Annotated in this window: 51 protein-coding genes and 1 other RNA gene (2 of these 52 running past the window's edge); 21 read left to right on the forward strand and 31 right to left on the reverse strand. The window is 73.0% G+C overall.

Features of this window, described 5'->3' with window-relative positions; translation table 11 throughout:
* The 4 genes from J3P36_RS03220 to J3P36_RS03235 all read right to left on the reverse strand — a co-directional run.
* Window positions 1–128 carry the 5' end (the start) of a MurT ligase domain-containing protein gene (locus J3P36_RS03220; protein WP_210505802.1) on the reverse strand. It extends 1,270 nt beyond the left edge of the window, so only the first 128 of its 1,398 coding nucleotides appear in the window; the start codon lies at window positions 126–128; its stop codon lies beyond the left edge, outside the window.
* Between the two features lie 86 nt (window positions 129–214).
* Window positions 215–1,084 carry an NAD-dependent epimerase/dehydratase family protein gene (locus tag J3P36_RS03225; protein WP_210505803.1) on the reverse strand — a complete coding sequence of 290 codons (870 nt, stop codon included), beginning with the start codon at window positions 1,082–1,084 and terminating at the stop codon, window positions 215–217.
* Window positions 1,085–1,371: 287 nt separating this feature from the next.
* Window positions 1,372–2,787 carry an RNA polymerase sigma factor gene (locus J3P36_RS03230; RefSeq protein WP_246854122.1) on the reverse strand — a complete coding sequence of 472 codons (1,416 nt, stop codon included), beginning with the start codon at window positions 2,785–2,787 and terminating at the stop codon, window positions 1,372–1,374.
* 177 nt (window positions 2,788–2,964) lie between these two features.
* On the reverse strand, window positions 2,965–4,317 hold the full coding sequence (locus tag J3P36_RS03235) for a nitrate/nitrite transporter (protein WP_210505804.1): 1,353 nt from the start codon (window positions 4,315–4,317) through the stop codon (window positions 2,965–2,967).
* Between the two features lie 80 nt (window positions 4,318–4,397).
* On the opposite strand from J3P36_RS03235, the gene J3P36_RS03240 reads away from it, so the two are divergent.
* Window positions 4,398–5,258 (forward strand): SDR family NAD(P)-dependent oxidoreductase, encoded by an 861-nt coding sequence (locus tag J3P36_RS03240; protein WP_246854298.1) that lies wholly within the window; start codon window positions 4,398–4,400, stop codon window positions 5,256–5,258.
* Between the two features lie 4 nt (window positions 5,259–5,262).
* Here J3P36_RS03240 and J3P36_RS03245 read toward each other — a convergent pair whose 3' ends face one another.
* The gene (locus tag J3P36_RS03245; protein ID WP_210505806.1) at window positions 5,263–6,183 is read right to left on the reverse strand and encodes a proteasome assembly chaperone family protein; all 921 of its coding nucleotides are present in this window, start codon (window positions 6,181–6,183) and stop codon (window positions 5,263–5,265) included.
* A 126-nt stretch (window positions 6,184–6,309) separates the two neighbouring features.
* On the opposite strand from J3P36_RS03245, the gene J3P36_RS03250 reads away from it, so the two are divergent.
* The 3 genes from J3P36_RS03250 to sucB all read left to right on the forward strand — a co-directional run bounded on the left by J3P36_RS03250 (window position 6,310) and on the right by sucB (window position 10,936).
* Window positions 6,310–7,818: a leucyl aminopeptidase gene (locus J3P36_RS03250; protein WP_210505807.1), complete on the forward strand. Its 1,509-nt coding sequence runs from the start codon at window positions 6,310–6,312 to the stop codon at window positions 7,816–7,818.
* A 65-nt stretch (window positions 7,819–7,883) separates the two neighbouring features.
* Window positions 7,884–9,257 (forward strand): dihydrolipoyl dehydrogenase, encoded by a 1,374-nt coding sequence (lpdA, locus tag J3P36_RS03255; RefSeq protein ID WP_210505808.1) that lies wholly within the window; start codon window positions 7,884–7,886, stop codon window positions 9,255–9,257.
* Window positions 9,258–9,313: 56 nt separating this feature from the next.
* Window positions 9,314–10,936, forward strand: a complete 1,623-nt coding sequence (gene sucB, locus J3P36_RS03260; RefSeq protein WP_210505809.1) for a 2-oxoglutarate dehydrogenase, E2 component, dihydrolipoamide succinyltransferase — start codon at window positions 9,314–9,316, stop codon at window positions 10,934–10,936.
* A gap of 17 nt (window positions 10,937–10,953) precedes the next feature.
* On the opposite strand, the gene J3P36_RS03265 is transcribed toward sucB, so the two are convergent.
* Window positions 10,954–12,138, reverse strand: a complete 1,185-nt coding sequence (locus tag J3P36_RS03265) for a hypothetical protein (protein ID WP_210505810.1) — start codon at window positions 12,136–12,138, stop codon at window positions 10,954–10,956.
* Window positions 12,139–12,319: 181 nt separating this feature from the next.
* On the opposite strand from J3P36_RS03265, the gene J3P36_RS03270 reads away from it, so the two are divergent.
* Complete coding sequence (locus J3P36_RS03270; protein ID WP_210505811.1) at window positions 12,320–13,024, forward strand: DUF4191 domain-containing protein; 705 nt, start codon at window positions 12,320–12,322, stop codon at window positions 13,022–13,024.
* Window positions 13,025–13,028: 4 nt separating this feature from the next.
* Window positions 13,029–13,427 (forward strand): J domain-containing protein, encoded by a 399-nt coding sequence (locus tag J3P36_RS03275; protein ID WP_210505812.1) that lies wholly within the window; start codon window positions 13,029–13,031, stop codon window positions 13,425–13,427.
* A gap of 24 nt (window positions 13,428–13,451) precedes the next feature.
* Here the strand turns inward: J3P36_RS03275 and J3P36_RS03280 are convergent, their stop codons facing one another.
* Window positions 13,452–13,859 carry an RDD family protein gene (locus J3P36_RS03280; RefSeq protein WP_210505813.1) on the reverse strand — a complete coding sequence of 136 codons (408 nt, stop codon included), beginning with the start codon at window positions 13,857–13,859 and terminating at the stop codon, window positions 13,452–13,454.
* 133 nt (window positions 13,860–13,992) lie between these two features.
* On the opposite strand from J3P36_RS03280, the gene glnA reads away from it, so the two are divergent.
* Window positions 13,993–15,429, forward strand: coding sequence for a type I glutamate--ammonia ligase (gene glnA, locus J3P36_RS03285; RefSeq protein ID WP_210505814.1), 1,437 nt, complete (start codon window positions 13,993–13,995; stop codon window positions 15,427–15,429).
* A 75-nt stretch (window positions 15,430–15,504) separates the two neighbouring features.
* On the opposite strand, the gene J3P36_RS03290 is transcribed toward glnA, so the two are convergent.
* The 4 genes from J3P36_RS03290 to J3P36_RS03305 all read right to left on the reverse strand — a co-directional run bounded on the left by J3P36_RS03290 (window position 15,505) and on the right by J3P36_RS03305 (window position 19,140).
* Window positions 15,505–15,795, reverse strand: coding sequence for a hypothetical protein (locus J3P36_RS03290; RefSeq protein ID WP_210505815.1), 291 nt, complete (start codon window positions 15,793–15,795; stop codon window positions 15,505–15,507).
* 65 nt (window positions 15,796–15,860) lie between these two features.
* On the reverse strand, window positions 15,861–17,393 hold the full coding sequence (locus J3P36_RS03295) for an alpha/beta hydrolase (protein WP_210505816.1): 1,533 nt from the start codon (window positions 17,391–17,393) through the stop codon (window positions 15,861–15,863).
* A gap of 63 nt (window positions 17,394–17,456) precedes the next feature.
* On the reverse strand, window positions 17,457–18,473 hold the full coding sequence (locus J3P36_RS03300; RefSeq protein WP_210505817.1) for a HEAT repeat domain-containing protein: 1,017 nt from the start codon (window positions 18,471–18,473) through the stop codon (window positions 17,457–17,459).
* A complete protein-coding gene (locus J3P36_RS03305; protein WP_210505818.1) occupies window positions 18,460–19,140 on the reverse strand; it encodes a HEAT repeat domain-containing protein in 681 nt (226 codons plus the stop codon). Before J3P36_RS03305 ends, J3P36_RS03300 begins: the two co-directional genes overlap by 14 nt.
* Before the next feature lie 189 nt (window positions 19,141–19,329).
* Between J3P36_RS03305 and J3P36_RS03310 the strand changes: the two genes are divergently transcribed.
* Window positions 19,330–20,091 carry a hypothetical protein gene (locus J3P36_RS03310; protein ID WP_210505819.1) on the forward strand — a complete coding sequence of 254 codons (762 nt, stop codon included), beginning with the start codon at window positions 19,330–19,332 and terminating at the stop codon, window positions 20,089–20,091.
* A gap of 94 nt (window positions 20,092–20,185) precedes the next feature.
* Here J3P36_RS03310 and J3P36_RS16185 read toward each other — a convergent pair whose 3' ends face one another.
* From J3P36_RS16185 to J3P36_RS03335, 4 genes are all read right to left on the reverse strand, one after another.
* Window positions 20,186–21,118: a GNAT family N-acetyltransferase gene (locus tag J3P36_RS16185; RefSeq protein ID WP_246854123.1), complete on the reverse strand. Its 933-nt coding sequence runs from the start codon at window positions 21,116–21,118 to the stop codon at window positions 20,186–20,188.
* Between the two features lie 84 nt (window positions 21,119–21,202).
* Window positions 21,203–22,702, reverse strand: coding sequence for a choline-sulfatase (gene betC, locus J3P36_RS03325; protein ID WP_210505821.1), 1,500 nt, complete (start codon window positions 22,700–22,702; stop codon window positions 21,203–21,205).
* Window positions 22,703–22,760: 58 nt separating this feature from the next.
* Window positions 22,761–25,769, reverse strand: a complete 3,009-nt coding sequence (locus J3P36_RS03330) for a bifunctional [glutamine synthetase] adenylyltransferase/[glutamine synthetase]-adenylyl-L-tyrosine phosphorylase (RefSeq protein WP_210505822.1) — start codon at window positions 25,767–25,769, stop codon at window positions 22,761–22,763.
* Window positions 25,770–25,787: 18 nt separating this feature from the next.
* Window positions 25,788–27,143 (reverse strand): glutamine synthetase family protein, encoded by a 1,356-nt coding sequence (locus J3P36_RS03335; protein WP_210505823.1) that lies wholly within the window; start codon window positions 27,141–27,143, stop codon window positions 25,788–25,790.
* A gap of 61 nt (window positions 27,144–27,204) precedes the next feature.
* Between J3P36_RS03335 and J3P36_RS03340 the strand changes: the two genes are divergently transcribed.
* Complete coding sequence (locus tag J3P36_RS03340) at window positions 27,205–28,935, forward strand: NAD+ synthase (RefSeq protein WP_210505824.1); 1,731 nt, start codon at window positions 27,205–27,207, stop codon at window positions 28,933–28,935.
* 376 nt (window positions 28,936–29,311) lie between these two features.
* Here J3P36_RS03340 and J3P36_RS03345 read toward each other — a convergent pair whose 3' ends face one another.
* Complete coding sequence (locus J3P36_RS03345) at window positions 29,312–30,574, reverse strand: MFS transporter (protein WP_210505825.1); 1,263 nt, start codon at window positions 30,572–30,574, stop codon at window positions 29,312–29,314.
* 135 nt (window positions 30,575–30,709) lie between these two features.
* Between J3P36_RS03345 and J3P36_RS03350 the strand changes: the two genes are divergently transcribed.
* Together J3P36_RS03350 and panB are read left to right on the forward strand one after the other, a co-directional pair.
* Window positions 30,710–31,303, forward strand: coding sequence for a hypothetical protein (locus tag J3P36_RS03350; protein WP_210505826.1), 594 nt, complete (start codon window positions 30,710–30,712; stop codon window positions 31,301–31,303).
* Between the two features lie 71 nt (window positions 31,304–31,374).
* Entirely contained in the window at window positions 31,375–32,193 is an 819-nt protein-coding gene (gene panB / locus J3P36_RS03355; protein ID WP_210505827.1) for a 3-methyl-2-oxobutanoate hydroxymethyltransferase, read from the forward strand.
* 131 nt (window positions 32,194–32,324) lie between these two features.
* On the opposite strand, the gene J3P36_RS16190 is transcribed toward panB, so the two are convergent.
* Window positions 32,325–32,525 carry an SPOR domain-containing protein gene (locus tag J3P36_RS16190; RefSeq protein ID WP_246854125.1) on the reverse strand — a complete coding sequence of 67 codons (201 nt, stop codon included), beginning with the start codon at window positions 32,523–32,525 and terminating at the stop codon, window positions 32,325–32,327.
* Window positions 32,526–32,650: 125 nt separating this feature from the next.
* On the opposite strand from J3P36_RS16190, the gene ppgK reads away from it, so the two are divergent.
* A complete protein-coding gene (gene ppgK, locus J3P36_RS03365; protein ID WP_210505828.1) occupies window positions 32,651–33,457 on the forward strand; it encodes a polyphosphate--glucose phosphotransferase in 807 nt (268 codons plus the stop codon).
* A gap of 100 nt (window positions 33,458–33,557) precedes the next feature.
* On the opposite strand, the gene J3P36_RS03370 is transcribed toward ppgK, so the two are convergent.
* The 6 genes from J3P36_RS03370 to J3P36_RS03395 all read right to left on the reverse strand — a co-directional run bounded on the left by J3P36_RS03370 (window position 33,558) and on the right by J3P36_RS03395 (window position 40,610).
* Window positions 33,558–34,082 (reverse strand): class I SAM-dependent methyltransferase, encoded by a 525-nt coding sequence (locus J3P36_RS03370; protein WP_210505829.1) that lies wholly within the window; start codon window positions 34,080–34,082, stop codon window positions 33,558–33,560.
* A 348-nt stretch (window positions 34,083–34,430) separates the two neighbouring features.
* An RNA gene (gene rnpB / locus J3P36_RS03375) (RNase P RNA component class A) lies at window positions 34,431–34,797 on the reverse strand.
* Window positions 34,798–34,910: 113 nt separating this feature from the next.
* Window positions 34,911–35,651, reverse strand: coding sequence for a hypothetical protein (locus tag J3P36_RS03380; protein ID WP_307806931.1), 741 nt, complete (start codon window positions 35,649–35,651; stop codon window positions 34,911–34,913).
* A 16-nt stretch (window positions 35,652–35,667) separates the two neighbouring features.
* Window positions 35,668–38,847 carry a cytosine permease gene (locus J3P36_RS03385; RefSeq protein ID WP_210505830.1) on the reverse strand — a complete coding sequence of 1,060 codons (3,180 nt, stop codon included), beginning with the start codon at window positions 38,845–38,847 and terminating at the stop codon, window positions 35,668–35,670.
* 19 nt (window positions 38,848–38,866) lie between these two features.
* A complete protein-coding gene (locus J3P36_RS03390; protein WP_210505831.1) occupies window positions 38,867–39,739 on the reverse strand; it encodes a DMT family transporter in 873 nt (290 codons plus the stop codon).
* 4 nt (window positions 39,740–39,743) lie between these two features.
* Window positions 39,744–40,610, reverse strand: a complete 867-nt coding sequence (locus tag J3P36_RS03395) for a DUF72 domain-containing protein (RefSeq protein WP_210505832.1) — start codon at window positions 40,608–40,610, stop codon at window positions 39,744–39,746.
* Window positions 40,611–40,687: 77 nt separating this feature from the next.
* Here J3P36_RS03395 and J3P36_RS03400 point away from each other — a divergent pair, with 77 nt between their 5' ends.
* The 4 genes from J3P36_RS03400 to J3P36_RS03415 all read left to right on the forward strand — a co-directional run bounded on the left by J3P36_RS03400 (window position 40,688) and on the right by J3P36_RS03415 (window position 44,577).
* A complete protein-coding gene (locus J3P36_RS03400) occupies window positions 40,688–41,317 on the forward strand; it encodes a phosphoribosyltransferase family protein (RefSeq protein WP_307806932.1) in 630 nt (209 codons plus the stop codon).
* Window positions 41,318–41,441: 124 nt separating this feature from the next.
* On the forward strand, window positions 41,442–43,001 hold the full coding sequence (locus J3P36_RS03405; protein WP_210505834.1) for a beta-N-acetylhexosaminidase: 1,560 nt from the start codon (window positions 41,442–41,444) through the stop codon (window positions 42,999–43,001).
* Between the two features lie 117 nt (window positions 43,002–43,118).
* Entirely contained in the window at window positions 43,119–43,625 is a 507-nt protein-coding gene (locus tag J3P36_RS03410; protein ID WP_210505835.1) for a DUF2231 domain-containing protein, read from the forward strand.
* A gap of 1 nt (window position 43,626) precedes the next feature.
* Window positions 43,627–44,577 (forward strand): SDR family NAD(P)-dependent oxidoreductase, encoded by a 951-nt coding sequence (locus tag J3P36_RS03415; RefSeq protein WP_210505836.1) that lies wholly within the window; start codon window positions 43,627–43,629, stop codon window positions 44,575–44,577.
* Here the strand turns inward: J3P36_RS03415 and J3P36_RS03420 are convergent.
* The 3 genes from J3P36_RS03420 to J3P36_RS03430 form a co-directional block, all read right to left on the reverse strand.
* Window positions 44,570–45,400: an ABC transporter permease gene (locus tag J3P36_RS03420; protein ID WP_307806933.1), complete on the reverse strand. Its 831-nt coding sequence runs from the start codon at window positions 45,398–45,400 to the stop codon at window positions 44,570–44,572. The two genes, J3P36_RS03415 and J3P36_RS03420, sit on opposite strands and share 8 nt — an antisense overlap.
* Window positions 45,397–46,305 (reverse strand): ATP-binding cassette domain-containing protein, encoded by a 909-nt coding sequence (locus tag J3P36_RS03425; protein ID WP_210505837.1) that lies wholly within the window; start codon window positions 46,303–46,305, stop codon window positions 45,397–45,399. Before J3P36_RS03425 ends, J3P36_RS03420 begins: the two co-directional genes overlap by 4 nt.
* Window positions 46,306–46,440: 135 nt before the next feature.
* Window positions 46,441–47,409: a YafY family protein gene (locus J3P36_RS03430; RefSeq protein ID WP_210505838.1), complete on the reverse strand. Its 969-nt coding sequence runs from the start codon at window positions 47,407–47,409 to the stop codon at window positions 46,441–46,443.
* A 153-nt stretch (window positions 47,410–47,562) separates the two neighbouring features.
* Between J3P36_RS03430 and J3P36_RS03435 the strand changes: the two genes are divergently transcribed.
* On the forward strand, window positions 47,563–47,982 hold the full coding sequence (locus J3P36_RS03435; protein ID WP_210505839.1) for a glyoxalase superfamily protein: 420 nt from the start codon (window positions 47,563–47,565) through the stop codon (window positions 47,980–47,982).
* Between the two features lie 87 nt (window positions 47,983–48,069).
* On the opposite strand, the gene J3P36_RS03440 is transcribed toward J3P36_RS03435, so the two are convergent.
* Complete coding sequence (locus tag J3P36_RS03440; protein WP_210505840.1) at window positions 48,070–48,681, reverse strand: Rho termination factor N-terminal domain-containing protein; 612 nt, start codon at window positions 48,679–48,681, stop codon at window positions 48,070–48,072.
* A gap of 164 nt (window positions 48,682–48,845) precedes the next feature.
* Between J3P36_RS03440 and J3P36_RS03445 the strand changes: the two genes are divergently transcribed.
* The gene (locus tag J3P36_RS03445) at window positions 48,846–49,358 is read left to right on the forward strand and encodes a hypothetical protein (RefSeq protein ID WP_210505841.1); all 513 of its coding nucleotides are present in this window, start codon (window positions 48,846–48,848) and stop codon (window positions 49,356–49,358) included.
* Here the strand turns inward: J3P36_RS03445 and J3P36_RS03450 are convergent.
* On the reverse strand, window positions 49,355–50,005 hold the full coding sequence (locus J3P36_RS03450) for a response regulator transcription factor (protein WP_210505842.1): 651 nt from the start codon (window positions 50,003–50,005) through the stop codon (window positions 49,355–49,357). The genes J3P36_RS03445 and J3P36_RS03450 overlap by 4 nt on opposite strands.
* 11 nt (window positions 50,006–50,016) lie before the next feature.
* Window positions 50,017–51,969, reverse strand: coding sequence for a GAF domain-containing sensor histidine kinase (locus J3P36_RS03455; RefSeq protein ID WP_210505843.1), 1,953 nt, complete (start codon window positions 51,967–51,969; stop codon window positions 50,017–50,019).
* Window positions 51,970–52,126: 157 nt separating this feature from the next.
* On the opposite strand from J3P36_RS03455, the gene J3P36_RS03460 reads away from it, so the two are divergent.
* The gene (locus J3P36_RS03460) at window positions 52,127–52,993 is read left to right on the forward strand and encodes a CPBP family intramembrane glutamic endopeptidase (RefSeq protein ID WP_210505844.1); all 867 of its coding nucleotides are present in this window, start codon (window positions 52,127–52,129) and stop codon (window positions 52,991–52,993) included.
* 184 nt (window positions 52,994–53,177) lie between these two features.
* Here the strand turns inward: J3P36_RS03460 and J3P36_RS03465 are convergent, their stop codons facing one another.
* Complete coding sequence (locus J3P36_RS03465; RefSeq protein ID WP_210505845.1) at window positions 53,178–54,092, reverse strand: universal stress protein; 915 nt, start codon at window positions 54,090–54,092, stop codon at window positions 53,178–53,180.
* Window positions 54,093–54,210: 118 nt separating this feature from the next.
* Between J3P36_RS03465 and J3P36_RS03470 the strand changes: the two genes are divergently transcribed.
* On the forward strand, window positions 54,211–55,104 hold the full coding sequence (locus tag J3P36_RS03470; RefSeq protein ID WP_210505846.1) for a universal stress protein: 894 nt from the start codon (window positions 54,211–54,213) through the stop codon (window positions 55,102–55,104).
* 11 nt (window positions 55,105–55,115) lie between these two features.
* On the opposite strand, the gene J3P36_RS03475 is transcribed toward J3P36_RS03470, so the two are convergent.
* Entirely contained in the window at window positions 55,116–55,991 is an 876-nt protein-coding gene (locus J3P36_RS03475) for a universal stress protein (protein ID WP_210505847.1), read from the reverse strand.
* Between the two features lie 105 nt (window positions 55,992–56,096).
* Between J3P36_RS03475 and J3P36_RS03480 the strand changes: the two genes are divergently transcribed.
* Window positions 56,097–56,568, forward strand: partial view of a GAF domain-containing protein gene (locus tag J3P36_RS03480; RefSeq protein ID WP_210505848.1) — the beginning only. 1,223 nt of this gene lie beyond the right edge of the window; only the first 472 of its 1,695 coding nucleotides appear in the window; its start codon is at window positions 56,097–56,099; the stop codon falls past the right edge of the window.

Genomic DNA, 56,568 nt, shown 5'->3' on the forward strand with positions numbered 1-56,568 from the left:
AGCTTGTTGACCACGAGGCCGGGGACGGCGGAACCTCCCCCGCGCTTGCGCAGGCGGGCGGCGGTCCGCGCGGCGCGGCCGACCAGGACGGCGGGTGCCCAATGGATTCCAGGCGGTCGAGTCGTCATCCGGTCCAGTCTCCCAGACGGGGTCCGGCCGACGCGTTCAGCGCGGGTCCCGGGCGGGTCGCCTGCCGGCCCGCCCGAGACTCCGCTCAGGCCGCCTCGTCGTCGTCCGCGGCGCCCTGAAGGTTGTGCAGGATCGACGGGCGGCTCGGCGCCCAGCCGAAGGTCTCCTTGGCGCGGCGGCCGCTCGCCTGCTGATCGAGCAGCAGCGCGTCCGCGAACGCGGCGCCCAGGCGGGCGCGCGTCTCCTCCGCGGTCTCCGGCGCCACGGCGCCGCCCGCGCCGGCGGCCGCCTCCGCCAGCTCCCGAACGGTCGGGCTGATACCGCTCGCGCCGATGTAGGTGCCACCGCCCGGCGCATGCTCGAGGACGCGGACGTAGAGGTCGGCGAGGTCGTCGACGTGCACGGTGGCCCAGTGCTGCGTCCCGTCGCCGACGAGGCGCAGCGCCCCGTGCTCGTCGCGCGGCGCGTCGGCGATCACGCTGACCGGGATGCCGATGCCGTAGCCGTAGACGATGCCCGGCGCGACCAGGGACGCCTTCACGTCGGAGTCGAGGATCCGCCGCTCCTGCTCCTGGCGCCACGCCGTCAGCGCGGGCGGGTTCTGCGGGTCGGCCTCGTCGATGTCGGTTCCGCTCCCCCACGACCACACTCCGCCGGTGTGCACGAACGGCTTGCCGGTGCCGCCGAACGCGTCGATGACGGCGTCGAGCACCGCCGCGTCCATCGCGGCTCCGCCCGCGGCCGAGTGGATCGAGCCGTCCGCCTCGCGCAGCAGCGCTCCGAACCAGGCGGGGTCGGTGATGTCGCCGATCACCGCCCGTGCACCCTTCGCCGCGACCCGACGTGCCGCCTCCTCGCTGCGGACGGCGACGGTCACGTCATGGCCCTTCGCGGTGAGCGCGTCGAGGACGGCGCCGCCGATGTAGCCGGTGCCGCCGGTGAGGAGGATGTGCATGTCGTCTCCGATCGAGTCGTGGGAAGCCTTGCTTGAGGCAACCGACCGGGAGCGCGCCTATTCCGCTCCGATCCGGCTGCGCGAGCTCCGCCTGGAAGGAGTGCTCGCGCGCCGATCAGGAGATCCCCCCTCCAGACGGCGTGTCGTCCTGAACCGCGCGCGAAACGGAGCGGATCGCCTGATCCGCGGAAAATCTCCTGATCCGCGCAGGAGGCCGGGCCACCCCCGGAACGGGAAAGGGCCGGCGCCCAGAGGCACCGGCCCTTTCGCCGTGAGGAGGTATCAGATCACTCGAGGTAGTCGCGCAGCGACTGCGAGCGGGACGGGTGGCGCAGCTTCGCCATCGTCTTGCTCTCGATCTGGCGGATCCGCTCGCGGGTCACGCCGAACGTGTCGCCGATCTGGTCGAGGGTCTTCGGCATGCCGTCGCCGAGGCCGAAGCGCATCCGGATGACGCCCGCCTCGCGCTCGCTGAGCGAGTCGAGAAGGCTCTCCAGCTGCTTCTGCAGCATCGTGAAGCCGACTGCGTCGGCCGGGACGACAGCCTCGGTGTCCTCGATGAGGTCACCGAACTCGGAATCGCCGTCCTCGCCGAGCGGCGTGTGCAGGGAGATCGGCTCGCGGCCGTACTTCTGCACCTCGATGACCTTCTCCGGGGTCATGTCGAGCTCGCGGCTCAGCTCCTCGGGCGTGGGCTCGCGGCCGAGGTCCTGCAGCATCTGCCGCTGCACGCGGGCCAGCTTGTTGATGACCTCGACCATGTGCACCGGGATGCGGATGGTGCGGGCCTGGTCGGCCATCGCGCGGGTGATCGCCTGGCGGATCCACCACGTGGCGTACGTGGAGAACTTGAAGCCCTTCGTGTAGTCGAACTTCTCGACCGCACGGATGAGGCCCAGGTTGCCCTCCTGGATCAGGTCCAGGAACTGCATGCCGCGGCCGGTGTAGCGCTTGGCGAGCGAGACGACGAGGCGGAGGTTCGCGCCGAGCAGGTGGCTCTTCGCCCGCTGACCGTCCTTCGCGACCCAGCGCAGCTCGCGGATGAGCTCCTTCGAGAGGTTTGCGCCCTCGTTGGCGAGCTTGTCCTCGGCGAACAGGCCGGCCTCGATCCGCATGGCGAGCTCGACCTCCTCGGCCGCGTTCAGCAGCGGGACCTTGCCGATCTGCTTCAGGTAGTCCTTGACCGGGTCCGCCGTGGCGCCGGTGATCGCCGTCGAGTAGACGGGAACCTCGTCCTCGTCGTCGACGAGGGAGAGGACGATCGCGTCCTGCGGTAGCTTCTCCTCCTCCTCGGTCGTCGCGGCGGCGGCGGCCGGCTTCGCGGCGCCCTCCTCCGAGTCGTCCGAGTCGGAGTCCGAGTCCTCGGCGTCGGAGTCGTCGGAGGACTCCGCGTCGGCGGCCTCGTCGCCGTCCTCAGCGGTGTCGTCGGTCTCCTCGATCGCGTCGGCGGCGGGCTCGACCGCGTCGAGGTCGGCGTCCACGTCCGTGGCGTCGTCGTCCTCGAGGTCGGGGTCGGCGGCGGCCGCCTTGGTGCCGCCCTTGGCGGTCTTCTTCGCGGCGGTCTTCGGGGTCGCGGCCTTCTTGGCGGCGGCCTTGGTGCCGGTCGTCTTCGAGGCCGCGCGCTTGGCGGGAGCCTTCGCGGGGGTCTCGGTCAGAACGTCGGCGTCGGCGGCCAGAACGGCCGTGACATCAGGGGAAGTCATCGGGTGTACACCTTTCCTACCGGTGGTCGGTGATGAGGGCGGACGGCTCGGAGGACGCTTGTTCAGCGTGGTGCGGGCAACACTTGGACCCATGTCAAGTCCTTCGGCCGGCGGCGCCGAAGCGCTACCGTCCTTTCCCAGGAGTTGAACGGGTCCTATCCAATTATTGCACGCGCGCTATGACCCGGCGGACGACGCCTGCCCTCCAGCGGTGCGTCGCGCCCGTCGGCGTCCCCACGCCCTCGCCAATGCAACCCACAGAGGGCCCACCTGTATTCCCTCCTCCTCGGCCATCAGCCGCCGGGTGCGACGGCGTGCCCGCAGGAGCATGAGGACGCCGAAGCCGACCACCGGCACCTGGACGAGCTCGGCGAGCCGGAACGAGTCGATGTCGTACAGGGCTCCCGGGTCTCCCCCGCTCAGGGCGTCGAGGACGAGCCCGATGAGCAGCATCATCGTGAAGCTCGCGGTGAAGCCTCCCACGTTGACGATGCCGTTCGCCGAGCCGAGCCGCCGGGCGGGATTGAAGGTACGGGCGAAGTCGAAGCCGATCTGGGAGGCCGGTCCCCCGATCCCCAGCGCGACGACGAGGACCACCACGAGCCAGGCGGGCGGACGGCCGGGCCAGAGCAGGACGGTGCCCCACGCGATCGTCATGAGCGCGACCGTCAGCAGCGCGAGACTCGAACGCCGGAGCGGATGGCGCACGGTCAGCAGCCCGAGGAACGGCCCGACCACGAGGCCGGTGAGCACCATGAGGGCGAGCATCGCGGAGCCGAAGGCGGGCGGGAGCCCCACCCCGAACACCATGAAGGGGTAGCCCCACATGAGCGCGAAGACGACGCCCGGCGACTGGGTCACGAAGTGCGCCCAGAACCCGAGCTGCGTGCCGGGGCGCTTGAGGCTCGCGCGCAGCTGCGCCAGCGCCTCCCTGAGGCTCGCGACCTTCTGCGCGTGCGGGGACAGCTCCGTCCCGTTCGAGACGACGGCGAGGCAGACCACGAAGGAGAGCACGGAGAGGCCGGCCGCGCTGAGGAACGCGGGCGTCCAGCCCGCCGAGTGCAGCAGCGCGGCGAACGGGATCGCGGAGAGCACCTGGCCGAACTGGCCGAGGTTGCCCATCCACTGGTTGAGCTGCGGCACCTTCCGGCCGCTGAACCACGTGTTGGTGAGGCGCAGCACGGAGGTGAAGGTGGCCGCGTCGCCCGCGCCCACCAGGACGCGGCCGATCACGGCGACCTCGAGGGTCGGCGAGATGGCGACGACCGCCTGTCCGATCGCCATGAGCGCCGCGCCGGAGACGAGCAGCGGCTTGGGCCCGAGCCGGTCGATGAGCACGCCGACCGGCACCTGCAGCGCCGCGTAGACCACCAGCTGCAGCACGCCGAGCGTGGAGAGCGCGGCGGCCGTCGAGGAGAAGCGGTCGCTCGCATCGACCGCGGCGACGCCGAGGCTCGAGCGCTGGGTGATCGACACCAGATAGGCCACGACGCCCGCGCTGAAGATGATCCAGGAGCGTCGCGAATTCACTCCCTCCAGGATACGCGCGGGCCGCGGCCTCCCCTCCGAGCCGCGCCCTCGGCCCGGGCTACGATCGAGCGGTGAGCGGGATGCGGGACGACGATGCTGCCCCCGTCGTCCTCACCGGCGGCACCTCCGGGATCGGCCGTGCGGCGGCGCTCCAGTTCGCAGCCCGCGGGCTGCCGCTCGTGCTCGGCGTTCGCGACCCGGAGCGCGGAGAGGACGTCAAGAGCGAGATCCTCGCCCTTAACCCGGAGGCGCGCGTGGACCTGATCCCGCTCGACCTGTCCGACCTCGCGTCCGTCCTCGAGTTCGCGGCCGCCTACGCCGCCCGCTTCCCGCGCTGGCGCGCGCTCGTGAACAACGCGGGCGTCACGCTCGCGCCCTCCCGGCGCCTCACCGCGGACGGATTCGAGCTGCACCTCGGCATCAACCACCTCGGGCACTTCGCGCTCACCGGACTGCTCCTGCCGTCCGCGGCGGAGGACGCACGGGTCGTCACGGTCACCTCGCTCGCGGCGCGATTCGGCCGGATCCTCTTCCACGACCTCCGCTTCGACCACGGCTACCGCTCGTTCCGCGCCTACGCGGCGAGCATGCGGGCCAACCTCCTGTTCGCGCGCGAGCTGCAGCGGAAGGCCGACGAGGAGGGGCTGCGCATCCGCTCGATCGCAGCCCACCCCGGCTACTCGGTGCCCGCCGAGCGCCTCCGCGGTCCCGTCGGCCTGCCGCGTCGCGCGGTCGGACAGGACTTCGCGGCCGGCGCGGCGCCCCTCGTGACGGCGGCGACGGATCCGGCGCTCCGCGGCGGCGAGCTGATCGGCCCCGCCGGCCTCGGGCACACCGCCGGTCGCCCGGTCGTCATCAAGCCCCCGCGCATCAAGAACGAGGAGCAGGTCGCGAAGCGGCTGTGGCGCCTGTCGGGTCAGCTGACCCGTGTGCGGTGGTGACCGCTCAGCCCTGATCCTCGTCGCTGCGCCGACGCGCGGCGAGGAACTTCTCGAGCTCGGCCGCGATCTCGTCGGCGCTCGGCACGCTGCCGTCCTCGTCGACGAGCGGCGACGGCAGCGGGTTGCCCTGCATGTACGTGTCGTGCCGCTCCTCGAGCGTGCCCACGAGCCGCGCGAGCTCCTCGCTCGCGGTCACCTGCTCGTCGATCTTCGAGACGAACTCGCGACCCTCCTCCCGGAGGCGGTCGGTCGGGAAGATGAGTCCGGTCGCGGCGCTGACGCTCTCGAGCGCCGTGACGGCGGCGAGCGGGAACTCGGTGTCGGAGAGGTAGTGCGGAACGAGCAGCACGAACCCGGTGACCGACTCCCCCTTGTCGGCGAGCCGGTACTCGACGAGGTGCAGCAGGTTGGCGGGCGCCTGCGTGCGCGGTCGCCAGGCGGACATCGACTCGACGAGGTCCGTCCGGGTGCCGGACACGGTCACCTTGATCGGGCGGGTGTGCGGCACCGGCATCGGGATGGCGTGCACCCACGTGGTGGAGATCACCTGGAACCGCTCCATGAGGCCGAGCAGGGCGTCGGCGAAGCGGTCCCACTGGAAGTCGGGCTCGTAGCCGGTGAGGAGCAGGAACGGGATGCCGAGCTCGTCGTGCGCGAGCGAGAGCACGAGGCGCGGCGGCGAGTACTCGGTGAGGTGGTCCTCGTCGAACATGATCGTCGGGCGCCGGGCGCGGTAGTCGAGCAGGGCGTCGTTGTCGAACACCGCGATCTCGGTGGTGCGCACCGTCTCGAGCAGGTACCGGTTCAGCTGGGTCACGGCGGAGCCCGCGTCGGCGAAGCCGGTGAGGCCCGCGACGAGTGCGAGACCCGTGGGCACCTCCTCCGCCGCCGGCGTCAGCTCGAAGAGCTCCTCCGGATTGCGCATGACACCCATCGTATTCGCCGCCCCGCCGGGCACCGGGCGGGGCGGGACGCTGACGGCGAACGGAGGCACCCCTGCGCCCGAGCTCCCCGCGAAACCAGGCGGAAGGGGCGTCATTAGGCTGGGGCAATGCCTCTTCCCACCCTCCGCCTGTCCTCCGAGCTGCCCGCCGACATCGAGGCGGACGTCCTCGTCCTCGGCGCCACGAAGAACGGCGACGGCGTGCGGACGCCGGAGCTTCCCGGTCTCGAGTCCCTCGCCGGCCTCCTCGAGGGCATCGGGGTCACCGGGGCACGCGACCAGGTGGTGCGCATCCCGGGCACCGGGATCGGCGCCACCAGCATCGCGATCGTCGGCCTCGGCGGCGAGGCGACGCCGGAGGCCCTCCGCTACGCCGCCGGCGCAGTCACCCGGCAGGTGCGCGGTGTGCGCAGCATCGCCTTCGCGCTCCCCGTCGAGGACGACGAGGCCGCCCTGGCGGTGCTCGAGGGCGCGGCCATCGGCGCGTACAGCTTCGACGAGTACCGCGTCGACTCCCGCGCGGGCGCCAAGTCGCCCGCCGCCGAGATCACCGTGCTCGCGCCGAGCACCGACGAGGCGCTCGTCCGACGCGCGGAGATCGCGGCCGAGGCCGTCGCCACGGTGCGCGACCTCGTCAACATGCCGCCGTCCGACCTCTACCCGGAGACCCTCGCCGAGCGCGCGCAGCAGCTCGCTGAGGGCGTCGGCGTCGAGGTGACCGTCTGGGACGAGCACGACCTCGAGCGGGACGGATTCGGCGGCATCCTCGGCGTGGGCAAGGGCTCCGTCCGCCCGCCGCGGCTCGTCAAGGTCGTGTGGGCCCCCGAGGGCGCCGAGGCGCACCTCGCGCTCGTCGGCAAGGGCATCACCTTCGACAGCGGCGGCCTCTCCCTCAAGCCGGCCGCCTCCATGGTCGGCATGAAGTACGACATGACCGGCGCCGCGACCGTGCTCGCGGTCGCCCTCGCCGCCGCGAAGCTCGCGGCGCCCGTCAAGGTCACCGCCTGGCTCTGCATCGCCGAGAACATGCCCTCCGGCAGCGCGACGCGCCCCAACGACGTGCTGCGCATCCGGGGCGGCAAGACGGTTGAGGTGCTCAACACCGACGCCGAGGGCCGCCTCGTGCTCGCCGACGGCCTCGTCGCCGCCGCCGAGGAGCAGCCGGACGCGATCATCGACGTCGCCACCCTGACGGGCGCCGCCACGGTCGCGCTCGGCACCCGGTACGTCGGCCTGATGGGCGACGACGAGCCCGTCGCCGGCTTCCTCGAGGCGGCGGAGAAGACCGGCGAGCTCGCCTGGCGCATGCCGCTCCCGGGCGAGCTGCGCGCCGTCCTCAACTCGGACATCGCCGACATCGCGAACGCCAAGCCGGGCAACACCGCGGCCGGAATGCTGCTCGCCGCGACGTTCCTCAAGGACTTCGTCGGGACGCGCCCCGACGGCACGCCGATCCCGTGGGCGCACCTCGACATCGCCGGCGCCGCGAACAACGGCGGCGGCGGATTCGGCTTCGTCCCGGCGGGGCCGACCGGGGTCACCGTGCGCGCCCTTATTGCGTTCGCCGAGGGCTTCGCCACCCCCTCCGGAGCCACGGGCGCGACCGGTCAGCCGTAGTAGGGTCGACAGGGCGGTCGGGACACGATTCCGCGCCGCCTCCGCACGACCTCGAGGAGCAACGGGTGCCTGAACAGAACTTTGACGTCGTCGTCCTGGGCGGGGGAAGCGGAGGCTATGCCACCGCCCTGCGCGCGGCCGAGCTCGGCATGTCGGTGGCGATGATCGAGAAGGACAAGGTGGGCGGCACCTGCCTCCACCGCGGCTGCATCCCGACCAAGGCGCTGCTGCACGCCGCCGAGGTCGCCGACGCCACCAAGGACTCGACGCACTTCGGCATCAAGTCGACCTTCGAGGGCGTCGACATCGCCGCGGTCACCTCCTACCGCGAGGGCATCGTCGCCAAGAAGTACAAGGGCCTCCAGTCGCTCGTGAAGGCGCGCGGCGTCACCACGATCGCGGGCGAGGGCCGCTTCGCGGGCGGCACCAGCGTCACCGTCAACGGCGACACCATCACCGGCAAGCACCTCGTCCTCGCCACCGGCTCCTACTCCCGCTCCCTGCCCGGCCTCGAGCTGGGCGGCCGCGTCATCACCAGCGAGCAGGCCCTCGCCCTGGACTTCGTGCCGCAGCGCGTCGCCGTGCTCGGCGGCGGCGTCATCGGCGTCGAGTTCGCGAGCGTCTGGCGCTCCTTCGGCGCCGAGGTCACGATCATCGAGGCCCTCCCCCACCTCGTCCCGAACGAGGAGGAGGTCATCAGCAAGGCCCTCGAGCGCGCGTTCCGCAAGCGCGGCATCGAGTACAAGCTCGGGGTCCGCTTCTCCGGCGTGAGCCAGAGCGACTCGGGCGTCTCCATCTCCCTCGAGAGCGGCGAGAGCATCGAGGCGGACATCCTGCTCGTGGCCGTCGGCCGCGGCCCGGCCACGGCGAACCTCGGCTTCGAGGAGGCGGGCCTCAAGATGGACCGCGGCTTCGTCCTCACCAACGAGCGCCTCGCCACCAACCTGCCGAACGTGTACGCCATCGGCGACATCGTCCCCGGCCTCCAGCTCGCGCACCGCAGCTTCCAGCACGGCTTCTTCGTCGCCGAGGAGATCGCCGGTCTGAAGCCGGTCGTGATCGAGGACGTCAACATCCCGAAGATCACCTACTCGGAGCCCGAGGTCGCCTCGATCGGACTCTCCGAGGCCCGCGCCGTCGAGAAGTACGGCAAGGACAAGGTCGCCACCTACGACTACTCGCTCGCCGGCAACGCCCGCAGCGAGATCATCGGCACCACCGGCTCCGTCAAGGTGGTCCGCGCGGTCGACGGCCCGATCCTCGGCCTGAGCATGATCGGCTCCCGTGTCGGCGAGCTGATCGGCGAGGCGCAGCTGGTCGTCAACTGGGAGGCGTACCCCGAGGACCTCGCGCCGCTCCTCCACGGCCACCCCACCCAGTACGAGGCCCTCGGCGAGGCGTTCCTGGCGCTCGCCGGCAAGCCCCTGCACGCTCTCTGAGCAGCGCCAGCCCACGAGATTTCTGATCGAACCGCAGTTTTGAAGGAGACAACCGAATGAGCGAGTCCGTCAACCTCCCCGCACTCGGCGAGAGTGTCACTGAGGGAACGGTGACGCGGTGGCTGAAGAGCGTCGGGGACACCGTCGAGGTGGACGAGCCCCTGCTCGAGGTCTCCACCGACAAGGTCGACACCGAGATCCCCTCCCCCATCGCGGGTGTGATCGAGGAGATCCTCGTCCAGGAGGACGAGACGGTCGACGTGGGCACCGCCCTCGTGCGCATCGGCGACGGCTCGGGCGCCGGCGGCACCCAGGAGGCCGCCCCGCTGCCCGAGCAGGAGGCCAACAACACCGCGCAGGCGACCCAGTCGGTCGCCGAGGAGCAGGCCGCCCCGCAGCCCGCCCCCACGCAGGAGGCCCCGGCCCCGCAGGCGCAGCCCGCTCCGCAGGCTCAGCCCGCTCCGCAGGCCCAGCCGGCCCCGCAGGCCCAGCCTGAGCCGGCTCCCGCCCCGGCGGCGCAGGCCCAGCCGGCACCCGCCGAGCAGGCAGCACCCGAGCCCACGGTCGAGCCGTCGCTCGCCCAGGACGCCGTGCCGTCGCCCGAGGTGGCCCCGGGCCAGGAGCAGCACTCCGACCAGGGCCAGACCCCTCCGGTCCCCGCCCCCGCGCCCGAGACGGCGCAGCAGTCGGCCCCGGCCCAGCCGGAGCCCGACCACGTCGCGGTCCAGCCCGCCGCCGAGGCGGTCGCGGCCGAGGCCGAGCCGGCCGAGGGCACCAGCGGCTACATCACGCCCATCGTCCGCAAGCTGGCGAACGAGCGCGGCGTCGACCTCGCCTCGATCGCGGGCACCGGCGTCGGCGGCCGCATCCGCAAGGAGGACGTGCTCGCCGCCGCCGAGCGTCCCGCCGCGGCGGCCCAGCCGGCCGCGGCCGCCGCTCAGCCCGCCGAGGTCGAGGTCTCCCCGCTCCGCGGCACGACGGTCAAGATGTCCCGCCTCCGCAAGGTCGTCGCCGAGCGCGCGGTCGTGTCGATGCAGTCGACCGCCCAGCTCACGACGGTGGTCGAGGTCGACGTCACCCGCCTCGCGCAGCTGCGCGACAAGGTGAAGGGCAAGTTCCTCGAGAAGACCGGCAACAAGCTGTCCTTCCTGCCGTTCTTCACCCTCGCCGCGGCCGAGGCGCTCAAGACGTTCCCGATCATCAACGCGGTGGTCGACGGCGACTCGATCGTCTACCCGGACACCGAGAACATCAGCATCGCGGTCGACACCGAGCGCGGTCTGCTGACCCCGGTCGTCCGCGACGCGGGCTCGCTCGACGTGGCCGCCCTCGCGGGCCAGATCGCGGACCTCGCCGCCCGCACGCGCAACAACAAGCTGAAGCCGGACGAGCTGGCGGGCGGGACCTTCACAGTCACGAACACCGGATCGCGCGGCGCGCTGTTCGACACCCCGCTCGTGTTCCTCCCGCAGGTCGCCATCCTCGGCACCGGCGTGGTCGTGAAGCGTCCGGTCGTGGTGAACGACGGCGTCTCGGAGGGCATCGCGATCCGCTCGATGGTCTACCTGGCCCTGAGCTACGACCACCGCATCGTGGACGGCGCCGACGCGGCGCGCTTCCTCGTGCAGATCAAGAACCGCCTCGAGGCGGGCGCGTTCGAGGGTCAGCTCGGCATCTGACCTCCGGGTCCTGAGGATCATGGCGGCTCCGCGGCGAACACGTCGCGGAGCCGCCATTCTTCGTCCACCCGGACGAGCAGCACCCCCGCACCCCCGACGCTGACGAGCGCTGCGTCGCCGGTCCGCTGCACGAACGGCGGCTCCGCCGATTCCGGAAGCGTCGGCGGCTGCGGGCCGTCCGCGAACCGGTCGGCCTCAATCAGGGGCGATCCCGGCTGATCGACGGCATCGAGGCAGCCTCGGTCGCTGCCGGCGAGGCAGGCGTCCCGGCCTGCCGCCAAGGCGATCGCCGCCGCCAGCGGGTCGTCCCCGGCGATCGCCGCGGTGTCGAGCACCACCGTCGTCGGAGTCGGCGACGGCGCCGGCGCCGGCGACGAGGTTGCCACGTCGGGGGCGTCCTCCGGCACGACGAGGAGCGCGACGACGAGCGCGGCGCCGCAGAGCAGGGCGGGCACCCACACCCGTCGCCGGACCCCGCGGATCGCGGTGACGAGGGCGCCGGCGCCCGCCCGCATCCGGCCGCCCGCCCCCGCCGGAGGCGGGGGTGGCGCCGCCTCCGGCGGGGAGATGCGGGAGGGCAGGAGCTGCTCGATGGTCGGCGGTGGCGGGGCGAGATCCACCGGTCTCGGCTCGGCCACCGCGAAGAGCGCCTCCTCCACGCGCCCCCAGTCCACGGGCGCCTGCGGCCGGGGCATCGCGAGGTCGCCCGGCAGCAGCGCCGAGGCCAGGACCGCGAAGGAGCGCGCATCGGAATCGCCGTTATGCGATGTCAGCTCCTCGCAGCGGCAGAGGCCGGCGACCACCGGAGTGCCGTCGGCGTCGAAGAGCACGTCGTCCGCTCTGAGCCGTCCGCAGGCGACGCCCGCGCCGTGGAGCGCGGCGAGGGCGCGGGCGACCGAGACGAGGACGGTCACCGCCTCCCCCGCGCTCAGCTCGCCCCGGCGCTGCAGCAGGTCCGCGAGCGACCCGCCCGGCAGCCAGCGGTAGACGAGGCCGAACCGGTCCCCCGGCAGCTCGAAGAGATCGAGCAGCGGCGCGAGGTGGGGAGATGCCGCGGCGTCGCCCGCGATCGCCGCGTCGGCGGGCCCCTCGGCGACAGTCCTGAGCACGACCGTCGCGTCGCCCGGGCCGCGGCACAGCGAGACCTCGCCGTCCGCTCCCTCCGACAGCAGCCGGATCTGCCGATACCCACCCAGTTCCACACGGGCACTCTCGCCGCCCGCCGGCAGCCGTTCCGGCCATGGCGCCGGTTCCGGGGAGGGCGCACGACCCGCCCGCCCTGGGGAGGGCGCGACGTCCCTTCCTCGGAGGACGGTTCGGGTGGGCTGTCCGCCTCCGGAGGACGCGCCGGGCGGTTGCCCGGCCGGGCGGTATCCTGTTCGCATGGCCCGAGAGTCCCGCCCCACCGCCAAGGAACCCGGGCGCTTCAAGCAGCTGTGGCAGGTCCTCCAGATGACCCGCCGCCTCGACAAGCGCGCGATCTGGTACCTGGCCGCGGCGGTGATCCTGCCGATCGCCCTCGGCATCGTGCTCGGGATCGCCCTCAGCGACGGCAACGGCTTCTCGATCGCCCTCTGGGTGATCTCGGGCGTCCTGCTCGGTCTCCTGCTGTTCCTCATCGTGCTGGGCCGCCGCGCCGAGCGCGCCGCCTACTCGCAGATCGACGGGCAGCCGGGCGCGGTGGGCGCCGTGCTCCGCAGCTCCCTGCGGCGCGGCTGGCGCGGCAGCGAGATGCCGGTCGCCGTGAACCCCCGGACCCAGGACGCGGTCTACCGCGCGGTCGGCCGTCCGGGCGTCGTGCTGATCGCCGAGGGGCCGAAGAGCCGCACCAGCCGCATGCTCGAGGACGAGAAGCGCAAGGTGTCGCGCATCCTCCCGAACGTGCCCGTCTCGAGCCTCCAGGTGGGTCCGGACGCCGACTCCATCAAGCTGCACGACATCAACCGGCGGCTCGGCAAGTTCAAGAAGTCGCTGAGCAAGGCCGAGGTCGTCGCGGTCAGCAACAGGCTCACCTCGCTGTCAACGAACAAGCTCCCCATCCCGAAGGGGATCGACCCGCTCAAGGTCCGCCCGCAGAGGATGCGCTGACCTCATGTCCCCCGCCGACGCCGCGAAGCTGCTCGGCGTGGATGTCGGTGCCGGCATCCAGGAGATTCAGCACGCCTACGCGCGCCAGGCGAGGCTGAATCACCCTGACCTGCTCGTCGACGCCTCCGACGAGGAGCGCCGCTCGGCAGGGCTCCGGTTCGCCGAGCTGCACGACGCGCGGGACGCCCTGCTGGCGCAGAAGCCGGTGCTGCCGGTGGAGGTCCTCTACGAGGACCGGCCGTCGCGGCGCCCGGCCGGCCCGATGCGTGGCCCGTGGTCGACGGTCCTCGTCTTCCTGGTGCTCGCGATGGTCGTCGTGTTCGTCGTCACCATGCAGGACGGCTTCCGCATGGACATGGTCGAGAACCTGCGTGGAACGACGATCGAGACCCCCTCGCCCTGACGCTCTGCGCCCTGACGGTCCGCTTCAGCGGACGTTGACGAGGACGGTGCCCGAGAAGACGTCGTGCAGGCCCCGCTGGTCGGCGTCCCAGATCAGCGCAGGCACGAACAGCGCGAGCAGCCCCGTGCGGAGGATCGGCCGCCACCAGCCGGCCCATGTGTTCTTCAGGGTCACCACGCGCATCCCGAGGATCAGGTGGCCGAGGCTCCCGCCGAAGGGGATGAGGAAGATCAGCTGCTCGATCACGAAGATCACGAGGCTCGCGAACGAGCTCTCGTAGAAGAACGCCAGGTAGACGAGGAAGCAGACGGCGAAGTCGATCGCGATCGCGGCGATCCGGCGCCCCGGCCTGGCCACGGAGCCGACGCCGCTCTGCGGCCGCCCGAGCCGGTCCCCCGGCCAGCGGTTGGCGGGCGGAGAGGCGTTCGGCACCCCGAAAGCCTAGCCCGGCACCGTGTAACACCCCCGAAACAAACCTGACACCCGAGGGAAACTGGGCCCACCTACCGTCGATGGAGGCTGTGTTCGCAGCCGCATCGACACGCAACTGGGAGTTCCTACCTACATGTCGCATCCGAAATTCAGTGACTCGTCCGAGGTGATCAAGTTCATCAAGGACACGGACGTCAAGTTCCTCGACATCCGCTTCACCGACCTCCCTGGTGTGCAGCAGCACTTCAACATCCCGGCCGCGACCGTTGACGAGGACTTCTTCTCGGTCGGCCAGCTCTTCGACGGCTCCTCGATCCGCGGCTTCGCGAACATCCACGAGTCCGACATGCAGCTCATCCCGGACATCTCGACGGCCTACATCGACCCGTTCCGCAGCGAGCGGACGCTGATCATGGTCTTCGACATCTACAACCCGCGGAACGGCGAGATCTACTCGAAGGACCCGCGTCAGGTCGCCAAGAAGGCCGAGAAGTACCTCGCCTCGACCGGCATCGCCGACACCGCGTTCTTCGCCCCCGAGGCGGAGTTCTACATCTTCGACGACGTGCGCTACGAGGTGAACCAGCACACGAGCTTCTACAAGGTGGACTCGAGTGAGGGCGCCTGGAACAGCGGCCGCGAGGAGGAGGGCGGCAACCTCGCCAACAAGACCCCCTTCAAGGGCGGCTACTTCCCGGTGAGCCCGGTCGACCAGCACGCCGACATGCGCGACGACATCGTCCTCAAGCTGATCGACGTCGGCCTCGAGGTCGAGCGCAGCCACCACGAGGTGGGCACCGCCGGTCAGGGCGAGATCAACTACAAGTTCGACACGATGGTCCACGCCGCGGACGACATCCTGAAGTTCAAGTACATCGTCAAGAACACGGCGAACCTCTGGGGCAAGACGGCGACGTTCATGCCGAAGCCGATCTTCGGCGACAACGGCTCCGGCATGCACACCCACCAGTCGCTCTGGAGCGACGGCAAGCCGCTGTTCTACGACGAGGCCGGCTACGGCGGGCTCTCCGACCTGGCGCGCTGGTACATCGGCGGCATCCTCAAGCACGCCGCGTCGATCCTCGCGTTCACGAACCCGACGACGAACAGCTACCACCGTCTCGTCCCGGGCTTCGAGGCACCCGTCAACCTCGTCTACTCGGCGGGCAACCGGTCGGCCGCGATCCGCATCCCGATCACGGGCACCAACCCGAAGGCGAAGCGCATCGAGTTCCGCGCGCCCGACGCCTCAGGCAACCCGTACCTCGCGTTCGCCGCGCAGCTGATGGCGGGCCTCGACGGCATCAAGAACCGCATCGAGCCGCACGAGCCGGTCGACAAGGACCTCTACGAGCTCCCGCCGGAGGAGGCGAAGCTCATCCCGCAGGTGCCGGGCTCGCTCGACGCCGTCCTCGACGCCCTCGAGGCGGACCACGAGTTCCTCACCGCCGGTGGCGTGTTCACCGAGGACCTGATCAGCACGTGGATCGAGTACAAGCGCGAGAAGGAGCTCAAGCCGCTCGCCGCTCGTCCGCACCCGTTCGAGTACGAGCTGTACTTCGGGGTCTGATCCCTCGGGATCCTGGGAGGGGGTCGCGACCTGTCGGTCGCGGCCCCCTTCGGCGTTCCCGGCGCCGGCCTGTGCTCAGTCCCTCCGCTTCACCGCACTGGCCCAGACCCAGGTGCGGTGCTTCGAACCGTCCCGCAGCTCGAACTCGATGCAGACGGCGCGGTCGGTCCACGCGACCGCTCTCCCGTCCAGCTCGACGGACGCCTCATGGAAGCGGACCCAGCTCGTCACCGGGATCGGCTCCTTCGCCTCGGTGACGCGCTCCCCCACCTCGGCCCGGGTGAGCCCGACGGGACGCGGCTTGATGACGCTCTCGCTGATCGCCTGACGACTGAGGTCGCTGCCGTACCGCCGATTGTTCCCCACTCTTCGAAGATACCTTCGAATGCCGACGGCGAGAGCCGCGTCGGCACGCTGCGGAAAACGGGGCTTCAGCAGGCGGCGTCCTCCGCCGGCACCGTGCCGTCGAGCAGGAAGCCCTCGACCGTCCGGTGCACGCAGGCATTTCCCGCACCGTATGCGGTGTGGCCCTCGCCGTGGAAGGTGAGCAGCCGGCCGGAGTCGAGCTGGTCGGCCAGCGAGCGAGCCCACGCGTACGGGGTCGCCGGGTCGTTCGTCGTGCCGACGACCAGGATCGGCGGCGCCCCCGCCGCGTCGTACTCGGCGGGCTGCGGGGCAGGCGGGACCGGCCAGCCGGCGCACGCCAGGTCGACCACGGCGAAGTCGTCGAAGGCGAGGTAGCGGCCGAGTGTCGGAGCGGCCGCATCCAGCTCCGCCACTCGCTGCAGCGTGTCGGCCGAGTCGCTCCGGAAGTCGTCGTCGACGCACGTCACCGCGAGGTAGGCGTCCGTGAGGTTCGACGCGTAGCGGCCGTCCGGCCCGCGCTCGTAGTAGAAGTCGGCAAGAGCCATCGCGACGTCGGGATCACCCTCCCGCACCCCGCGGATGGCGTCGCTCAGCGCAGGCCACAGCTGATCGCTGTACAGAGCGGCGGAGATGGCGACCCCGAACGTCGCCGAGTCCAGCTCGCGGCCGTCCCGAGCCGTCAGGCTGCGCCGGTCCACCCCGGCGAGCAGCCGATCCAGCTCGCCGAAGGCGCCCTCCGGCCCACCGACCAGTGGGCAGTCCACCTCGCCGAGGCACCATTCGGCGTAGGAGTGCAGCGCGCTCTCGAAGCCCCGATACTGGGCGCGCGTCAGCTCGAACGGCGTGAGGGTCGGGTCGACAGCGCCGTCGAGCACCATCCGGCCCACCTTGTCCGGAAAGAGCTCCGCGTAGGTGGCGCCGAGGAAGGTGCCGTACGAGAAGCCGAGATAGTCGAGCTTGTCCCCGCCGACCAGTGCGCGCAGCAGGTCGAGGTCGCGGGCGCTGCTCGCCGTGTCGATGTGCGCGAGCAGATCGCCCGACTCGGCGCAGGCCGCGACCCGGTCCTCGACCCTGCCCGCGAGCTCCTCCAGCCAGGCGGTCGTGCCGTACGGGGCGTCGAAGGTGCCGTAGAGGAACTCGTCCTTCTCCCGGTCGTCGCCGCACTCCACCCGGGTCGACCGTCCGACGCCGCGGGGATCCCAGCCGATCACGTCCGCCTCGTAGTGGAGGGTGGCAGGCGCCCACGGAGTCGCCACGAAGTCGACGCCGGACCCGCCGGGCCCGCCCGGGTTGACGAAGACCACCCGTTCCGGCGCGTTCATGGCGGGATCGCGGATGAGCGCGAGCGTGATCGGCTCGCTGGAGGGATCCGCCCAATCGAGGGGTGCCTCCACCTCCGCGCAGGAGAAGCTCCCCTCGCAGGCCGCCCACTCGACCTCCTGCGCGAAGTACCGTTCGAAGCCCGCCGGGCCGCGCTCACCGCGCTCAGCCGGGGCGGGTCGGCAGCCGCCGAGGGCCGGCGCCGCGAGGGCCGCGACGAGCAGCGCGACGGCCGCCCGGCGGAACCCGCCGCTCCGCTCCCCCGCGAGACGCCTCATAGCAACACGCTCCCGTCTTGGTCGCTCCGGGCACGGGACGTTCGTCCCCTGTGCCGCCTGAGGCTACTCGGACGACCCCGGGTCAGCTGTGCGCCGCTCGAACAGATACCGCGCCGTGAGGGCGACCGCGCGATCGTCGTCGTGCTGCAGGCGGCCGAGCGCGGCGGTGGCGGCGGCGCCCGGGATGTCCGCGAGCGCCTGCGCGATCCGCCGGCGGGCCGCAGGGTCGAGTGCGTCGTCGTCGAGCGGATCGACGAGCCCGGCCGCGATGCCGTCCGCCAGCTCGGGGCGGCGCGCGAGCGCGCTCAGCGCGTCCGCCGCGTCGACGTCGCTGATGCCGACCAGCACCATCGCGAGAAGGGTCGGCACGGCATCCGGGACTCCGCGAACGCCGAGCGCGAGCGCCGCGCTCCTCCGGACGCCCAGGTCGGAGCTGGTGAGGGCCCGCCGCAGCAGCTCCGTCGCATCCTCGCCCGGCAGCTTCGCGATCGACCGGACTGCCCGCTCCCGCACCTCCGGGTCCGAGGAGTCGAGGCCGACGCCGAGCAGGTCGAGCCCGCCGCCGTCCGAGCGTGCCAGTGCCCAGCGCAGGGCACCCGCGACGTTCGGATCCGACTCCCCCAGCACCGCTTCGGCGAGCACCCCAGAAGGCGCCGAACCGTCGGCCGTGTCCAGCGCCGCCCGCAGGCGCCTCCCGGCGCTGTCCGAGCCCAGCGCCTGCAGGAGCGCCACGATCCGCAGCACCTCCTCCCAGGCGTCGGGGCCTGCCGACTCCACCCGGCGCAGTCGCGACAGCAGCTCGTTCTCGCGGGCGATGCGCTCCTCCGTCGAGCGGACGAGGTCGCGGACGAGCGCTGCGGGAGCGAAGCCGGGGTCGTCGAGTGCGCGGCCCACCTCGCGCAGGGACAGCCCCAGTGAGCGGAGGCTCTCCACCTCGAAGATACGGCGGATGTCCTCGCTCGAGTACTCGCGGTAGCCGCCGACCGAGCGGCCCGTAGGGCGGACGAGACCGAGCGACTCGTAGTGCCGGAGCATGCGCGCGCTGACGCCCGAGCGCCGGGCCACCTCACCGATCAGCATGGCTCTCCTTCCGTTCCGGACCTCCTGCGGCACGGCCCTTCGCCTCCCGAATTCCCGGATCGAAGCCGGCGTCCGGGTCCTGCAGGAGGCGCTCCGTCGCGAGCGCATGCGCCCGCACGGCCGGCCGAGGATCGGCGATCGCACCGTCCAGCACCGATGCAACCACGTCGCCGAGCGCGAGGAGCGCTCGAGTGAGGCTGAGCTGCAGCTCGCGGTCGCCCCGGCCGAGCTCGGTCGCGAGGATCGCCGCCAGCTCCCCCCTCTCCTCCTCGGGCACCAGCACGACCGCCGCGCGCCAGGCGCTGCGCGCGACGCCGTCCTCCGCCGCCGTCAGCAGGGCGGGAGTGATCGCCAGCCAGGCCCGGCGGTCCCCGATCTTCGACAAAGTGTGCAGCGCCTGGCTGGTGGCCTGCACCGATCCGATGCGCAGTTCGTCGAGGAGCTTCGGAAGGGTGATGGCGGAGGGCAACCGGGCGATGGCCCAGGTGAGCATGTCGCGGACGAAGAAGTCGGGCTCCGTCCTGCAGCGCAGAAGGAGGGCGTCGAGGAGGAGCGGGTCAGCGGAGGTTCCGGCCGCCAGTGCCGCACGGAGCCGGGTGGACGGGGACGGGTGGGCGAGGGCGGCGAGCAGGGCCGCGCTCTCGGGGCGCCGGGTCGTCGAGTTCATGAGGCCAGTCGAGACCTTGTCACCGTGTGAAGGTCAAGGACCCCCATAGACGTGCCGCTCCACCTCGGGGGACGACCGGTCCTCGACTCGCGAAGCAGGGGGGCCATCGAGGGGGTGCTCCTCCTTGAGGGCCGTCGGTCGGGGCGATACCTTCCCTGCACGGCGGCTACTCCAGTGAGGGCGGCGGGGATGCAGGCAGCGGTGCACGTCCGGATCGCGGCCACGATTGCGGCGTTCGCGCTCCTGGCGGCTCCGCTCGTCGGCTGCACCTTCCCGGGAGGCGGAGAGCGCACCCAGAGCCCTGCGCCGACGGTCAGCTGTCCCGACGAGCAGGGCGGAAGCTGCCGCGGCGAGCTCGCGCCCGGGACGTACACGACGATCGAGCTCGATCCGTCGGTGACCTACACCGTCCCGGGCGAGGGATGGACCAACACCGAGGATCGCGCGGGCGGCTTCGTCCTCCTGGCGCCGGGCACCACGGCCGAGGACCTCCGGAGCGGCGCGGACGCCGACCTCGTGGCGATCATCCCCGACGTGCTCCCGGTCGCCGGACCCTGCGACTTCGCGCCTGCCGAAGGCGTTCCGGCGACCCCGCAGGCGTACGTCGACCGCCTGTCCGCGGAGCCGGCGTACGCGGTGACGCCACCCCGGCCCGTCGAGGTCGGCGGGCTCGACGGCCTGGCGATCGACATCTCCCTCCGCGCCGACGCCGCACCCTCCTGCCTCGATGACCCCGAGTGGGCGCCCGTGCTGCTCGGCATCGACGAGGACGGCACCGCTGCCGCGACCGGGGCCACCCCGCGGAGCCTCACCCGCTTCTACCTGCTCGCGCGGGGCGACGGCGTGCTCCTCGTCGAGATCGACGCGACGACACCCGGCTCCGCGATCGTCGAGGACCTCACGGCCGTCGTCGAAGGGCTGGAGATCGAGCCACTCACCCCCAACGCGTAGCGTCCCACCAGTCCTCGTCGCCGAGGGCAGTGCCGCTCAATCCTCGTTGCCGAGGGCTGTGCCGTTCAGTCCTCGTTGCCGAGGGCTGTGCCGTTCAGTCCTCGTTGCCGAGGATCTCCGACCGGTCGACGATGGCGCGCGCATCCTCCGCCGGCAGGTGCCACACCAGCGTCGTCGAGATGGTCGCCATCGGCACCTTGTTCGACTCGGGCGGCTCGAAGCTCACCACCACGTTCGTCGGCTGCACGTGCTCGCCGAACTTGAGGTCGAGCATCTCGGCCAGCAGACGCATGATGCGCTCGTCGCTGTAGTTCCGCCGCACATCCGCCATGGTCCGACGGTACGCCCTTCCGCCGCGCGCACGGGCGCCGCTCGCAACCGGACGGCCATTTCGCAACGGCACGCGGTTGCAGAATGCGCGTTTCGTTGCGGACGCCGCCCCCAGGGTCAGGTGAGCCTCCGGCTCATCACGGCGCGGCCCGTCGTGGGGCGCTCCGTCACCTCGAGGCCCGCGGACGCGAACAGCGAGACGGTGCCGTGGAAGAGCTCCGCGGCGGGGAGTCCCGGCCGAGCCTCGTGTCGACTGGGTAGGCCTCGACCACGCGGGCGCTGTGAGCCGCGCGTGCTCGACCGCGGCTGCGGCGAGTGTGCGGGCGACACCGCGGTTCCGGTAGCCCGTGCGCACCACCAGGCAGGTGATCGACCACACCGAGGCGTCGTCGAAGGGCTCGCCGCTCCTCCGGGCCACTCGCGAGGTCCGCAGCCGCTCGTAGGCGGTCCGAGGCTCCACCGCGCACCAGCCGACCGGCTCGCCATCGAGGTAGGCGACGAGTCCCGGCCCGGGCGCCGCCCGCGCCTGCTCCCGGAGCCTGCTCCGGCACTCGTCGCGGTCGGCGGCACGGAACTCCGGCCCGGACAGCTTGAACCACTGGCACCAGCACCGCGCCGGGTCGCCGCGGGTGCCGAACACCGTCTCGACGTCCTCCCACGGCACCGCGGCGACCTCGCGCACCGTCACGTCGCTCATCGCCATCCCTCCCGCGCGGGTGCTGCGGACAGCTGCACCCCCGCACACCGTCGTGTCCTGTCCGCACGACCCGCACCACTCGCCTCATCGCACGTACTGCCGGGTGCCGTCGAACACGGGCGTGTAGTCCCAGTGCTGGTCGTTGCGGCGCATCGCCTCGGCCACGATCACGCGCCGCGGGATGCTCGCTTCCCCCTGCGCGGCCAGCGCGTCGGGGTCGAAGCGCTGCAGCAGCAGCGCGTGCAGCTCAGCCTCCACCCCCGCGTGCTCGGGGCGCCCGGACAGGTCCGTCCACTCGTTCGGATCGGCTTCGAGGTCGAAGAGCTGGCGGTCGTGGCCGTGGATGTACACGTACTTCAAGCGCCCGCGCCGCACCAGGAAGCACGGCGCCCGCACCTTCTCGAGGTGGTACTCGGAGAACACCGGCTCCTCGCCGGACGCCTCTCCGCGCACCGCCGGCAGGAGGCTGCGGCCGTCGAGGTCGGCCCGCCGCTCCTCCGGCACCTCCGCCAGGTCGAGGAGGGTCGGCAGCAGGTCGATCAGGGAGACCGGCGTCGTGACCACGCCTCCGGCATGCGCGCCGTCCGGAAAGGTGAGCGTGAGCGGCACGCGCACCGACCACTCGTAGAAGGTGCGCTTCTGCACCATCCCGCGCTCGGTCATCATGTCGCCGTGGTCGCTCGAGAAGACGACCACGGTGCGGCCGAGCTCGCCCGACGCCTCGAGCGCGTGCAGCAGCTCGCCGATCTTCCGGTCGATGTAGCTGAGGGCGGCGTAGTAGGCGCGGCGGAGGTGCCGCAGCGACTCCGGGTCGCGCAGGTCGTAGCTCGCGCTGTCGTGCGCCTCGTTCGCCCAGCGGTCCATCACCGACTGCGCGATGCCGTCCGGCCACGACGAGGTGGGGATGTCGACGCCCTCGTAGAGGTCCCAGTACTCCTGCTGCACGTGGAACGGGTCGTGCGGGTGATGGAACGAGACGACCATCCCGAACGGCTCGGCCGCGCCCGTCCTCCCCCGCTCCCGCAGGTACTGCAGCGCACGGTGCTGCGTCTCCTCGTCGAAGTCGAGGAACTGCGTCCACGTGCGCACGCCGGGATCGGGGTCGGAGTAGTGCCGCGCGTGCCCGCCGGCCGGGAAGCGGCCCTCCTCGTCGACGACCGGCACCCAGTCGACGCCCGCCGGGAACACGTCGGTGGTGAGGCGGCGCCGGAAGCCGTGCAGCTGGTCGGGCCCGATGAAGTGCATCTTGCCACTGAGGACGGTGTCGTAGCCCTGATTGGTCAGGTAGTGACCCATCGTCGGGACGTCGGACGGCATCACCGACGCGTTGTCGAAGCAGCCGAGAGCGGATGCGTCCCGCCCGGCGATCAGCGCCGCCCGCGCGGGCGCGCACAGCGGCGACGCTGTGTAAGCGGCGTCGAATCGGACCCCCTCGTCGGCGAGGCGCTGCAGGTTCGGGGTCCGCGCGACCGGGTCGCCGTAGGGCGAGGTGAGGAACGGGACGACCTGGTCGGCGAGGATCACGAGGATGTTCGGCGGCGGCCGGCCCCCGGAATCGCCGTCGGTCGTCCCCGTCGTCGCCACGCTGCGCATCCTCCTCGGCAGGGGATCTGGGAACGATCCCCTCACCCGTTCTAGCAGGTCAGATCTCGGGCCGCACCCGCACCGGCTCGCCGTAGAAGAGCCGCTCGAACACGGAGCGCGAGCGTCTCGTCACGCGGAGGTACTCGTCCTCGAGGACGGCGGCCGATCCGGGCGGATGGCCCAGCAGGCGCGCGACGGCGTCGAGCTGGCGCCGCTCGGCGGGCAGGATGTCGGCCGTCTTGTTGGTCCACAGCGTCATCGCGGACCGAAGGCGGGACGAGAGCAGCCACGCGGCCCGCAGCCGCTCGGCGTCGGCCGCCGCGATCAGGTCGGCCGCGACCGCGGCGTGCAGCGCCTTGAGCGTGGACTGCGTGCGCAGCCCCGGAACCCTGCCCGCGTTGGTGAGCTGCGTCAGCTGGACGAGCCACTCCACGTCGCTGAGAGTGCCGCGGCCCAGCTTGAGGTGCCGCGTCGGATCGGCGCCCTGCGGCAGGCGCTCGTTCTCGACGCGGGCCTTGATCCGCTTGATCTCGCGCACCTCGGCATCGGGCACCGACTCCGGATAGCGCACACGGTCGGCGAGCTGCGTGAAGTCGCGGACCAGGTCGTGGTCGCCCGCCACTCCCCGCGCGCGCAGGAGCGCCTGGGCCTCCCAGGTGAGCGACCAGCGCGAGTAGTACGCCTCGTAGGAGCGCAGGGAGCGGACACGCGGCCCCTGCTTGCCCTCGGGCCGCAGGTCGAGGTCGAGCTCGAGCGGCAGTCGGTGGTCGGTGGTGAGCCGGGTGATCTCGGTGGCGATCTGCTCCGCCTTCGCCTGCGCCACCTCGGGCGCCATGCCGGCGATCGGGCGGTAGACGTACATGATGTCGGCGTCGGAGCCGAAGCCGAGCTCGCCTCCCCCGTACCGGCCCATCGCGATGATCGCGAACTCCGGCCACGGCCCGCCGTCCCGCCGGATCACCCGGAGCACGCCGGACAGCACCGCGCTCGTCACGCTGGAGAGGGCCTCGCCGAGCTCCTCGATCTTCGCGAGATCGAGGATGCCGGCCAGGGCGAGGCGCAGCACCTCGCGCCGCCGCGCCGTGCGCAGCGCGGCCGCCGCGATGTCGCGGTCGGGGTGCCGCATCACGGTCGCGCTCGTCTCCTCGCGGAGCGCCTCCCAGGTGCGCGGCCGCAGGTCGGCGTCGTTCTCCAGCCAGCCCACCGCCTCGGGGTAGCGCTCCAGCAGCTCGACGACGAAGCGCGACCCGGACAGCGCGGTCGTGAGCCGGAACGCCGCCTCGTGGCTGTCGCGGAGCATCCGGAGGAACCAGTGCGCGTCACCGAGGGACTCGCTGATGCGGCGGAAGGCGAGCAGCCCGCCGTCCGGGTCCGGGCCCTGGGCGAGCCACTGCAGGATCACCGGGAGCAGGTGCCGCTGGATCGTCGCCCGCCGCGACACGCCCTGCGTGAGCGCCGCGATGTGCCCGAGGGCGCCGCGCGGGTCGACGAAGCCGATGGCCGCGAGCCGCGCCTCCGCCTGGGCGCTGGTGAGGGCCAATGCCTCGCCCGGCATACGCGCCACCGCGGACAGCAGAGGACGGTAGAAGAGCTTCTCGTGCAGGCTCCTGACCGCGACCTTCGTGCGCTGCCATCGGCTGACGAGCTGCTCGGCGTTGCCCGCGAGGCCGGTGGCCCGCGCGAGCACGCGGAGGCGCTCCTCCTCGCGGGGCATGAGGTGGGTGCGGCTCAGCCGTTCCAGCTGGAGGCGGTGCTCGAGCAGGCGGAGCACGCGGTAGTCCTCCGCGAACTCGGCGGCCTCCGACCGGCCGATGTAGCCGGCCGCGGCGAGGGCGTCCAGCGCGTCGAGGGTGCTCGGGACGCGGATGCTCTCGTCGGTCCGCCCGTGCACGAGCTGCAGCAGCTGGACCGTGAACTCGATGTCGCGCAGTCCGCCCGCGCCGAGCTTGATCTGGTGCTCGGTCTCGTCGGCGGGGATGTGCTCGGTGACGCGCTCGCGCATCCGCTGCACCTGCTCGACGAAGCTCGGGCGCTCGGAGCTGCTCCACACCTTCGGCGAGAGCCGCTCGACGTACTGCGCGCCGAGCTTCCGGTCGCCGGCCATGGCCCGGGCCTTGAGCAGCGCCTGGAACTCCCAGTCGCGGGCCCATCGGTCGTAGTAGGCGAGGTGCGAGTCGAGGCTGCGCACGAGGGCGCCGTCCTTGCCCTCCGGCCGGAGGTTGGCGTCCACCTCCCAGAGCGGCGGCTCGACGGCGATCTCGTGGATGCCGCGCATGGTGAGCATCGCGAGCCGGGTGGCGATCGCCATGGCGCGCTCGGCGCCGAGGTCCGCACCCTCCGCCGGCTCGCCGACGAAGATGACGTCGACGTCGCTCACGTAGTTGAGCTCTCGGGCGCCCGCCTTGCCCATGCCGATGATGGCGAGCCGGGTGGCGGCGATCTCCTCCGCCGGGTAGCGGCCGGGGCCCGCACCGGGCCGGGCGGCGTCGGCGCGGGCGACGGCGAGGGAGGCGTCGAGGGCTGCGGCGGCCAGGTCGGCGAGCACCACGGTGACGGGGCGCACCACCGTCTGCGGATCCTCCTGGCCGAGGTCCCACGCCGCGAGGCGCAGCAGCTGGCGGCGATACCGGGCCCGCAGCGCGACCCGGCCCTCGTCCCCACCGACGCCGGCGACGCCGTCCTCCCCCGCGCCGACCGCGTCGAGCAGGTCGGCGCGCAGCTCCTCCGCGGTCGGCAGCGCGTCGAGGGGCACGGCGAGCACGTCCAGCGCATCCGGGTGCCGCTGCAGGTAGTCGGCGAGCCCGGTCGAGGCGCCGAGGACGAGCAGCAGGCGCCGCGTCGACCCCGTCGACTCGAGCGTGCGCCTCACCGGCTCCGGGTGCCGCCGCGCGAGCCGGAGCAGCTCGTCGAGCGCCTGATCCGGGTCCGCGGCCGCCCCGAACAGCGGCATCAGCTCGTCGTCCGCGCCGACCAGCTCACCGAGCTCGTCGAGGCGGTCGCGGACACTGCCGAGCCGGGCGAAGCCGAGGCGCGCCAGCTCGCTGAGAGTGGTCAGCTCGCGGCGCACGTCAGCCCCGTCGGCCGGCTAGAGCGCCTGCAGGTTGGTGCGCAGCTCGTACGGCGTCACCTGGGCACGGTAGTCCCGCCACTCGCGGCGCTTGTTGAGCAGCACGTAGTTGAACACCTGCTCCCCGAGCGTCTCGGCGACGAGCTCCGACTCCTCCATGTACTGGATGGCGTGGTCGAGGCTCGCGGGCAGCGGCGCATAGCCGAGCGCGCGGCGCTCGGGGTCGGTGAGCTCCCACACGTTGTCCTCGGCCTCGGCGGGGAGCTCGTAGCCCTCCTCGATGCCCTTGAGGCCCGCGGCGAGGAGCAGCGACAGCGACAGGTACGGGTTCGCGGCAGAGTCGATGGCTCGGTACTCCACGCGCGAGGACTGACCCTTGCCCGGCTTGTAGAGCGGCACGCGCACGAGCGCTGAGCGGTTGTTGTGGCCCCAGGTGACGAAGCTCGGCGCCTCGCCCAGCTTCGAGTCGGTGGTGCCCCAGAGCCGCTTGTAGGAGTTGACGAACTGGTTCGTCACCGCGGTGATCTCCGGCGCGTGCTTCAGCAGGCCGGCGATGAACTGCCGGCCGATCGCGGAGAGCTGGTACTGCGCGCCCGCGTCGAAGAACGCGTTCGTGTCGCCCTCGAACAGCGACATGTGCATGTGCATGCCGCTGCCCGGCTCGGTCTGGATCGGCTTCGGCATGAACGTCGCGTAGACGCCCTGCTCGATCGCCACCTCCTTGATGACCGTGCGGAACGTCATGATGTTGTCCGCCGTGGTGAGCGCGTCGGCGTAGCGGAGGTCGATCTCGTTCTGGCCGGGGCCCGCCTCGTGGTGGCTGAACTCGACCGAGATGCCGAGGTCCTCGAGCATCCGCACCGAGCGGCGGCGGAAGTCGTGCGCCGTGCCGCCCGGCACGTTGTCGAAGTAGCCGGCCGCGTCCACCGGCTCCGGGCCGCCCTCGCCGTAGCCGCTCGACTTGAGCAGGTAGAACTCGATCTCGGGGTGCGTGTAGAAGGTGAACCCGCGGTCGGCGGCCTTCGCCAGCGCCCGCTTCAGCACGTTGCGCGGATCGGCGGCGTGCGGCTGGCCGTCCGGCGTCGTGATGTCGCAGAACATGCGGGCCGTCGGGTCGATCTCGCCCCGCCACGGCAGGATCTGGAACGTCGTGGGATCCGGATGCGCGAGGACATCCGCCTCGAATGCGCGGGTAAGGCCCTCGATGGCGGAGCCGTCGAAGCCGAGTCCCTCCGCGAAAGCACCCTCGACCTCGGCCGGGGCGATCGCCACCGACTTGAGCGTGCCGATCACATCGGTGAACCAGAGGCGCACGAACTTGATGCCGCGCTCTTCAATGGTTCGGAGTACGAAGTCGCGCTGCTTGTCGACCACGCTTTCCCTTCCTGGGGTCGGGCCCCAGGGCCCCCATTACTGCCTCACTAGGCTAGTGGCTATGCCGAAGGTCCGCTTGGCGCTCGCCCAGACCAACCCCATCGTCGGAGCCTTCGAGGAGAACTCGGACGCGATCGTGGACTACACCCGGCGCGCCGCCGAGGCCGGGGCCGACCTCGCCGTGTTCGGTGAGATGGCGCTCTCCGGCTATCCGATCGAGGATCTGGCGACGCGGCCGTCCTTCCTCAGTCACAGCCGCGCGATGCTGACGCGCCTCGCCGAGCGGCTGGACGAGGAGGGGCTCGGTGATCTGCCGGTCATCGTCGGCTTCCCCGACGGCCCGTTCGAGCCGCGGCTGAACAGCCTCGGCAACGCGCCCTCCGCGATCGCCCAGAACTGCGCGGCGGTCCTGCACCGCGGCGCGGTCGTGGCCCGGCAGGCGAAGTTCCACCTGCCCAACTACTCAGTGTTCGACGAGTACCGCAACTTCATCCCGGGCGACGAGCTCACCGTCCTGCGCCTCGGCGACGTCGACATCGCCCTCGCCGTCTGCGAGGACATCTGGCGCGACGGCGGACCGGTCAGCCGCGTCTCGAGCGCCGACGCCGGCATCCTCGTCGTCATCAACGGCTCGCCGTACGAGCGGGACAAGGACGAGGTCCGCCTGCCCCTCGTCACGCGCCGCGCCGTCGAGACCGACACGATCGTCGCCTACGTGAACCTCGTCGGCGGGCAGGACGACCTCGTCTTCGACGGCGACTCCGTGGTCGTCGACCAGAAAGGCGGCATCCTCGCGCGGGCACCCCAGTTCCGCGAGCACCTCCTCGTCGTCGACGTGGACGCGGCCGAGGCCACTCCCCCGGGCATCGTCGAGGGCGTGAACCGCGTCGAGCTGCCCCGGCCCGAGCGCGACCGCGTCGAGCTTCCCCGGGACATCGCGGAGCTGCCGGACGACCGCGAGCAGATCTGGAACGCGCTCGTCGTCGGCCTCCGCGACTACGTCGACAAGAACCGCTTCAAATCGGTCATCCTCGGCCTCTCGGGCGGCATCGACTCGTCAGTGGTCGCCTCCCTCGCCGCGGACGCACTCGGCGCCGACCGCGTCTACGGCGTCTCGATGCCGAGCCGGTACTCGAGCGACCACTCCCGCTCCGACGCCGACGACCTCGCCGAGCGGATCGGGGTGCACTACCGCACCGAGCCGATCGCCGACATGGTGAACGCGTTCGAGGACCAGCTGCACTTCACCGGCCTCGCGGCGGAGAACCTGCAGGCCCGGGTCCGCGCGATCATCACGATGGGGCTCGCGAATCAGGACGGGCACCTGCTGCTCACCACGGGCAACAAGACCGAGCTCGCGGTCGGCTACTCGACCATCTACGGCGACTCCGCGGGCGGCTTCGCGCCGATCAAGGACGTGCCGAAGATGCTCGTGTGGGAGCTCGCGCGCTGGCGCAACGAGCACGCGGAGGCGCGGGGCGAGACGCCGCCCATCCCGGAGAACGCGATCGTCAAGCCGCCGTCCGCGGAGCTCCGGCCCGACCAGACCGACCAGGACTCGCTGCCCGAGTACGAGGTGCTCGACCAGATCCTCGACGCCTTCATCAATCAGCGCTTCGGGCCGAAGGACATCGCCTCGCAGGGCTTCGATCCGCAGCTCGTGGACGAGGTCATCCGCATGGTCGACCGGTCGGAGTGGAAGCGCCGGCAGAGCGCGATCGGCCCCAAGATCTCGGCGATCGCCTTCGGCCGCGACCGGCGCCTGCCGATCACGTACCGCCACTTCCAGTGATCCGCGCCCGCTGAGCGGCGCGGCGCGGGGTCGCTCGGGAGCGGCTGGGGACGGCGCGGCCGGGAGCGGGTGGGGACGGCACCGCCGGGAGCGGCTGGGGACGGCACGGCCGGGAGCGGCTGGGGACGCACGGACGGCTCGGCTGGGCCGGGACGGCTCGGGACGGGGATCGGTTCAGCAGGCACAAATCGTCCTCAGCAGGCACCGGAGGGCCGAATATTCCTGCTGAACCTCCTCCGCGCCTGCTGAAGCTCCGTCCACTCCGCCCGAGATGCCACTTGGTGCGCTCATCCGGCCGGATGCCGGCGACAAGTGGCATCTCGCGAGCCGATGCCCCTCCGCACGCGGGCGCGGCCCCGTCGCGGCGCCCGACGGGTCAGGCGGCGGTGGACGCCGCCCGCCGCGGCACGACGAGGTTCGCACCCGCTACCAGCACCACGACGACGCCGGCGAGCAGCGCCAGCCCCGCGTAGCCGACCAGCGCCAGCACCGGGCCGGCCGCCGCGCCGCCGAACGCACCCGTCAGGTTCATGACGAGGTCGGTGCGGCCCTGCGCGCGGGTGCGCGCGGCGCCGGTCGTGAGGTCGGAGACGAGGGCCGACCCGGACACGGTCGTGGCGCTCCAGCCGAGGCCGAGCAGGATGAGTCCTGCGGTGACGGCGGGCGCCGAGTGTCCGGCCGCCGCGGTCACGGCGAGGGACGCCGCGAGCACCGCCTGGCCGAGAAGGATCGTCGGGATGCGGCCGATCCGGTCGCTCAGCCAGCCGAACACAGGCGAGAGCGCGAACATCCCCGCGACGTGGAGGCTGATCGTGACGCCGATGACGGTGAGCGTCGCGCCGCCGTGCGCGAGGTGCACGGGCGTCATCGACATCACCGACACCATCACGGCGTGGCTGCCCGCGATGGACGCGATGGCGAGGACCAGCAGTGCCCGTGCGGAGACGCGGCCGGCCGTCGGCGGCGGCGTCGGCGAGGCCGGCAGTCGCCGGCTCAGCGCATACGGATCGGGACGGAGGCCCACGAGGAACGTGGCGGCGGCGGCGAGCTGCGCCACGACCGCGATCACGAAGGATCCGGTCAGCGGCGGCATCGAGAACGCGTCGGCGATCAGCTCGCCGGGGCCGAACAGGTTGGGGCCGGCGACGGCGCCGATCGTCGTCGACCACACCACGAGGGACAGGTCCCTGCCGCGGTGCTCGGGGCTCGCGAGGTCGGTGGCCGCGAACCGCGTCTGCAGGTTGACCGCCGCGCCGACGCCGAGCAGCGCGAAGCCGGCGAGCAGCAGCGGAAACGCGTCGAGGCCCGTGGCGACGACCGTGATCACCGCACCGACCGTCGAGGTGAGGATGCCGAGCGTCAGCGCCGCGCGGCGCCCGAACGCGCGCGCGAGCCCCGCCAGCGGCACCGCCGCGGCGGCCGCGCCGAGAGTGGCGAGGGTCGCCGCGGCACCCGCCCAGGCCTCCGAGCCGGACACCTCCGTGGCGAGGACGGATCCGATCGCGACCGTCGCGCCGATGCCGACGCCACCGAGGATCTGCCCCGCCACGAGCACGCGGACGGTGCGTCGCTGAACGGCGGCGACGTACCCCTGATCCGGCGCCGCATCGGTGGGCTGCGGCGCGGTTCCTCCGGTCATGCCGAACACCGTAGCCATGCCACGGATCGAGCGCTCGGAGCAAGCCGTCGGGCCGCTCCCTGAGAACTCCTAGGATTCCATCAGCCACCGCGGAGAAGCGGGCCTGGGGAGGCGGCGAACGGAAGGAACGTCGACATGGACCCGGTCTGTTCGATCGTGTTCGCGGTGCTGCTCGGTGCGGCACTTCTGGTCATGCTCGTCGAGCGTCGGATCATGCGGAAGCCCGAGTCGGAGCGGAGCGAGCGCGAGCGCCGCTACCTCGCCGGGAGCCGCCGGTTCGCGATGGCGCAGAACCGGATCGTCGGATGGGTCGCGCCCATCCTGCTCATGGTCCTCGGCGTCGGAGTCCTCGTGCTCGCCGCCGCCCTCGGCGCTGCCGCGGGCGAAGCGGGAACCGCCCTCTGGGTTCTGGGCGTCGTTTCCCTGCTGGCGGGGGTCGGGATCCTGATCTTCTTCCGGAAGCGCCGCGGGCGCGACTGGGAGCAGCGGCAGATCGCCGAGAACCAGGCGGCCGACCAGGCGGGACGGGTGCGCTGGTTCGGCGCCCCGCGCGCAGGGGTGGCGCTGGGCATCGGCTTCACCCTGTTCGGCGCGCTCTCGCTCTGGTGGTCGCTCGGCTGGCTCGAGGGCGCCGTGCATCCGCTCGTCGCCGCGGGCCTGCTGACGATCGGCGTCGTGTTCACCGTCGCCGCCCTCTCGCAGCTGCGGCGCGAGCGAGCGGATGGGTGATCGAGGCGGTCGGTCCCGCGCCCGGGTCGTCGCCGGAAGCCGAGGGATCGGCCGGTTCTAGGATTGGCTCCATGAGCGATCCGGCGCCCCTGAAGCGCGTCCGCAAGCGGCACTTCCAGCGGGCCCGGGACAACGGCATCCCCATCGTCGGGCTGACCAGCTACGACGCCCTGTCCGCCGCCATCTTCGACCAGGCGGGCATCGACTTCCTCCTCGTGGGCGACTCCGCGGGGCAGGTCGTGCTCGGCTACGACAGCACCGTGCCGGTCACCGTCGAGGAGCTGATCCCGCTGACGCGCGCCGTCGCCAACGCGGCACAGCGGGCGTTCGTCATCGCGGACATGCCGTTCGGCTCCTACGAGCTCGGGGCCGACCAGGCGCTGCAGACCGCGTTCCGCTTCATGAAGGAGACGGGCGCGCAGGCCGTGAAGCTCGAGGGCGGTGTGCGCAGTGCTGAGCAGATCCGCCGGATCGTGTCCGCCGGCATCCCGGTCATGGCTCACATCGGCTACACGCCGCAGAGCGAGCACCAGATCGGCGGGCACGTCGTCCAGGGCCGCGGCGAGGGCGCCGAGCAGGTGCTCGCCGACGCGCTCGCGGTCGAGGAGGCGGGCGCCTTCGCGGTCGTGCTCGAGATGGTGCCGAGCGAGGTCGCGAAGAGGGTGACCGAGGCGGTGCGTATCCCGACCATCAGCGTCGGCGCCGGCCCGCACACGAGCGGGCAGCTCATGGTCTGGACCGACTTCGCGGGGCTGCACGGAGGCCGCTACCCGCGCTTCGTGAAGAAGTACGCGGACCTCCGCGCCGTCCTCACCGACGCGGTGAATGCCTTCCGCGACGACGTCTCGTCGGGCGCCTACCCGGCCCCCGAGCACGAGTACGAGTCGTAGGTCCGGCGCCCGGAACGGGCGCCCGCACTGAGCAGGAGATTCTGCGTTGAGCAGGAGTTTTCCGAGCCGGAAGTCCTGCTGACGGCGGAAAGTCCTGCTGACGGCGGGTCCGAGGGCGGCGGCCCGGAGGGCTAGCTGCGGCGGCCCCAGTCGTTGTCGGCGGCCTCCTCGGCGGCCCAGCGCTGGGAGTTCTCGCGCAGCTTCTCGGGGGCGTGCTTCGCCTCCTCCTCGGTGGCGAACGGGCCGACGCGGTCGATCGCGTTCGACAGCTTGCCCCGCTCCACCTGGCCAGTGCGCGAGTTGTACCACCACAGCAGCTCGTCGTCGGCCATGACGCCTCCCGGTCGCTCGGGCCGCTGGACTCCCGCGGCCGCTCGACCCGATCCTACGCCGGAGCGTTTGCGCCCCCGCACGCAAGGTCCGAATCGAAGAACGGGGGCGCGACTAGGTTGGAGGGGTGAGCACTGAGGCGATCGGCATCGACATCGGCGGAACCGGCATCAAGGGCGCCCTCGTGGACGTGGACTCCGGGGAGCTGCTCTCCAACCGGATCAAGCTGCCCACCCCGAAGGGCGGGCGCCCGGACGACATCGTGCAGACGGTGCAGCAGGTGATCTCCCAGGTCCCGAAGCTCGGCGAGGGCACCCCGGTGGGCGTCTGCTTCCCGGCCGTCGTGCAGCACGGCAGGACCATGTCGGCGGCGAACGTGTCGGACGAGTGGATCGGGCTCGCCGCCGAGGACCTGTTCGAGAAGGGCATCGGCCGCGACATCACCTTCGTCAACGACGCGGATGCGGCCGGCTACGCGGAGGCGCAGTTCGGCGCCGGCAAGGACCGCCGCGGCCTCACGATCATGACCACGCTCGGCACCGGCATCGGCAGCGCCCTCATCTACGACGGGCGCCTGATCCCGAACGCGGAGCTCGGTCACCTCGAGCTGGACGGCCACCCCGACTACGAGCGCCACGCCTCCTACGCGGCCATGGAGCGCGAGGACCTCAGCTGGAAGGCGTGGGCCAAGCGGCTGCAGAAGTACTACGCGTACCTCGAGAAGCTCTTCTCCCCCGACCTGTTCATCGTCGGCGGTGGCGTCTCGAAGCACTACCAGGACTTCTTCCCGCTCCTCGACCTGAAGACCGAGATCGTGCCCGCGAAGTTCCGCAACAACGCCGGCATCCTCGGCTGCGCCTCCCTCGCGGCTCACGGCGCGGGGCTGCGCCACCGCGTCGAGGCCGAGCACGCGGTCGCGAAGACGAACGCCTAGCCCCGCCTCCGGGCGACTCACCTCGCCCGAGATGCCGGAAAACGCCCCTATCTCGCGCGAGTAGGGGCGTTTTCTGGCATCTCGGCGGACGTGGACGCGCTCACCAGGAGAGCGGACGACGGCGCCGCCTGTAGCGGACGACGCTCACCACGCCTTCGGCCGCGGGGACCGTGCGGGTCTGGTCGTGCTCGAACCAGGGGTACACGTCGTCGTCGAGCGCGGCGACGTCGGCCTCAGCAGCGACGAACACCACGACACCGCCCGGCGTGAGCACGCGGTGGAACTCGGCGGGCCGATGCTCGGCGAAAGCGCACAGCACGACGTCGGCGGCCCCGTCCCGCACGGGCCACTCCCGGGCTGGGTCCGCGAGCAGCCCCGCCGCCCCGGACCGCTTCATCGCCCGCACGATGGCCGACGGCGACGCGCTGACGTAGACGGCGTCGAGCGAGCCACGCGCCGCCCGCCCGGCCGCAAGCAGATGCCCGAGGTCCCCACCGCAGTCGAGCAACCGCAGCTCCCGCCCGGCCGGCAGCTCCGCGACGACGGCATCGACAACGCGGGAGAGCCTCTCGCCCGCCCACCGCCGATCGATGTCGTCGAGGACGGAAGCGGGATCACTCCGCACGAGCGAGGACCGCCCGCCGACGAGCGCGGCATACCCCCGCCGCCCGACCTCGAACCGATGCCCACTGGAGCAGAGGAGCACCCCGCCGTCCGCCTCGAGCTCCCGCCCACACTCAGGACACAGAAGCCACTCCCGCAACGACGACACCTCCCCACCCTCCTCACCAAGCAGGAGCTCCGGCAACCGACAGACACCCTTCGTTGAGGCGCCCATCCGCTCGCTGCCGTACCGGCAGCGGCGGGTGGGAGGCATCGTCGAGGCGAGTTTTGCGCGGCACGCTTGCCGCGCAACTGTCTGAGCAGCGACGATGCCTCCCACCCGCCGCGTACGCCCCAGAAGCAAGAGAGCGGAATGGGCCGGCTGATACGCCGGGTTCTGTTCAGGTGCCGAAGCACCCTCGACGGCCATCTATCTCGGACGCACGTTGCCGTGCGCCTCCAGCGGTCTACCCGGGAACTCGGCGAGCAGCCTCGACGTTCCCTGCTTGACCTTGCTCCGGGCGAGGTTTACCCAGCAGGCCTGGTCACCCAGGCCTCTGGTGGTCTCTTACACCACCGTTTCACCCTTACCCCGACGCACGGGGCGTCGTGGCGGTCTGCTTTCTGTTGCACTTGCTCTCGGGTTGCCCCGGGTGGGTGTTACCCACCGCCCTGCTCTGTGGAGCCCGGACGTTCCTCGGCATCCTCGCGGATGACGCGACCGTCTTGCCGACCCATTCCGGTCGTCGAGTCTAGCGCGCCGGACGACGCCGCCGCGGGCCGTCCGGACACCCGTCATCCCGGAGAACGTCGCAGGTCGTCCGCAATACCCGCGCGAGCGGCGCGCGGGTCAGAGCCCGGACTCTGCGGTGCGGACGAGGATGCAGCCGCTCTCGGGGTCGAGGACGACCTCGTCGGGGGCGGCGGCGCGCACGGCGGCGAGGTCGGAGGCGGTGAGGGCGACGTTGCTGCCGCCGGACACGCCGCGGCGCAGCAGGGCGGCCCCGATGCCGTAGCGGGAGCGCAGACGCTCGTAGAGCTCGACGAGGTCGGCGGGCAGGGTGGCGACGAGCGCCTCGCGCCTGCCGACGAGCTCGGCCGCCTCGGCGTCGAGCGCGGCGACGGACCGGTCGCGGTCGGCTTCGAGGCTTCCGCGACGGAGGGCGAGGGCGTCGCGTTCGCCCTCGAGGCCGGCCATGACGGCCTCCTGCTCCTCGAGCTTCTCCATCACGGCGAGCTCCATGTCCTCGAGGTCGCTCTTGCGGCGGCTGAGGGAGGCGAGCTCGTGCTCGAGGCCCTGCGCGTCCTTCGCGGACGCGGTGCTCTGCAGGCGTGCGGAGTCGCGCGCCATGCGGGTGTCGACCACCTCGACGTCGGATTCGATGCGGCGCAGCTCCGTGCGCAGGTCGTCGAGGGTCCCCTGCTCGGCGGCGAGCCGGCGGCGGAGCGCGTCTCCGGTCGCGGTGAGTGTCGCGAGCTCGGCGAGCTGCGGCAGGGTGCGCTTGGCGTGCGCGATCTGCTGGGTCCGGGTGTCGATCGCCTGCAGGTCGAGAAGCTTCTCCTGGTCCTGGGGGGCCGCGCGCAAGGTCACGGTCCCAGCGTAGCGATCAGGAGGCGGCGACCTGGTCCGCTGGCACGGGCTCGGGGTCCGGCGCGGGATCGGAGGGAGCGTCGGGCGTCCAGCGCTCCTGGCGCCGCACCTCGGCGCGGCCGGTGAGGAACGGCACGACGAAGCCGAGCAGGAGGGCGAGGAGCACGCCGAGGTCGGACTGGGCGAGGTCGCCGGCATTGTCGGCCCCGAACAGCGTCCACAGGTAGCCGGCGAAGGGGGCGTAGTCGGAGCGCCCGACGAGCCCGATGCCGACGACGGTGAGCCCGGCGAGGGCGGCGACCATCGGCCACCGGACGTCCGGATACCGCCTGCCGCTCCGGAGGAGCGAGTCGGGGTCGAACGGCCGGGTGCGGAGCACGAACTCTGCGGCGACGAGCCCCGTCCACGCGGCGACGGGCACGGCGACGACGGGCACGAGGTCGGCGAGCACGGCGACGGTCGGCGGCGCCGCCAGCAGCAGGGCGACGCCGCCCGCAATCGCGATGGCGGCCGCCGGGACGGTTCGCACGGAGCGGGCGCCGCGGACGCCGGCAGCTCCGAGCGTGAGGCCCGTCGAGTACAGCACGGTCGCCAGGGCGGCCACGAGGCCGAGCAGCACCGCGAAGAGGAGCGGAACGGGCGCCCAGGCCGGCAGCCGGTCGAGCAGGGCCGCGACCGGATCGACGTCGAGGGACAGCGGGTCGGCCGGGGACGAGCCGCTGAGCAGCAGTCCCCACACGATCAGCAGCAGCGCGGGCGCCGCGGCGCCGAGCGACGCCCAGGCGGACGTGGCGCTGCCCGAGCTGCCGGGCTGCTGGTAGCGGGCGAGCTCGCCGCCCGCCGACGCCCACGCGAGCGCGAGGAGCGAGAAGACCGCGACTGCCGCGGCGACGAGGCGCAGCGGGGACCCGTCGGGGATGGCGAGCACCGCGGTCAGGTCGAGCATCGGCGCCGTCAGCACGACGAGCACGAGGAGCAGGGCGACGGAGAGGATGCCGAGCACGAGGTGCACCCGGGCGAGCAGTCCGTGCCCGAAGACGGCGATGAGCCCGGCGACGACCGGAAGCACGACCGCGGCGGCCACCCCTGCCGCGGCGGGCGACACCGCCTCCCAGCCGGCGGCGGCGACGACCGCCCGCACGGTGCCCGCGGCGAGCCAGGCGAGCGCCACCGACCAGAACAGGCGCGCGAGCAGCAGCACGATCGTCGGCAGCAGGTTGCCGCGGAGCCCGAACGCGGCGCGGGACACGACCGCGACGGGCTGCGCCGTGCGCTTCACAGCGAGGACGTCGACGGCGAGCGTGAGGCAGGCGAGGACGACGCCGACGATCGCGGCGACGACGGCCTGCCGGAAGCTGACACCGAGGGCGAGCAGGGCGCCGCCGAGCGCGAGGGTCAGCGCCGACGCGTTGGGCGCGAGCCACAGCCAGAACTGGGCGACGGGCCGCCGCAGCCTCTGCTCCTCCTCGGTCGGCCGCAGGTCGGCCGCCTCGACGGCGAACGGGGAGGGCAGGGTGTGGGCCGTCGTCGGCACGGTGATGACACCGGTGCGGACGCTCGCGCTCGGCACCGGCGCGACCGAGCCGGTGTCCGCGAGGTCGGAGATCGGGACGGAGCCGGTGACCGGCAGCAGCTCCTCGGGCGCCGCGAGGTCGTCGACGTCGTCGTCGAGGTCGCGGTCCAGCGCGGTGATGATCGGCATGGACCCGGTCGGAAGCGGACCGGTGTTGGCGGTGATCCCGTCGAGGTCGAGCGCCTCCACCTCCCCCGACTCCGCCGGGTCGGCGGGCGGTGGTGCGGAGCGGCGGCTGCGGAACGCGAGCGCCGCCGACCCGGTCGCCGGCATGGGGCTGGCCTGCACGGGCACGACGCCGGTCGACGGCGCTTCCGGCGCGGCCGCGGGGGAATCGTCGGGAGCGCCCGGCGAGCCCCACCCCTCGTCCTCGTCGTCGTCCTCCACCAGCTCGGCGGAGATGACCTCGTCGTCCTCGTGCGGTTCGGCGATCGGAACGCCGCGCAGGACCCCGACGGGCACCGGCTCGGTCGGCGGGGCACCGAGCGGAGGCAGCCCCAGAGCGGACGCGGTGAGCCCCGCCGGATCGGACGCCGGCGGCGCGGGGACAGGGGCCGGTGCGACACCCAGGGGGTCGAAGGCAGGCCTCTGCGGCGCTGGGGTCGGGGTGGGCGGCGTCGAGCCGGCGCGCGGCGGGAATGCGGCGGGCAGGGTCGACAGGACGCCCGTCACCGGCGGGGGCGGCGCGCTCTCGGACACTTCGCGCAACGACCGCTCCCACTCGCGGTACGTCTCCGGGTCGAGCCGCACCTGCGCGAGCCGGGGCTGGAGCTGCTCGAGCAGGGTGAGCGGGTCCGGTCGAGGACCGGCGGCGGGCACGAGATCCGTCGCGAGCGCCGCATCGGCGGCGGTCGACTCGGGAGTCCTGCCCTCCGCCGGCGGCGTCGCCGGCTCGGCCCGGGTCGGCTCGTCGGCGACACGCCGCTCCGGAGAGCCGGCGGGAGCGGGCGGAGCCGCAGCCTCCGCGGCCGGCGGCGAGGGCGGCCGGACGGGCTCCGGCTCGGGCGACCGGAGCGGTGCCGGTGGCTGGAAGTGCGGTACGGGCGATGAGAAGCGCAGGTCCGGCACCGACGGCGGCGGGGTCGTCCGCCCGAGGGTGGGGATGGGCCCCGTCGGCAGGCGGGTCGGGATGGGCGACGACCGCTCCGCACGGCGGCCGCTCGGACGGCGCTGGTTGCGGCCCTCGTCCTCGACGGGTGGCGCCGCATGGGAACCGGCCGGCCGGTCGGCCTGTGCGAACGGCGGCCAGGAGGGGCGGCCCTCCGGCAGAGCGCCGACCGGCTCGGAGCGAGCGGCCTCGGGCGCCGGCGGCACGGCGACCGGCGGCACGGCCGCCGGCGGCACGGCCGCGAGCGGCGCGGCGGCGGGCTCGGCCGGAGACGAGGTCGGCGCGGCCGGCGCGGAGGCCGCCGGTCCCCCAGCGGGCGCCTCCCCCGCTCGGCGGCGCCGATCCTGCTCGGCGAGCTCGGCGGGGATGATCGGGATCGGGCCCGAGGGGGCGAAGCGCTCGAGCTGGGCCTGGAGGGCCGCGGCGAGCTCGTCGTCGTCGTGGATGGCGTCCGGGACGTCGCCGGAGGACCGCGCGGCGCGCGCGGCGGCAGGGTCCTCCCGGGCCTCGGACATGGCTGAATATTACTGACGGTCAGGTGGAACGTCGGGGAGCGCGCCGCAACGCGAGCACCGCGACTCCGGCGAGGATCGCGGCGAGGCCCGCCCAGCCGAGGAGGGGAAGCCGCTCCTGGACCACTCCGACGGCGAGCACGGTCGCCACGACGGGCTCCAGCAGGGTCAGCGTCGTGGCCGTCCGCGCGTCGATCGTCCGCAGTCCGCGGCCGAACAGCAGGTAGGCGGCGAACATCGGCCCGAGCGCGAGGTAGGCGACGACGCCCACCGATTCGGGCGAGGCGAGCAGCGGCGCTCCCACGACGAGGAGGACGACGAGGAGAGGCACCGAGCCCAGTCCGAAGACGGCCCCCATCACGGCGTTCGACCCGTGTCCGCGCCGAAGCACATGCCCGGACGCGCACGTGTAGAGGGCGTAGCTGAACCCGGCGACCAGGCCGAGCGCGACTCCCGCCGGCGCGAGCTCCGGGTCCGTGCGCGCCTCGTCGCCCGCGAAGCCGAGCACGGCGACGCCGGCGACGGCGAGGACGGTGGCGACGAGCCAGCGGCGGCTGAGCGGCCGCCGATCGACGGCGTACTTGAGCACCGCCGCGAACACGGGCGCGGAGCCGAGACTGACGACGTTGCCGACCGCGACCCCGGCGAACTCCATCGAGGAGTAGAAGGCGAGCGGATACGCGACCACGCCGGCTCCGCCGAGCAGCAGCCACCGGCGCGCGCCCCGATCGCGGAGCACGGCGGTCGCGCGCCGTGCCGAGACCGCGAAGAGGAGAGCACCGCCGATCCCCATGGTCGCCGCCCCGGTCGCGACGGGCGGGACGGACGGCGGCAGGAAGCTCGCCGCCGTTCCCGTCGTGCCCCAGAGCAGGCTGGCGAGGACGATGGCGAGCACTCGCTCATCCTGCCGGAGCCGCGCTCCCCTCCCGGACCAGCCGCTGCAGCTCGAGCGCGTCCCATGGGGCGAAGCCCTTCGCGTCGTTGTCGAAGTAGACGTACACGTCGCGGGGGCGGCCGTCCGCGGAGCCGCTGCCGTCGAGCCAGCCGAGCACCTCGCTCGCCCAGGCCCGGAGCTCCTCGGGCGAGTACCCGCTGACGTACAACTCCTCGCCGCCGTGCAGCCGCACATAGACGAAGTCCGCGGTCTCGACTCGGCCGATCATCGGCCATTCCGTCGCGCCGTCGGACACGACGAGTGCGACGCCGTGCCGCGCCAGGACCTCGGCGCACTCGGGGCCGTCGAAGCTCGCGTGCCGCACCTCGAGCGCATGCCGGATGCGGCGGGACTCACGGACGCCCAGCTCCGGCTCGCCCTTCAGCTTCTCGTCGTGGCGCCGGCCGACCTCCGCCGCCTCAGCGGTGGTCCGCGGCAGTCGCCCGAGGAACGCGTCGAGCACCTCGGCGTCGAACCGCTCCCGGCCGGGCAGCTGCCAGAGCACCGGGCCGAGCCGCTGCTCGAGCGCGAGCAGCCCCGACGCGAAGAAGTTGCCGAGGGCGGCATCAGCGTTCCGGAGCCGCAGCATGTGGGTGATGTACCGGCCGCCCTTGACCGCGAACACGAAGTCCTCGGGCGTCTGCTCCGCCCAGGCGCGATAGCTGCTCGGCCGCTGCAGCGAGTAGAAGGAGCCGTTGATCTCCACGGACCCGAAGCGCTCGGCCGCGTACTCCAGCTCCCGGCGCTGCGGCAGGCCCTTCGGGTAGAAGTCGCCCCGCCAGCCGCCGTAGCGCCAGCCGGAGATCCCGATGTAGGCCCGCGCCGCGCTCACCCTGCCGAGGCTACCGGCGGAGCGGGGTCGCCCCGTCCCCCTACCGGCCCGGGGTGCCGCCGCCGTACCGTGGGAGGGTGTTCCGGAACCGGCAGCACGCGGGCGAGCAGCTGGGCGAGCGGATCCGCACGCTCGGGATCCGCGACGCCGTCGTGCTCGGGCTGCCCCGCGGCGGGGTTCCGGTCGCGGCGGAGGTGGCACGGGCGCTCGCGGCCCCCCTCGACGTGATCCTGGTGCGGAAGCTCGGCTCCCCCTCCAACCCCGAGTACGCCATGGGCGCGATCGGCGAGGAGGGCGTGCGGGTCGTCCATCCTCAGATCCTCGAGGCCCTGCACGTGAGCGCCGAGCAGCTCGCGGCGATCGAGCGGGCCGAGCGGGTGGAGCTCGAGCGCCGCGCTGCCCGCTACCGGGGCGGGATGCGGCCGCTCGATCTGCGCGGACGCGCGGCCGTGATCGTCGACGACGGCATCGCCACCGGCTCGACCGCCGAGGCCGCGTGCGAGGTGGCCGCGAGCCGCGGGGCGGAGGAGATCGTGCTCGCCACCCCCGTCGCTCCCGCCGACTGGATGGAGACCCTCGGCGAGCACGCGGACGACTTCGTCGCCCTCGAGACGCCGGAGGCCTTCTTCGCCGTCGGGCAGGCCTACGCGGTCTTCGACCAGACGAGCGACGACGAGGTGCTGGCCGCCCTCGCCACCCGCCGCTGAGCGGCGCTCGCGCGCATCCGGATCCCGCCGGCGCGCTTCCCGAGCAGGACACGCCGTTGCGGGGGCACTGCTGCTCCTCCTTCCTGGGATCGATTCCATAAAGTGGGGATCGGAGGTTCCCGCCATGCCGAACGTCGCCGATCTCGGTCTCGTGCCCCAGCCCGCCCGCGTGTCCCTCGGCGAGGGGAGGATCCGCCTCTCGGACGCCTCAGAGGTGCTGCGGAGGATCGACACGGCGCTCCCCGCGGAGGGCTACGTGCTCGACGTGGGCGTGGGGGGCGTTCGCCTCCGTGCCGGCGGCACGGCGGGCCTGTTCTACGGCGAGCAGACGCTGCTGCAGCTCCTTCCGCCGGAGCGCCTCTCCTCCCCCACCCTCGCCCGCGCCCTCGCCCGCGGCCCCGTCGACCTGCCGGTCGTGCGCATCGAGGACGAGCCCGCCTACCCCTGGCGCGGCTTCATGCTCGACGTCGCGCGCCACTTCTTCCCGGTCGGCTTCATCCTGCGCATGATCGACCAGCTCGCGGCCCACAAGCTCAACGTGCTGCACCTCCACCTCACCGACGACCAGGGGTGGCGCATCCCCATCCCCGGCTACCCGCGCCTGACGGAGGTGGGCGGGTGGCGCGCGGGCACGGTCATCGGCTTCGACTCCCCGCACGGCGACTCGGGGCACGACGACCACGTGCACGACGAGCGGCCGCACGGCGGGGCGTACACGCGGGCGGACCTCGAGCGCATCGTCGCGTACGCGGCCGAGCGGCACATCCGCGTGCTGCCCGAGGTCGACTTCCCCGGCCACGTCGGCGCCGCGATCGCGGCGTACCCCGAGCTCGGCAACGGCGCCATGCCCGACGTGCGGACGCGGTGGGGCATCTCGCAGCACATCCTCAACCTGGAGGACTCGACCCTCCGGTTCGTGCAGGCCGTGCTCGACGAGGTCATGGACATCTTCCCCGGCGCATACGTGCACGGGGGCGGCGACGAGGTGCCGAAGCGGGAGTGGCGCGAGTCCGCGGCCGTGCAGCGGCGCCGCATCGAGCTCGGCATCGCCGACGAGGAGGAGCTGCAGGGCTGGTTCACGGCGCAGATCGACCGGATGATCCGGACCCGCGGGCGGCGCCTCGTCGCGTGGGACGAGGTGGTCACCGGCGGCGCCCCGAAGGACACGCTCGTGATGGCGTGGCGGACCAGCGGCTACGGAGTGAACGCCGCACTGCAGGGCTACGACGTCGTCATGTCCCCGTCCGAATACGTCTACCTCGACCACCGGCAGTCGACGAACCCCGATGAGCCGGTCACGTTCCCCGATTCCCCGCTGCCGCTCGCGCGGGTCTTCGAGTTCGAGCCGGTGCCCGAGGAACTGCGCGCGGCGTACGGCACTCCGGGCTGCGGGCGCGTGCTCGGCGGGCAGGTGCACCTCTGGTCGGAGTACGTGCCGAACGAGCGGCACGCGGAGTACATGACCTTTCCGCGCCTGTGCGCATTCGCGGAGGCGGTGTGGCGGGCGCCGCTCGCGCCCGGCGGCTACCGCGACTTCCCGGACTTCCACCGGCGTGTGTCCTCGCACATGGCACGGCTGCGGGCGGCCGGGATGTCCTACCGCGAGTTCGACACCTCGTCCGCGTTCCTCGAGCTCGAGCAGGTGCCGCCGGAGCGCCGGCCGCTGCTCACCGGGGGCCGCTAGGCCGGGGCTCTCCGCCGGCGCAGCCGCTTCGGGCATGCCCGCTTCCGCGTCCCGGGGCAACCCCTTCGCCCCGCCTCGAAGCCGGGCATACCGTTGCGGTGGACACGAGGAGGACACATGGAAGCGGAGAGCGCACTCCGACGGGCGAAGCGACCGCGCACCGCCCTGGCCGGCCCCTACGGGCACCCGTTCCACGCGATGGTGATCACCATTCCGATCGGCGCATGGGTCGCGGCGTTCGTCTTCGACCTCGTCGCCATCTTCGGAGACCAGCAGGAGACCTTCGCCCGAGGCGCGGGCTGGCTGATCGGCATCGGACTCGTCGGCGCCGCCGCGGCCGCTGTCCTGGGCTTCCTCGACTACGGCACGCTGACCACCGGCACGAAGGTGAAGCGGACCGCGCGCACGCACATGTTCCTCAACATCGCGGTGATGGCGCTCATGCTCATCAGCTGGCTGGTGCGGCTCGGCAACGGGTTCGACGAGGTGAGCGTCGCCGGATTCGTGCTCAGCCTGATCGCGCTGCTGCTGCTCGCAGCCTCCGGCTACCTCGGGGGCGAGCTGTCCTACCGGCACGGCGTCCGCGTGGCGGACGAGGAGACCCAGATCAAGGCGTACCGCTAGCGTGCGCGACCGGGATCGGGTCGTCGTCCTCGTCGGAGCGTCGAGCGGCATCGGGCGGGCGACCGCCCTCCGCCTCGCCCGCCGCCGCACTCCCCTCGTGCTCGCCGCGCGCAGCGCGGACACCCTCGAGGAGCTGGCGGCCGAGTGCCGCGGCCTCGGCTCGGACGCGATCGCGGTGCCGACGGACGTCAGCGACGAGGAGCAGGTGCGCCGGCTCGCCGAGCGCGCCGTCGAGCGGTTCGGCCGCATCGACGCCTGGGTGGGCGTCGCCTCCGTGTTCGCGTACGGGAGCTTCGAGGACACCCCGCCCGAGGTCTTCCGGCAGCAGATCGAGACGAACCTCTTCGGCCAGGTCTACAGCGCCCGCGCGGTGCTGCCGATCTTCCGCAGGCAGGGCGGCGGGGCCATCGTCTTCATCGCCTCCATCTACTCCCGCGTGACGAGCCCGTACGCCTCGGGCTACATCACGAGCAAGCACGCGCTCATGGGCTTCGCGGAGGTCCTGCGCCAGGAGGTGCAGCAGGACGGCATCACGGTGAGCACGGTGCTGCCCGCCACGATCGACACGCCGGTCTACCAGCACGCCGCCAACTACACCGGTCAGCGCGCCCATCCGCTGCCGCCGATGGTCGCCCCCGAGCGGGTGGCCGCCACGATACACCGAGTGCTGCACCGGCCCCGGCGCGCGGTCGCGGTCGGCTGGACGCAGAGCCTGCTCGTGCCGCTGCACGGCCTCGCGCCCAACCTGTACTCGCGGATGGTCCGGCCCACCATGGACCTGCTCGCCCTGCGCGGGGGCGACGTCCCACCGTCGCCGGGGAACGTGTTCGCGCCTCAGCCGGAGCTCAACGCGGTGAGCGGCGACTGGCGCTGGCCGGCCGCCGCCCGTCTGCTCCCCTTCGCGGCGGCCGCGGCGATCCTGCTCCTCCCGCGCCGGCGGCGCGTCAGGTGACGTCGCTGCGCCACGTGGTGAGCGCGCCGATCACCGTGAACAGCACCGCGTAGCCGAGGAGCACGATTCCGCCCTGCCACCACTCGAGCTGGCTGGCCGTGCCCGCGGAGATGGCGGTGTAGATGCTCGCCCCGACGAGGGCGTCGCTCGCGGCGCCCGGCAGGAACCTGCCCACCTCCCCCGCCCAGTCGACGAAGCCGGCGGCGGTGCGGAGGATCGGCTCCACGAACTGCGTGAACGCGAGGATGATCACGATCGAGCCGACCTGGCTCGGCACCAGCACGCCGAGACCGACGCCGACGACGCCCCAGAGCGCCATGGCGAGCACCGCGCGCCCGATCAGCGCCCACGTGTCCGACTCGCCGAGCTGCGGATCCAGGCCGAACGCGGAGAGGCCCGCGGCGCCGAGGCCCACCGTGGCGACGAGGGCCGCGGCCCCGAAGAGGGCGCCGAGCACCAGGAGGACGAGCCATTTCGCGGCGAGAACTCCCCCGCGCCTCGGGGTGGCGAGGAACGTCGGCGTGAGCGTCTTGTGCCGGAACTCGCTCGTGACCGAGAGCGACCCGAGCAGCGCCGGCAGCGGATAGCCGACGGAGGTGGCGAGGGCGAACACGACAGGGGCGACGAGGGCGAGCGGCAGTCCCGCCACCGTTCCGGGAGGTCCCTCGTTCCCGCCCGAAGTGCCCAGGGCTCCCAGGCCGAAGGCGATGCCCGCGGCGAGCAGGCCGACGTAGGCGACGAGGACGATCAGGAGCACCCACCACATGCGGGTGCTGAGAATCTTGGCGAGCTCGGCTCGAGTCGCCGCGGCGAACGCGGTCACAGTGCTCCCTCCTCGCCGACGAGCGTGAGGAACGCGTCCTCGAGTCCCGACACCTGCCGCTGCGGCGCGAGCAGGCTCAGCTCCACGCCGGCGGCGAAGGCGGCGTGGCCGATGCGGCCGGGCTCGGCGCCGGACACGAGGATCCCGTCCGGCCCCTCCTCGGCGGGCAGACCCTCCGCGCGGAGCACCCCGAGCAGTGCCGGGCGGTTCGGCGCGTCCGTGAGCACGCGCGGCGCGGCGGTCGCCTCGAGGCTCGCGAGGCTGCCGCTGTGCACCAGCCGGCCCTTCGCGACGATGAGCACCTCGTCGACCGTTTGCTCCACCTCGGTGAGCAGGTGCGACGAGACGAGGACGGTGCGGCCCTCGTCGGCGAGGGAGCGCAGGAACGAGCGGATCCACTTGATGCCCTCGGGGTCGAGCCCGTTGATCGGCTCGTCGAGGACCAGGACCCCCGGGTCGCCGAGGAGCGCGGCGGCGAGGCCGAGGCGCTGACGCATGCCGAGCGAGTAGCCGGCGACGCGCCGCCGCGAGTACTGCGTCAGGCCGACCGCCTCGAGCACGACGTCGACCCGAGCCGGGTCGATCCGGGAGCCGAGCGCCAGCACGCGGAGGTGCTCTCGGGCGCTGCGTCCGGGGTGGAAGCTCGCCGCCTCGAGCGCGGCACCCACGGTCGCGAAGGGGCGGTCGAGGTCCCGGTAGACGGACCCGCCGATCGTCGCGCGGCCCCTGGTCGGCGTGACGAGGCCGAGCAGCATCCGGAGGGTCGTCGTCTTCCCGGCGCCGTTGGGGCCGAGGAACCCGGTGACGCGGCCGGGCAGGACGGTGGCGGTGAGGTCGGACACCGCGTCGACGGTCCCGAAGCGCTTGGTCACGCCCTCGAACTCGATCGGCACGCCGGTCGGCATGGAGACTCCTTCCGCGCCCGATGCACCGGCGCTGCCTCCACTCTGGCGGAGGCGGTCGGCACTGTGCGGAGGCCGCGCGGGTCGTGCGGACAGATCGCACCCGTAGACCGTCGCGACTTGTCCGCACTCCCCGCGTCAGCGGGAGGCGGCCCGCGTCATCCGCTGCGCCACCTCGGCGAGGCGGCGCAGCAGGTCCTCGTCGCCCTCCACCTCGTAGTCGACCCCCGCGGGGATCCAGGCGAGCGCGCTGAGGAGCTCCTCGTCGGTGCGGCCGCGGATCGGCCAGCTGGTGCGGTCCTCCCCCACCGGCTCGGCGCCGCGGGCCCACGGACCGAAGTGATCGCGCATCCGCTCGAACGGGAGGCGCATCACGACGCGGGCGGTGCGCGCCGTGGCGAGGGACGAGGCGGCGGCCGCCACGAACTCGGCGGCATCCGCTGCGGGCAGCTCGCGGGGCGGAAAGTGCAGCCGGGTGAGGAAGAGGTCCGCGAGCCGGTCGACACGGAACGTGCGCCAGTCGCTGCGGTGCACGTCCCAGCCCACCAGGAACCACGCGCGCTCCGCCGCGACGAGCGAGTGCGGCTCCACCACGCGGCGCGTCTCCTCGCCCGAGGCTGCGACGTAGGCGAACCGGATGCGCTCCCGGTCGCGGCAGGCCAGCGCGAGACGGCCGAGCACCTCCGGCGCCACCGGCGGAGCGACGGTTTGCGCCGGCTGGACCGCGTTGCCGAGCGCGTTCACCCGCTCCCGCAGCAGCGGCGGCAGCACCTGCTCGAGCTTGGCGAGGGCGGTGAGGGTGGTGTTGGCGCCATCCGCGAGCCCCTGCGTCGCGGCGACGCGCAGGCCGATCGCCATCGTCACCGCCTCGTCGTCGGTGAGGTGCAGGGGCGGCAGGGCGGAGCCCGCCGCGAGGCGGTAGCCGCCCGCGACGCCGGGCACCGACTCGACGCGGTAGCCGAGCCCGCGCAGGCGGTCGATGTCCCGGCGCAGGGTGCGGGCGGTCACGCCCAGCCGGTTCGCGAGCTCGGCGCCCGCCCAGTGCCGGTGGGTCTGCAGCAGCCCGAGAAGCGCGAGCAGGCGCCGCGCGGGAGTGGTCTCCGACATGCGGCAATACTCCTCCGGATCGAGGACGAGAACTGACCGCATTCCCTCCTAGCGTGCTCGCATGACCTCGATCCGCCCGGATGCGACCGACCGACGCAGTCGGGCTCGTGGTCCCGAGCCCCTCCTCCCGCACTCTCCCGAAAGGACAGAACCATGGACTGGAAGATCGAGCTGCTCGCGGTGCCCGTCTCGGACATCGACCGCGCGAAGGCGTTCTACGTCGACACGATCGGGTTCACCGCCGACTACGACGTGACGGTCGACGAGAACACCCGCTTCGTGCAGCTGACGCCGCCCGGATCGGCGTGCTCCATCGTGCTCGACCTCAACTTCACGACGATGGCGCCCGGCAGCCTTCAGGGCATCCAGGTGGTCATCCCCGACGCGGACGAGGCGCTCGCGCAGCTGCGGGCGAAGGGCGTCGAGGCGCAGGGCGTGGACGAGCAGGCGTGGGGCCGGTTCGTCTACTTCAAGGACCCGGACGGCAACGCCTGGGCCCTGCAGGACCTGACCGCGATCCGGGCGGCCCGAGCGGCGGAGGCCGCGGCCGCCGGAGCGGAGGCCGCCGGCTGACGTCCGCCGAATGCGCCCTGAAGCACCGAGTGCGCCCCGTGCACGGGGCGCACTCGGTGCGCTGAGGCGCACTCGGCGAACGAGGCGCTAGCCGTCCTCGCGGTCGGGGCTCTCCAGGATGAAGAAGTTCGACTGGTTCCCGTCGCTGCGCTCCTCCTGGTAGATGAAGTTGAGGCGGCGCTCGTCGAACGTCGCGAACCACTCCTCCCAGGTCACCTCGCGCAGGCCCTCGGTCGGCTCGTTGAAGTCGAGGCGCAGCACCCCGAGGTGGTCGTCGTGCTCCGTGCCGGGCACGGTGGCCGGTCGCGCCCCGCGCGACTCCGCCCACTGCTTGATCACCTCGTGATGGGTGGTGGCGAGGCTCCGCCCCTCGCGCTCCGGCTCCTCGTCGGGCGAGGTGATCTCCTGGCTGTACTTGAGCGACTTCGACGTGTCGGGGCCGGTGCGCAGGTGCCCGCCGTCCGGGCCCGCGCCGACGCTCTCGCCCTCGTCGCCGCCGTCGGATCCGCTGGTGTCGCCGCCGCCGGACTTGCGCGCCTGCGCGACCGCGTCGACCAGCTCGTCCTTCTTCATGCCTGACGTGCCGCTCACGCCGGCCTCCTTCGCCTCCTCGCGCAGCTCGTCGACCGTCTTCTCGCGCAGCTCGGTCTCGCTGACGTCGGGCGTGTTCGGGGTCTGGTTGCCCGGCTCCTCGGCCATGGATGTCCTCCTTCGGTCCGTGCGCATCTCTCCGCGCGCCTCCAGCAGGCTCGCCGACGGCCGGGGGCGAGCGAAAGGGGTTGCGACGGCGCCCCCGACGCCTCGCCTCGACGAGGCCCGTCCGCGGTCCCCGGGGCGCGAACGAGGTCGCTAGAGTCCGTCGTATGTGGGACTGGACGGCTTTCGCGAGCGGTCTGGTGGGCGCGGCACTCGGCGCACTGGCGTGCGCCCTCGCCCTCTCCGGACGGCTCGGCAGGAACGGGCGGCGCGGCCAGCGGCTGCAGGCGATCGAGAACATCGGCACGGAGGCCGAGCAGCTCTCCCGTGTGCGGGAGGTTCACCCGCCGGCGGCCGGGAAGGCACTGCAGCCGGAGACCCTCCGCCAGATGAGCCGCGCGACGGCGGCCGTGTCGGAGCTCAGCGCGAGCCTTCAGGAGAAGGACGCTCCCGTGGCGGCATGGGCGCTCGACCGGCTCATCGCCCTCGTCAACGCGGAGACCCCGGCCCAGCGGTTCGCCCTGGTGACGGTCCTCAACAGCAACCTGGCGGGCTGGGCGGCGGGCCGGATCGACACCGCCTGGTTCGAGCGGGAGAACCGCCGGGTGGCGAGCGGGGACGAGCCGGAGGACCGGGCGGCGCCCGATCGAACCGCGACGGCGCCGGACGACCGCCCCTAGTCCCCCAACCCGGCCTGACGTGCGCGGACCGCGGCCTGAGCCCGATCGGCGACCTGCAGCTTCGCGAAGATGCTGGTCAGGTGATTCTTCACGGTCTTGAGGCTGAGGAAGAGGGCGGACGCGATCTCCGCGTTGGAGCGGCCGTCCGCGAGCAGGTCCAGAATCTCCCGCTCGCGAGCCGTGAGGTCCGGGAACGGCGTCGCGGTGGTGGCCGGCCCGGAGGTCAGGAAGCGGCGGATGCGTCCCGCGACGCCGGCGCCGTAGACAGCCTCGCCCCGGGCGACGGAGCGCACGGCGTCGAGGAACTCGGAGCCGCCGCTGCCCTTCAGCACGTAGCCGCGGGCGCCGGCGCGGAGGGCGGCGAAGACGGACGCGTCGTCGTCGCTCATCGTCAGCACGAGAACCCCGAGCTCGGGCCTCGCGTCGAGCAGGCGGCGCGTCGCGTCGATGCCCGACATGCCGGGCATGACGAGGTCCATCACGACGACGTCCGGTTCCAGCCGCAGGGCGAGCTCGACGGCCTCCGCGCCGTCCCCCGCCTCGCCGACGACGGCGGCACCGCCGACGTCTTCGAGCAGCGCCTTGAGCCCGTGGCGCAGCAGCGGGTGGTCGTCGACCAGCAGCACCCGCAGGGGGCGGTCCGTCATGTCCGGCTCCGTCATCGTCCGAGCGGGAGTTCCGCCTCCACGATCGTGCCGCCTCCCGGCCGCGGAGCGCGACGCAGCGCGCCGCCGAGCTCCGCCGCGCGCTCGCGCATGCTGCCGCTGCCCACGCCCTCCCGCACCGTCTCGGGCATGCCGCGGCCGTCGTCGGCGACGGTGAGCACGAGGCGCCGGCCGGACGCCTCCGCGGTGATCTCGACGCCGCGCGCCTCCGAGTGGCGCAGCGCGTTGGCGAGCGCCTCCTGCACGATCCGGTAGGCGGCGACCTCGACGGCGGCCGGCAGGGGCGGCAGAGCGCCGGCGGGCGTGCGCACCGTGACCTGCGGGCCCCGGTCCGGGCGAAGCGCGAGGTCCTCGAGCGCTCCGACCAGGCCGAGCTCGTCGAGGGCCGAGGGACGCAGGTCGTGGACCATGCGGCGCACGTCGGCGACGAGGGACGAGGCGAGCGACCGCACCGCCGCGATCGAGGGACCGAGCTCGGGCGGGGCTTTCGCCTCGAGGACGTCGAGGCGGAGGCCGATGGCGGCGAGGCCGGGACCGAGCCCGTCGTGCAGCTCCCTGCGGAGGTAGCGGCGCTCCTCCTCGCGGGCGGCCACGAGCCGCTCGCGCGACGCCTGCACCTCCCGGGACAGCCGTGACGCGGCCAGCGCGACAGCCAGGTGCCGGCCGAGCCCCTCGAGCACCGCGACGTCCGCGGGCGACAGCCGTTCGCCGGGCGACCTCGGGGCGGCGAGCAGCTCGCCCTCGAATTGCCCGCCGGACGTGAGCGGCACGCGCAGCGCATCGGCCCGCGGCTCGCCCGACGCGGACACCGGGGCGCCGTCGGCGTCGAGGATGGCGACCGCCGGCAACCGCAGCGTCGCGGCCACCGTCTCCGCCGCCCCGTCGAGCAGTCGGCCCGCGTCGGCCGAGGCCTCCAGCCGGCTGCCGAGGGAGGCGAGCGCGGACGCCGGGTCGCCGCGGTCGCCGAAGAGCACCCGCGCGACCGCCCGCTGCGCGACGTCCCGCACGGGAGCGAACGCGACGGCGACGACGGCCGTGGCGAGCAGCTGGACGACGACCCCCGCGTCGGCGCCGAGCAGGGTGTGGAACGTCGCGACGATCGCCAGGTAGACCGCGAGCAGCACGGCGGCGACCGCGACGAACACCACCGTCCGCCGCACGTACACCTCGATGTCGAACAGCCGGTGCCGGAAGATCGACACCGCGGTCGCGACCGGCAGCAGCGGCAGCGCAAGCGCCATCAGGGTCGTGCCGACCGCCGAGTGCGGCGGCAGCAGCGCATCGGTCGCGAGGGCGGCCGCGAGGAGCACCGCGGCGGCGAGGATCGGCGTCAGCCGGCGGCGCTGGTCCGCGTCACGGCGGACCCGCACCACGAGCGCGACCACCGCCGCTCCGGCGGTCGCGACGATCACGGCCGCGAACGCGGGCGCGATCACGGTGTCCGTCGGCACCACGCCGATCGGGTTCGCGGTCTCGAGGCCCCACACCCAGATCCGGTCACGGAGCATCAGGAGCACGAGCAGGACCGCTATCGCCGCGGCGAGCGCGGCCACGGCCGGGCGCCAGCGGGGCGACGGCAGCCGTCCGTCGGGGACGAGCACGGGCAGCAGCAGGAGCGGTCCGAGCCCGGCGAAGAAGATCCAGTTGGCGATCCACGCGGCGACGCCGGCACCCGGCCATCCCGCGTCCAGTCCGACCGCGGCGTACCCGCCGGTCAAGGCCTGCAGGGCGAGACCCCCGCCGCCGAGGAAGAAGAGCCACGCCACGGGGTGCCGGGGGTGACGGGCCGCGATCAGAGCGCCGATCAGCGGATACGTCGCGCCGACCACGGCGTCGACCCCCAGATAGGCGAGGTCCGGCGCCCCCGAGGCGACGCTCAGGCCGACACCGGCGGCGACGGCGGCCAGACAGGCGGCGGCGAGTGCCCATGGCGTGCGGGACGGCATGCGGCCATCCTGGCGGGCGCACGTCCGGCGGCGGAATAGGACCCGGGTCCTGTTCCCGACCGGGACCGGTCCCCGCGCAGCCCACTCGGCACGTCAGGACCCGAAGGGGACCCGGGACTCAGGCGCGGGGACCCGGCGCGGCGGTGGACTTCCGGCCATGACAGCACTCGCTCCCTCCCCGTCCCGCACCCGCCTCTCCACCCGCCGGCAGCTCGCCGTGTTCGGGATCACTCTCACTGCCCTCGTGCTGCCCGCGGTCGCGTACGCCGTCTCCCAGGGCGCCGACCTCGCGCACCTGGACCGGGCGCCCGTCGGCGCCCAGATCGCCCTGTTCTCGCAGTCCCTCGCCCCGGCTCTCGCCACCCTCGTGACGTGGGCGGTCGGCGGCGGCGCGCCCGTCTGGGGCTTCCGCCGAGTGCCGCTGCGCGTCGTCGGTACCGGCTGGCTGATCGCGATCGCCGGCGTAGGACTCGGCTACGGGACGGCGTGGCTGACCGGCGCCGCGGCGTTCTCGGCGGAGGCCCTCTCCCAGACCATGGGCCTCCCCGCCCCCGTCGTCGCGCTCATCGGCCTTCTGCCGGGGCTTCTCCCATTCGTGCTGCTGGCGATCGGCGAGCAGCTCGGCTGGAGCTCCTTCCTGGTGCCGCGACTCGCGGCCGGCCGGTCCCGCGACGCGGTCGCCGTCCTGCTCGGCCTCGCCTGGGCGGCGTTTCACATCCCGATGATGCTGTTTCTCCCTGGTGGCATCGACGAGGGCGTCGCACCGCTCGCCGCAGTGGCGCTGTTCGCGGTGCAGTGCGTCGCGCTCGCCTTCCCCCTCGCCTGGCTGCGGCTGCGCACCGGCAGCATCTGGCCGGTGCTCGTGCTGCACGCGACACTCAACGCGGCGCTCTACCTCGTGGCCCAGCCCGCGACCGTGACCGGGCCGGGCGCGGCGGTCTGGCTCGGCGAGGGCGGCGTGCTCACCACCGCCGGCATCGTCGGAGGCGTACTCGTCACGATGCCGCTCTGGCGCCGGCGCTAGGCGGGCATGCCTGCGGAGGAGGATCTGCTGGAGCTCTCAGGTGGCAGAAGCTCCCGCGGGTCCTCCTCCGCAGGTACGGAGTCCGAAGACACCGGCCGGATCGTCGGGCATCGATCCGGGTCAGATGCCACTCTCCGTCGGCGCCCCCGACCCCCTGAAGGGACCAAGGTCCCACGAACGCCGGTCAGCGCCCCTTCTCGCGGGGGCGGACCACGGCGACGGGGCACGGCGGACGCGTGAGCACCTCGCGGCTGATGGAGCCGAGGAAGAACCGGTCCATCACGGTCCAGCCGTGCGAGCCCACCACGAGCAGCTCCTCGCCGGTCGCCTCCCGGGCGAGGACGTCGGCCGCCTCCCCTTCTGCGAGCACCCCGCGGATCTCCAGCCCGGGATGCATGATCCGCAGCTCGGCGAGCACGCGGTCGAGCACGACGTCGTGCGTGTCCGCGACCCCCGCCTCGTCCGTCGGCATCGGGATCTCCGGGCCGAGCACGGTCGGCACGCTCCACGAGTGCACGACGCGCAGCTCCCGGTGCAGGATGGTCGCCTCCCTCGCCGCGAAGCGCACCGCGGCCTCGTCGCTCCCGTCGCCCTGCACGCCGACGACGACGGCGCCATGGCTCGGCTGCCAGTTGCGCGGGACCACGACCACGGGGCACTTCGCGCCCTCGACGAGCTTCATCGGGAAGGTGCTGCCGAGCAGCGCGGAGAGCCGCCCCGTCCGGTTCGAGCCGACGACGAGGAGGTCCTTGTCCTCGGAGGCTCGGGAGAAGGCGGTGCGCGGATCCCCCCAGCCGACGCCGGTCGACACGACGGCCGAAGGCGCCGTCCGCTCGAGTGCCTGCCGGGCCGCGGCGACAGCCCGCTCGCCTGCGTCGTCGAACTGGGAGGTCGTCAGCTCCCCCGTCACCCACTCCTGCTCGACGACCGTGAGGATCTCGACGTCGAGGCGGTGCGACTTGGCGCGGCGGGCGACCCAGCGCAGAGCACCGGCGCCCGCCTCGCCCCCGTCCGTCGCGAACAGGACGCGCTCGACCGCGCCGTCCGCGGCGTGCTCCTCCAGCGCGGGTACGGGATGCGGAGGGTCGGTGGTGGTCACGGCGTGCTCCTTCCGGCGTGGGCAGGGTCCGGCGGGGACGGTCCGCAGACCAGGGCCGAAGGTCCCGGCGGGACCTAGGGCCCTGGCCGCGGTCGCCTGCGCGGGGGAACGTGCGGCCATGGACGCCCCCGCCCGCGCCGCGGCGCAGCCCGGAACCGAGGGCGCCGAGGCGTCCCACCCCTCCATCACGCGCAGGGTGGTGGCCGCCCTCGACGGCACCGACGCGGGATTCTCGGCACTGCGCTGGGCGAGCGCTGCGCTCCGTCCGGGCCGCGACGTGCTGCGCCTCCTCGTCGTCGAGACCGCGCAGGTGACCCGCGCCCAGGTCGCCGCCCGGCTGCGCGAGGAGCAGGACGCGCCCGGCCCCGACGCCGTGTGGTGGGTGCGCTACGCCGCGGCCCGCTCGCACTCGGTCGGCCGCGCCATGGTCGGGCATCTGCGCCGCACCGACCTCCTCGTGCTCGGCTCCGATCGGCCCACGCGGCTGGGGGGCCTCGTCGACACGTCGCTGCCCCTCTACACGGCCGCGGTCACGCGCTGCCCTCTCGTCGTCGTGCCGCGGGAGTGGCATCCCTCCGACCGGGTCGTGCTGCTCGTCGGCGAGAACGACGACACGGACGAGCCGCTGCACTTCGCCGCCCAGGAGTCGCTGCGCCGGGGCACGCCCCTCACCGCCGTGCACGCCTGGCAGGTGGCCCCCGGCTACCCGGCGGGTCTCGCCGCGTCGAGCGCCGGCTACGCGTCGGCGGCGCAGGACGCGCAGACCGTCCTCTCCACGCGGGTGGAGCGGATCCGCACCCTCTACCCCGGCCTCGACGTGGTCGAGCACCTCGTGGAGGGCCCGCGCCTCGGCGCGCTGCGTCCCGAGCTGATCACCGCCGGCCTGGCGGTGCTCGGCCGGCATGGCGCGGGGGTGTTCCGCGACGTCGTACTCGGGTCCCTCGCGCACGACCTCATCGGCACGATGCCCTGCCCGCTCGCGATCGTGCCGACCGGCAAGGACCGGGAGTAGGCGGCGGAGGGCTAGACGCGGGGCAGCACGACGATCGGGACGTTCAGGTTCGTCAGCAGGTCGTGCAGGGTGCGGCCGACGCCGAGGACGCCGCGATTGCGGGAGGCGCCGACGACGAGCAGCGCGCGATCCCGCGAGAGGCTCAGGATGGCATCGGCAGCCTGCCGATGGAGCAGGTGCGACACGACGTTCCTCACGCCGGGTTCGCCGGTGGCCAGCTCGCGTGCCCGGACGAGCAGTTGAGCCGCTCGCTCCTCCTCGGCGGCGCCGGCGTTCTGCGGCACCGCGTGCACGAGCAGCAGAGGCGCCGAGGTGCGGACCGCCTCCCGGGCGGCGACACGCACCAGCTGCTCCAGATGGGCGGGGTGGTCGACGGCGACGACCACGCCGGTGCGCAGGCGGAGGTCCACGATCGGCACGACGACGAGCACCCCGGGCGCGATGGCGGCGAGCTGGATGCTGCGGATGCCGTAGATGCGTCCCTGCGCGTAGCCGGTCTTGTCGGACCCGATCACCACGGCGTCGCCGTCCTGCACGGCGCCCATGAGCGCGGTCGCGACGTCGCCCTCGACGAGCGCGGTCGCGACCGGGAACGTGCCGCCGGCATCCTCCAGGTCTTCCGCCCGCGCGGCGAGCACCGCACCGAGATCGGCGGCGCTCTCCCTCGGCCAGGACCCGTCCCGCGGACCTCCGTGAGCGTCGACGACGCCCACCAGCACGACTCGCCGCATCACCCGCCGCGCCCGCGCGACAGTCCAGTCGAGGGCGAGGCGCGCAGCGTTGGAGCCGTCGAAGCCCACGAGGTAGCGGCCACCAGGCGGGATCAGGGGATCGACTGCCGCTCCCGACGCCGCCTGCTCGGCCGCCAGGGCGGTCCCGTTGACCATCTCGCTCCTCTATCGAAACCCATAGCGCTCTCTCACCTCACGGCGTAGTCTTCGGACTGACCAGGGACGATGGTCCCGAGTCGAGAACGACGCAGGAATCGAGCCATGAGCATCGACCCTCCGATCCACTTCCCGGATCTGCCGCGCTCCGAGTTGGAGCGGGCGATCGAGGATCTCGTGGACAAGGCCCGGCTCGTGCTCTCCACCCAGGGCCGGCTGCGGAGCCTCCTCGCAGCGACCCGGTCGATCGGCGAGGAGCTCGACCTCCCCGTCGTGCTGCGCCGCATCGTGCAGGCCGCCGTCGATCTGGTGGGGGCCCGGTGCGGGGCCCTCGGCGTCATGGGGCCGGAGGGCGACCTCGAGGAGTTCGTCTCGGTCGGGCTCGAGGCGGACGAGCAGGAGCAGGCCGAGCACGCGCACGGGCAGGAGATCCTCCGTCGCATCACCGCCGATCCGGTGCGGCTGGAGCACGTCAGCCGCGATCCGCGCTCCGTCGGCTTCCCGGAGGGCCTCACACCGCTCGACAGCTTCCTCGGCGTGCCGATCCGTGTGCGCGGCGAGGTGTTCGGCAACCTCT

It is taken from the genome of Naasia sp. SYSU D00057, from assembly GCF_017916505.1.
Taxonomy (GTDB): Bacteria; Actinomycetota; Actinomycetes; order Actinomycetales; family Microbacteriaceae; genus Naasia.

Coding starts and splice junctions, on each gene's coding strand:
- J3P36_RS03250 (WP_210505807.1), top strand. CDS start 6,310: ATGCCTCTTCCCACCCTCCGCCTGTCCTCCGAGCTGCCCGCCGACATC.
- J3P36_RS03350 (WP_210505826.1), top strand. CDS start 30,710: ATGGACCCGGTCTGTTCGATCGTGTTCGCGGTGCTGCTCGGTGCGGCA.
- J3P36_RS03300 (WP_210505817.1), bottom strand. CDS start 18,473: ATGCTGATCGGTGAGGTGGCCCGGCGCTCGGGCGTCAGCGCGCGCATG.
- J3P36_RS03460 (WP_210505844.1), top strand. CDS start 52,127: ATGACAGCACTCGCTCCCTCCCCGTCCCGCACCCGCCTCTCCACCCGC.
- J3P36_RS03455 (WP_210505843.1), bottom strand. CDS start 51,969: ATGCCGTCCCGCACGCCATGGGCACTCGCCGCCGCCTGTCTGGCCGCC.
- J3P36_RS03295 (WP_210505816.1), bottom strand. CDS start 17,393: ATGAGGCGTCTCGCGGGGGAGCGGAGCGGCGGGTTCCGCCGGGCGGCC.
- J3P36_RS16185 (WP_246854123.1), bottom strand. CDS start 21,118: ATGAGCGACGTGACGGTGCGCGAGGTCGCCGCGGTGCCGTGGGAGGAC.
- J3P36_RS03305 (WP_210505818.1), bottom strand. CDS start 19,140: ATGAACTCGACGACCCGGCGCCCCGAGAGCGCGGCCCTGCTCGCCGCC.
- panB (WP_210505827.1), top strand. CDS start 31,375: ATGAGCGATCCGGCGCCCCTGAAGCGCGTCCGCAAGCGGCACTTCCAG.
- J3P36_RS03240 (WP_246854298.1), top strand. CDS start 4,398: ATGCGGGACGACGATGCTGCCCCCGTCGTCCTCACCGGCGGCACCTCC.
- J3P36_RS03270 (WP_210505811.1), top strand. CDS start 12,320: ATGGCCCGAGAGTCCCGCCCCACCGCCAAGGAACCCGGGCGCTTCAAG.
- J3P36_RS03225 (WP_210505803.1), bottom strand. CDS start 1,084: ATGCACATCCTCCTCACCGGCGGCACCGGCTACATCGGCGGCGCCGTC.
- J3P36_RS03230 (WP_246854122.1), bottom strand. CDS start 2,787: ATGACTTCCCCTGATGTCACGGCCGTTCTGGCCGCCGACGCCGACGTT.
- J3P36_RS03385 (WP_210505830.1), bottom strand. CDS start 38,847: ATGTCCGAGGCCCGGGAGGACCCTGCCGCCGCGCGCGCCGCGCGGTCC.
- J3P36_RS03430 (WP_210505838.1), bottom strand. CDS start 47,409: ATGTCGGAGACCACTCCCGCGCGGCGCCTGCTCGCGCTTCTCGGGCTG.
- J3P36_RS03345 (WP_210505825.1), bottom strand. CDS start 30,574: ATGACCGGAGGAACCGCGCCGCAGCCCACCGATGCGGCGCCGGATCAG.
- J3P36_RS03470 (WP_210505846.1), top strand. CDS start 54,211: ATGGACGCCCCCGCCCGCGCCGCGGCGCAGCCCGGAACCGAGGGCGCC.
- glnA (WP_210505814.1), top strand. CDS start 13,993: ATGTCGCATCCGAAATTCAGTGACTCGTCCGAGGTGATCAAGTTCATC.
- J3P36_RS03410 (WP_210505835.1), top strand. CDS start 43,119: ATGGAAGCGGAGAGCGCACTCCGACGGGCGAAGCGACCGCGCACCGCC.
- J3P36_RS16190 (WP_246854125.1), bottom strand. CDS start 32,525: ATGGCCGACGACGAGCTGCTGTGGTGGTACAACTCGCGCACTGGCCAG.
- sucB (WP_210505809.1), top strand. CDS start 9,314: ATGAGCGAGTCCGTCAACCTCCCCGCACTCGGCGAGAGTGTCACTGAG.
- J3P36_RS03275 (WP_210505812.1), top strand. CDS start 13,029: ATGTCCCCCGCCGACGCCGCGAAGCTGCTCGGCGTGGATGTCGGTGCC.
- J3P36_RS03425 (WP_210505837.1), bottom strand. CDS start 46,305: ATGCCGACCGGCGTGCCGATCGAGTTCGAGGGCGTGACCAAGCGCTTC.
- J3P36_RS03310 (WP_210505819.1), top strand. CDS start 19,330: ATGCAGGCAGCGGTGCACGTCCGGATCGCGGCCACGATTGCGGCGTTC.
- J3P36_RS03440 (WP_210505840.1), bottom strand. CDS start 48,681: ATGGCCGAGGAGCCGGGCAACCAGACCCCGAACACGCCCGACGTCAGC.
- J3P36_RS03340 (WP_210505824.1), top strand. CDS start 27,205: ATGCCGAAGGTCCGCTTGGCGCTCGCCCAGACCAACCCCATCGTCGGA.
- J3P36_RS03245 (WP_210505806.1), bottom strand. CDS start 6,183: ATGCGCAATCCGGAGGAGCTCTTCGAGCTGACGCCGGCGGCGGAGGAG.
- J3P36_RS03450 (WP_210505842.1), bottom strand. CDS start 50,005: ATGACGGACCGCCCCCTGCGGGTGCTGCTGGTCGACGACCACCCGCTG.
- J3P36_RS03445 (WP_210505841.1), top strand. CDS start 48,846: ATGTGGGACTGGACGGCTTTCGCGAGCGGTCTGGTGGGCGCGGCACTC.
- J3P36_RS03435 (WP_210505839.1), top strand. CDS start 47,563: ATGGACTGGAAGATCGAGCTGCTCGCGGTGCCCGTCTCGGACATCGAC.
- J3P36_RS03475 (WP_210505847.1), bottom strand. CDS start 55,991: ATGGTCAACGGGACCGCCCTGGCGGCCGAGCAGGCGGCGTCGGGAGCG.
- J3P36_RS03405 (WP_210505834.1), top strand. CDS start 41,442: ATGCCGAACGTCGCCGATCTCGGTCTCGTGCCCCAGCCCGCCCGCGTG.